This window comes from Sanguibacter sp. Z1732, from assembly GCF_051020515.1.
Lineage (GTDB): Bacteria > Actinomycetota > Actinomycetes > Actinomycetales > Beutenbergiaceae > CALKWS01.
On the sequence record NZ_CP194857.1, the window covers coordinates 2,586,941 to 2,644,611 of the forward strand.

The 57,671-nt window shown below is 70.2% G+C and carries 42 protein-coding genes and 9 pseudogenes (2 of these 51 running past the window's edge); 22 read left to right on the forward strand and 29 right to left on the reverse strand.

What is annotated here, in order from left to right; translation table 11 throughout:
• Positions 1-132, forward strand: partial view of an N-acetyltransferase family protein gene (locus tag ACRRRO_RS13710; protein WP_424796768.1) — the end only. 360 nt of this gene lie to the left of the window's left edge; 132 of the gene's 492 nt are visible here — the last part of the coding sequence; its start codon lies beyond the left edge, outside the window; it ends in the stop codon at positions 130-132.
• 42 nt (positions 133-174) lie between these two features.
• Here ACRRRO_RS13710 and ACRRRO_RS13715 read toward each other — a convergent pair whose 3' ends face one another.
• Positions 175-1,920, reverse strand: coding sequence for a DivIVA domain-containing protein (locus tag ACRRRO_RS13715; RefSeq protein ID WP_424796769.1), 1,746 nt, complete (start codon positions 1,918-1,920; stop codon positions 175-177).
• Between the two features lie 248 nt (positions 1,921-2,168).
• Between ACRRRO_RS13715 and ACRRRO_RS13720 the strand changes: the two genes are divergently transcribed.
• The 3 genes from ACRRRO_RS13720 to ACRRRO_RS13730 are packed head-to-tail and all read left to right on the forward strand — an operon-like array spanning position 2,169 to position 5,678.
• Entirely contained in the window at positions 2,169-3,716 is a 1,548-nt protein-coding gene (locus ACRRRO_RS13720) for a hypothetical protein (protein WP_424796770.1), read from the forward strand.
• Positions 3,713-4,720 (forward strand): hypothetical protein, encoded by a 1,008-nt coding sequence (locus ACRRRO_RS13725; RefSeq protein WP_424788564.1) that lies wholly within the window; start codon positions 3,713-3,715, stop codon positions 4,718-4,720. The genes ACRRRO_RS13720 and ACRRRO_RS13725 overlap by 4 nt, the downstream gene beginning before the upstream one ends.
• 28 nt (positions 4,721-4,748) lie before the next feature.
• Positions 4,749-5,678 carry a tetratricopeptide repeat protein gene (locus ACRRRO_RS13730; protein ID WP_424788563.1) on the forward strand — a complete coding sequence of 310 codons (930 nt, stop codon included), beginning with the start codon at positions 4,749-4,751 and terminating at the stop codon, positions 5,676-5,678.
• Between the two features lie 56 nt (positions 5,679-5,734).
• On the opposite strand, the gene ACRRRO_RS13735 is transcribed toward ACRRRO_RS13730, so the two are convergent.
• The 3 genes from ACRRRO_RS13735 to glgB form a co-directional block, all read right to left on the reverse strand.
• Positions 5,735-6,274 carry an HNH endonuclease signature motif containing protein gene (locus ACRRRO_RS13735; RefSeq protein ID WP_434080415.1) on the reverse strand — a complete coding sequence of 180 codons (540 nt, stop codon included), beginning with the start codon at positions 6,272-6,274 and terminating at the stop codon, positions 5,735-5,737.
• Between the two features lie 164 nt (positions 6,275-6,438).
• Positions 6,439-7,773 carry a DUF222 domain-containing protein gene (locus tag ACRRRO_RS13740; RefSeq protein ID WP_434080416.1) on the reverse strand — a complete coding sequence of 445 codons (1,335 nt, stop codon included), beginning with the start codon at positions 7,771-7,773 and terminating at the stop codon, positions 6,439-6,441.
• Between the two features lie 73 nt (positions 7,774-7,846).
• Positions 7,847-10,156, reverse strand: coding sequence for a 1,4-alpha-glucan branching protein GlgB (gene glgB, locus ACRRRO_RS13745; protein ID WP_434080417.1), 2,310 nt, complete (start codon positions 10,154-10,156; stop codon positions 7,847-7,849).
• Between the two features lie 572 nt (positions 10,157-10,728).
• Here glgB and ACRRRO_RS13750 point away from each other — a divergent pair.
• On the forward strand, positions 10,729-11,628 hold the full coding sequence (locus ACRRRO_RS13750; RefSeq protein ID WP_434080418.1) for a hypothetical protein: 900 nt from the start codon (positions 10,729-10,731) through the stop codon (positions 11,626-11,628).
• A 60-nt stretch (positions 11,629-11,688) separates the two neighbouring features.
• On the opposite strand, the pseudogene ACRRRO_RS13755 reads toward ACRRRO_RS13750, so the two are convergent.
• The 4 genes and pseudogenes from ACRRRO_RS13755 to ACRRRO_RS13770 all read right to left on the reverse strand — a co-directional run.
• A pseudogene (locus tag ACRRRO_RS13755) lies at positions 11,689-11,943 on the reverse strand (maltokinase N-terminal cap-like domain-containing protein); the annotation flags it as partial.
• Positions 11,944-12,057: 114 nt separating this feature from the next.
• Entirely contained in the window at positions 12,058-14,088 is a 2,031-nt protein-coding gene (gene treS, locus ACRRRO_RS13760; RefSeq protein WP_434080419.1) for a maltose alpha-D-glucosyltransferase, read from the reverse strand.
• Positions 14,085-15,605, reverse strand: a complete 1,521-nt coding sequence (locus tag ACRRRO_RS13765) for an alpha-amylase family glycosyl hydrolase (RefSeq protein WP_434080420.1) — start codon at positions 15,603-15,605, stop codon at positions 14,085-14,087. Before ACRRRO_RS13765 ends, treS begins: the two co-directional genes overlap by 4 nt.
• A gap of 143 nt (positions 15,606-15,748) precedes the next feature.
• Positions 15,749-16,102 (reverse strand): annotated as a pseudogene (locus ACRRRO_RS13770) (maltotransferase domain-containing protein); the annotation flags it as partial.
• 228 nt (positions 16,103-16,330) lie between these two features.
• Between ACRRRO_RS13770 and glgP the strand changes: the two are divergent.
• Positions 16,331-18,918: pseudogene (gene glgP / locus ACRRRO_RS13775) on the forward strand (alpha-glucan family phosphorylase).
• A gap of 132 nt (positions 18,919-19,050) precedes the next feature.
• The gene (locus ACRRRO_RS13780) at positions 19,051-21,582 is read left to right on the forward strand and encodes a polysaccharide lyase family 8 super-sandwich domain-containing protein (RefSeq protein ID WP_424796776.1); all 2,532 of its coding nucleotides are present in this window, start codon (positions 19,051-19,053) and stop codon (positions 21,580-21,582) included.
• A gap of 31 nt (positions 21,583-21,613) precedes the next feature.
• On the opposite strand, the gene trpS is transcribed toward ACRRRO_RS13780, so the two are convergent.
• From trpS to ACRRRO_RS13800, 4 genes are all read right to left on the reverse strand, one after another.
• Entirely contained in the window at positions 21,614-22,732 is a 1,119-nt protein-coding gene (gene trpS, locus ACRRRO_RS13785) for a tryptophan--tRNA ligase (protein ID WP_434080421.1), read from the reverse strand.
• A 43-nt stretch (positions 22,733-22,775) separates the two neighbouring features.
• Positions 22,776-24,962: a glycogen debranching protein GlgX gene (gene glgX, locus ACRRRO_RS13790; RefSeq protein ID WP_424796777.1), complete on the reverse strand. Its 2,187-nt coding sequence runs from the start codon at positions 24,960-24,962 to the stop codon at positions 22,776-22,778.
• Positions 24,963-24,970: 8 nt separating this feature from the next.
• Positions 24,971-25,975, reverse strand: a complete 1,005-nt coding sequence (locus ACRRRO_RS13795; protein WP_424796778.1) for a DUF2804 domain-containing protein — start codon at positions 25,973-25,975, stop codon at positions 24,971-24,973.
• A gap of 88 nt (positions 25,976-26,063) precedes the next feature.
• On the reverse strand, positions 26,064-27,896 hold the full coding sequence (locus tag ACRRRO_RS13800; protein ID WP_424796779.1) for a PQQ-binding-like beta-propeller repeat protein: 1,833 nt from the start codon (positions 27,894-27,896) through the stop codon (positions 26,064-26,066).
• A 169-nt stretch (positions 27,897-28,065) separates the two neighbouring features.
• Here ACRRRO_RS13800 and ACRRRO_RS13805 point away from each other — a divergent pair.
• The 4 genes and pseudogenes from ACRRRO_RS13805 to mnmA all read left to right on the forward strand — a co-directional run.
• Positions 28,066-28,131 (forward strand): annotated as a pseudogene (locus tag ACRRRO_RS13805) (hypothetical protein); the annotation flags it as partial.
• Between the two features lie 43 nt (positions 28,132-28,174).
• Positions 28,175-28,699 carry a cysteine desulfurase family protein gene (locus tag ACRRRO_RS13810; RefSeq protein WP_434080422.1) on the forward strand — a complete coding sequence of 175 codons (525 nt, stop codon included), beginning with the start codon at positions 28,175-28,177 and terminating at the stop codon, positions 28,697-28,699.
• Positions 28,690-29,223 carry an aminotransferase class V-fold PLP-dependent enzyme gene (locus ACRRRO_RS13815; protein ID WP_434080423.1) on the forward strand — a complete coding sequence of 178 codons (534 nt, stop codon included), beginning with the start codon at positions 28,690-28,692 and terminating at the stop codon, positions 29,221-29,223. Before ACRRRO_RS13810 ends, ACRRRO_RS13815 begins: the two co-directional genes overlap by 10 nt.
• Complete coding sequence (gene mnmA, locus ACRRRO_RS13820) at positions 29,223-30,353, forward strand: tRNA 2-thiouridine(34) synthase MnmA (protein WP_434080424.1); 1,131 nt, start codon at positions 29,223-29,225, stop codon at positions 30,351-30,353. Before ACRRRO_RS13815 ends, mnmA begins: the two co-directional genes overlap by 1 nt.
• 15 nt (positions 30,354-30,368) lie before the next feature.
• Here mnmA and ACRRRO_RS13825 read toward each other — a convergent pair whose 3' ends face one another.
• Both ACRRRO_RS13825 and ACRRRO_RS13830 read right to left on the reverse strand, forming a co-directional pair.
• Positions 30,369-30,971, reverse strand: a complete 603-nt coding sequence (locus ACRRRO_RS13825; RefSeq protein WP_424796782.1) for a hypothetical protein — start codon at positions 30,969-30,971, stop codon at positions 30,369-30,371.
• Between the two features lie 7 nt (positions 30,972-30,978).
• Positions 30,979-31,212, reverse strand: coding sequence for a hypothetical protein (locus ACRRRO_RS13830; RefSeq protein ID WP_434080425.1), 234 nt, complete (start codon positions 31,210-31,212; stop codon positions 30,979-30,981).
• A 280-nt stretch (positions 31,213-31,492) separates the two neighbouring features.
• Between ACRRRO_RS13830 and ligA the strand changes: the two are divergent.
• A pseudogene (ligA, locus tag ACRRRO_RS13835) lies at positions 31,493-33,659 on the forward strand (NAD-dependent DNA ligase LigA).
• Between the two features lie 53 nt (positions 33,660-33,712).
• Positions 33,713-34,150: a pilus assembly protein CpaE gene (locus tag ACRRRO_RS13840; protein WP_424796785.1), complete on the forward strand. Its 438-nt coding sequence runs from the start codon at positions 33,713-33,715 to the stop codon at positions 34,148-34,150.
• Between the two features lie 67 nt (positions 34,151-34,217).
• Here the strand turns inward: ACRRRO_RS13840 and ACRRRO_RS13845 are convergent, their stop codons facing one another.
• The 6 genes from ACRRRO_RS13845 to ACRRRO_RS13870 form a co-directional block, all read right to left on the reverse strand.
• Positions 34,218-37,787, reverse strand: coding sequence for a hydantoinase B/oxoprolinase family protein (locus ACRRRO_RS13845; protein ID WP_424796786.1), 3,570 nt, complete (start codon positions 37,785-37,787; stop codon positions 34,218-34,220).
• A 30-nt stretch (positions 37,788-37,817) separates the two neighbouring features.
• Positions 37,818-38,060: a hypothetical protein gene (locus ACRRRO_RS13850; RefSeq protein ID WP_424796787.1), complete on the reverse strand. Its 243-nt coding sequence runs from the start codon at positions 38,058-38,060 to the stop codon at positions 37,818-37,820.
• On the reverse strand, positions 38,060-38,479 hold the full coding sequence (locus tag ACRRRO_RS13855) for a VOC family protein (protein ID WP_424788546.1): 420 nt from the start codon (positions 38,477-38,479) through the stop codon (positions 38,060-38,062). Before ACRRRO_RS13855 ends, ACRRRO_RS13850 begins: the two co-directional genes overlap by 1 nt.
• Positions 38,479-39,204 (reverse strand): maleylpyruvate isomerase family mycothiol-dependent enzyme, encoded by a 726-nt coding sequence (locus tag ACRRRO_RS13860; RefSeq protein ID WP_424796788.1) that lies wholly within the window; start codon positions 39,202-39,204, stop codon positions 38,479-38,481. The genes ACRRRO_RS13855 and ACRRRO_RS13860 overlap by 1 nt, the downstream gene beginning before the upstream one ends.
• A gap of 215 nt (positions 39,205-39,419) precedes the next feature.
• Entirely contained in the window at positions 39,420-40,403 is a 984-nt protein-coding gene (locus tag ACRRRO_RS13865) for an RNA polymerase subunit sigma-70 (protein WP_424796789.1), read from the reverse strand.
• 64 nt (positions 40,404-40,467) lie between these two features.
• A complete protein-coding gene (locus tag ACRRRO_RS13870; protein ID WP_434080426.1) occupies positions 40,468-40,689 on the reverse strand; it encodes a hypothetical protein in 222 nt (73 codons plus the stop codon).
• A 333-nt stretch (positions 40,690-41,022) separates the two neighbouring features.
• Between ACRRRO_RS13870 and gatC the strand changes: the two are divergent.
• The 3 genes and pseudogenes from gatC to gatB all read left to right on the forward strand — a co-directional run bounded on the left by gatC (position 41,023) and on the right by gatB (position 44,353).
• Positions 41,023-41,323, forward strand: a pseudogene (gatC, locus tag ACRRRO_RS13875) (Asp-tRNA(Asn)/Glu-tRNA(Gln) amidotransferase subunit GatC).
• Positions 41,320-42,836, forward strand: a pseudogene (gene gatA / locus ACRRRO_RS13880) (Asp-tRNA(Asn)/Glu-tRNA(Gln) amidotransferase subunit GatA). Before gatC ends, gatA begins: the two co-directional pseudogenes overlap by 4 nt.
• A complete protein-coding gene (gatB, locus tag ACRRRO_RS13885; protein ID WP_424796792.1) occupies positions 42,833-44,353 on the forward strand; it encodes an Asp-tRNA(Asn)/Glu-tRNA(Gln) amidotransferase subunit GatB in 1,521 nt (506 codons plus the stop codon). Before gatA ends, gatB begins: the two are co-directional and overlap by 4 nt.
• A gap of 19 nt (positions 44,354-44,372) precedes the next feature.
• Here the strand turns inward: gatB and ACRRRO_RS13890 are convergent, their stop codons facing one another.
• Together ACRRRO_RS13890 and ACRRRO_RS13895 are read right to left on the reverse strand one after the other, a co-directional pair.
• Positions 44,373-45,023 (reverse strand): response regulator, encoded by a 651-nt coding sequence (locus tag ACRRRO_RS13890; RefSeq protein ID WP_424796793.1) that lies wholly within the window; start codon positions 45,021-45,023, stop codon positions 44,373-44,375.
• Positions 45,020-46,252, reverse strand: a complete 1,233-nt coding sequence (locus tag ACRRRO_RS13895; protein ID WP_424796794.1) for a sensor histidine kinase — start codon at positions 46,250-46,252, stop codon at positions 45,020-45,022. Before ACRRRO_RS13895 ends, ACRRRO_RS13890 begins: the two co-directional genes overlap by 4 nt.
• 117 nt (positions 46,253-46,369) lie before the next feature.
• On the opposite strand from ACRRRO_RS13895, the gene ACRRRO_RS13900 reads away from it, so the two are divergent.
• Positions 46,370-47,095: a GAP family protein gene (locus tag ACRRRO_RS13900; RefSeq protein ID WP_424796795.1), complete on the forward strand. Its 726-nt coding sequence runs from the start codon at positions 46,370-46,372 to the stop codon at positions 47,093-47,095.
• A gap of 77 nt (positions 47,096-47,172) precedes the next feature.
• Here ACRRRO_RS13900 and ACRRRO_RS13905 read toward each other — a convergent pair.
• Positions 47,173-48,369: pseudogene (locus ACRRRO_RS13905) on the reverse strand (Gfo/Idh/MocA family protein).
• 99 nt (positions 48,370-48,468) lie between these two features.
• Here ACRRRO_RS13905 and ACRRRO_RS13910 point away from each other — a divergent pair.
• The gene (locus ACRRRO_RS13910; RefSeq protein WP_434080427.1) at positions 48,469-49,719 is read left to right on the forward strand and encodes a glycerate kinase; all 1,251 of its coding nucleotides are present in this window, start codon (positions 48,469-48,471) and stop codon (positions 49,717-49,719) included.
• Positions 49,720-49,800: 81 nt separating this feature from the next.
• Here ACRRRO_RS13910 and ACRRRO_RS13915 read toward each other — a convergent pair whose 3' ends face one another.
• Positions 49,801-50,349 carry a DoxX family protein gene (locus ACRRRO_RS13915; RefSeq protein ID WP_424796798.1) on the reverse strand — a complete coding sequence of 183 codons (549 nt, stop codon included), beginning with the start codon at positions 50,347-50,349 and terminating at the stop codon, positions 49,801-49,803.
• Between the two features lie 161 nt (positions 50,350-50,510).
• Between ACRRRO_RS13915 and ACRRRO_RS13920 the strand changes: the two genes are divergently transcribed.
• On the forward strand, positions 50,511-51,353 hold the full coding sequence (locus tag ACRRRO_RS13920; RefSeq protein WP_424796799.1) for a MerR family transcriptional regulator: 843 nt from the start codon (positions 50,511-50,513) through the stop codon (positions 51,351-51,353).
• Positions 51,354-51,502: 149 nt separating this feature from the next.
• Here the strand turns inward: ACRRRO_RS13920 and ACRRRO_RS13925 are convergent, their stop codons facing one another.
• The 3 genes from ACRRRO_RS13925 to ACRRRO_RS13935 are packed head-to-tail and all read right to left on the reverse strand — an operon-like array spanning position 51,503 to position 54,575.
• Positions 51,503-52,297 carry an ABC transporter permease gene (locus ACRRRO_RS13925; RefSeq protein WP_434080428.1) on the reverse strand — a complete coding sequence of 265 codons (795 nt, stop codon included), beginning with the start codon at positions 52,295-52,297 and terminating at the stop codon, positions 51,503-51,505.
• Positions 52,294-53,262, reverse strand: a complete 969-nt coding sequence (locus tag ACRRRO_RS13930; RefSeq protein WP_424796801.1) for an ATP-binding cassette domain-containing protein — start codon at positions 53,260-53,262, stop codon at positions 52,294-52,296. Before ACRRRO_RS13930 ends, ACRRRO_RS13925 begins: the two co-directional genes overlap by 4 nt.
• Entirely contained in the window at positions 53,259-54,575 is a 1,317-nt protein-coding gene (locus ACRRRO_RS13935) for an FAD-binding oxidoreductase (protein WP_424796802.1), read from the reverse strand. The genes ACRRRO_RS13930 and ACRRRO_RS13935 overlap by 4 nt, the downstream gene beginning before the upstream one ends.
• Before the next feature lie 200 nt (positions 54,576-54,775).
• Here ACRRRO_RS13935 and ACRRRO_RS13940 point away from each other — a divergent pair, with 200 nt between their 5' ends.
• Positions 54,776-55,558, forward strand: coding sequence for a sensor histidine kinase (locus ACRRRO_RS13940; RefSeq protein WP_434080429.1), 783 nt, complete (start codon positions 54,776-54,778; stop codon positions 55,556-55,558).
• Positions 55,555-56,223, forward strand: a complete 669-nt coding sequence (locus ACRRRO_RS13945; RefSeq protein ID WP_424796804.1) for a response regulator — start codon at positions 55,555-55,557, stop codon at positions 56,221-56,223. Before ACRRRO_RS13940 ends, ACRRRO_RS13945 begins: the two co-directional genes overlap by 4 nt.
• A 141-nt stretch (positions 56,224-56,364) precedes the next feature.
• Here the strand turns inward: ACRRRO_RS13945 and ACRRRO_RS13950 are convergent, their stop codons facing one another.
• Together ACRRRO_RS13950 and ACRRRO_RS13955 are read right to left on the reverse strand one after the other, a co-directional pair.
• Positions 56,365-56,688: a hypothetical protein gene (locus tag ACRRRO_RS13950; RefSeq protein WP_434080430.1), complete on the reverse strand. Its 324-nt coding sequence runs from the start codon at positions 56,686-56,688 to the stop codon at positions 56,365-56,367.
• Entirely contained in the window at positions 56,685-56,897 is a 213-nt protein-coding gene (locus ACRRRO_RS13955; protein ID WP_434080431.1) for a hypothetical protein, read from the reverse strand. Before ACRRRO_RS13955 ends, ACRRRO_RS13950 begins: the two co-directional genes overlap by 4 nt.
• Positions 56,898-57,023: 126 nt before the next feature.
• Here ACRRRO_RS13955 and ilvD point away from each other — a divergent pair.
• Positions 57,024-57,671, forward strand: a pseudogene (gene ilvD / locus ACRRRO_RS13960) (dihydroxy-acid dehydratase); it runs 1,081 nt beyond the window's last position.

Consider the following 57,671-nt stretch of genomic DNA (forward strand, 5'->3'; position numbering starts at 1 on the left):
TGCTTCCTCTGGGTGGCTCGTGACAATGCCCGGGCCCGGTCGTTCTACGCCCGCCACGACTTCGTCACCGACGGGCAGGTCCGGCGGGCGCAGGAGTTCGGCGGTCTCACCCTGGTGCGGATGGTGCGCTGAGGAAGCCCGAGGGAGCATCGGAGGCCTCAGGCCGCCCGGTGCTCAGCGCTGCGGCTCGTCGTCCTCGGCTACACCGATGGGTTCGATGACCACGGTCTCATCCGGGTCGGCGTCCCCTGCACGGGTCTCAACCTCGGCCACTCCCTGCTCGTCGGCCTCAACCTGCTCCTCGGCCGCTTCCTGCTCGTCGGCGACGGCATCGGCCATCGCCTCGGCCTGAGCCTCGGGGCCGGCTGGATCATCCTCGGGGCCCGGTTCGGCACCCACGGCGACCATCACCTCGGTGGGCTGGGCATCATCGGTCACGGGTTCGGCATCGGCGTCGATGGTGTCGACTGTGTCGCCGGACGCTCCGGCGTCTGCGTCTGCGTCTGCGTCTGCGCTCGTGTCCGCGTCTGCGCGCGCCTCCGCCTCGGCATCCGCGTCGACCTCGGCGTCCCCGCCGGTACTCGTGGCTGGTCCCATGTCCCCGTCCGCACCCTCATCCGGATCGGAACCGGTCCCGGCACTGGAGCCCGAGATCTGCTCCGGCGCCGAGCCCTGGTCGGCCAGTTCCGCCGCCTGGTTGAGTTGTCCCGACCCCAACAGCCCCCGCAACTCATCGAGGTAGCCGGTGATGGTCCGGCGCTGATCCTCGAGTTCATCGAGGTGGCGCTGGGCGCTGCGGCGCTCGCGGTCGGTCTCGGCACGGGTGTCGGTACGCAGCCGGTCGGCGTTCTCGCGCGCCTCGGTGGTGATCCGGTCCGCACTGGCCTGGGCATCGGCGATGATCTGGGCGGCCTGCTCCTCCGCCGATGTGCGGACCTTCTCGGCCTGCTCCAGTGCCTCGGCGACCCGGGCCTCGGCGTCCTCGGCGTGCTTCTGCGCCTGGGTGATCATGTTCTCGGTCTCGGCACGGGCCTGCTCATGGTTCGCGGCGTCTGCCTCTTCGGCGGCCTGGCGACGGGCGGCGATCTCCAGGGCCGCCTCCTCCTGCAACTCCGCGACGGACCGGCGGGTGGTCTCGGCCTCGGCGTTGGCGGCACGCAGGATCTCGCTGGCCTCGGTCTGGGCGGTGGCGCGGACGGCATCGGCCTCCCGGATCGCGTCCTCGCGCAGCGCCTCGGCCTCGGCGCGCGCCTGGGCGCGCAACTCCTCGGCCTCGGCCTCGCTGGCGGCCTTGAGTTCGCGGGCGGCGCGCTCACTGTTCACCCGCACCTGGGTGGTCTCGTTCTCCGTGGTGGCGCGCAACGTGCCCAGCTCACGGTCCAGGCTGGCCCGCTTCTCGCTGAGCTCGGCGTTGGTCTCACTGGTGATCCGGGCCGCCTCCCGCTCGGCGGAGGAGACCAGTTCCTCGGCGCGGCTTCGGGCGGAAGTGATGGTGCCCTCGGCCTGGGCCTGGGCGGACTGCCGCTCGGTGGCCGCATCCCGGCGGGCGCTGGCGAGTAGTTCGGCAGCCTCGCTCTCTGCCTGTTCGGTCAGGTGCTCGGCGTTGGCGTGCGCGCGGGCCACGATGTCCTTGGCTTGGGCGTCCGATTGGGTGAGCAGGTCCGCAGACTGCTCCTCGGCGGAGCGGAACAACTGCTCGACCCGGGAGCCCAGGCCGGAGTAGGAGGGCTTCTCGGCCTCACGCAACTGCGCCTGCGCCTCGGAGAGTTCGCCGGAGATCTGCATGTTCGCCGTGTCCAGCGCCTCCACCTGTTCGCGCACATCGTCCAACTGGCGTTGCAGCGACTGGATGTGGTGATCGACCTGGGCGCGGTCGTATCCACGCATGACGACAGGGAAGTTCGAACCGGCCTCGGCCACGTGGCCTCCTTCGCTAGGGATGAGCAAACCACAGCGTAGTCCGTCTGGATCGGGGCGCCCAAGGGGAGCCGGCGGAACCGAGCACGTGGAGCACCGGGCCCCCGGAGTGGTGTGCAGGCCGTGTGTGCGTGAAGTGTCGGGTTGTGTTGCGCGGCACAGGATGGTGCTAGATCACGGTTTGGTCACGTATTGTTGACTGGCGCCGGAGTCGGTCCGGCGTCCCGCGCAACCTGGAGGACTCCTAGCTCGTGCTTCGACGCATCATCGCGATCGCGATCATCGTGATCGGAATCGCCGCCCTGGTCGGGGCGGTGGGCTCGGCGACCTTCTGGCGTCCTGACGACCGCGTCACCGCAACCATGCCGGCGGCGCCCCAGGAGCCGGTGGTCGTGACCGCTCCCGGCGTGCTGGACATGGTGGACGACACCGTCGAGGTGCGGGTGGTCGGTGCCACGGACTCCACCCCGGTGGTGCTGGCGATGGGCCGCGAGGCGGACGTGCACGCCTGGATCGACGGGGCGCCCTATGTGGAGATCACCGGCCTGACCACGTGGGAGCAGCTGGCGGTCCGCCAGGTGGAGGCGGTCGAGCCCGAACCCGACGAGGACGAGGCCACCGAGGACGAGGAGGCCGCCGAGGACGAGGACGCCGCCGAGGAGCCGATCCTGCCGGACCCGGCCGGTTCGGACCTGTGGATCGAAGAGGTCACCGGTACCGCCGAGTTGACGTATGAGTGGACCGTGGTGCCCGGGCGCTGGGTGCTGCTCGCCGCCTCCGACGGAACCGAACCCGCTCCGCAGGTGGAACTGACGTGGGACCGCGAGGTGGAGACTCCGCTGCTGGTTCCAGGCCTGATCGTCGGCGGCGTGCTGGTACTGGCCGGGTTGATCGCCCTGATCCTGTTCCTGCTGATGGATCGGGAGACCGCACGAGCCCGCCGGGCCCGCACCGAGAGCGAGGTGGTCGACACCCAGGTCCCGGCGCGCCGCGAGGGTCGCCACCGTGAGCCGACCACCGATGACGAACTCAGTTACGCCGAACGGCTTGGCTGGCCCAGCGCCGAGGCGGGTGCTGCGGAGCGGGATGACGCCGAGGAACCGCCGACCGATACCGGCGAGCTGCCCACCAGCGTGCTCGGCGCCGACGGAGAGCCCCTGACCCGGCGGGAACTGCGCGAGCGTGAGCGTGCCCGACAGGAGGCCGAGCGTGCCAGCGCGAAGCGCGCGTGGTGGAGGTTCGGGTCCGGTCCGGCGAAGCAGAAGGCCGACGGCGAGGGCACGGTCGAGGGCCAGGATGTGGCCGACGGCGACGGTGCTGCCGGTGCGGACGGGGCCGACCGCCTGGATGCCCGGCACGGAACCGACGCCGAGGCGGACGCCGAGCACTCCGCCACGGAACTGTCGGATTGGGTCAGCAGCGGCCGAAGTGGCACGCAGGCGGGCCCGATCCGCACGTACCCGGCCGCCGCACCCGGTGCAACACCAGCCGGAACTGAATCTGCCCCCGGGAGTGGCCTGTCCCCGAGCGCGGCCACACCGGAGCAGGCCGAGTACGACGCCGCAGCGGTCGAGCCCGAAGCCGGGGACGAGCCTGGAACCAGGGAGGACTACGACGAGGAACGGCCTCCGGTGCGGTGGCAGAAGTTGTGGGGCCGGAAGGAGCGCCACGCCCCTGAGCCGGAGGCGCCCGAGGACCTACCTGAAGGCGAACCGGAGCCGTTGGACACCGAGGACCCGCACAGTTCGGGGGCGCGGTGGCGAAAGACCTGGGGTATTCAGCAGGAGGACAACCGATGATCCGTCGGAACCGTGTGGCGGCACTTGTCGGTGCGGCACTGGCGGTACTGCTTGTCGCCTGCACACCGGAGATTCCCGAGGTGTCGCCCGACCCCGAGGAGACCGAGGCCCAGCCGGTACTGGATGTGCCGCGGTTGGAGCGCGTGCTGGCCGATATCGAGGAACACATCAACGCCGCCGATGAAGAGTCCGACGGCGACATCCTCGCCGAGCGGATGGAGGACCCGGCGCTGGCGGTGCGCACAGCGGAGTACCGGTTGCGCAGCGCCACCGCCGACACCGACGACGAGACCGGCCTGCAGCCGTTGACCACCTCCAGCGCGGTCTCGATCGTGGCCGCCACCGAGGAGTGGCCCAGAGCGGTGTTCGTGATCACCGAGATCCCCGATGAGGCCAACAGCCCCCTGCTGATCGGTCTGCGCCAGGAGACTCCGCAGGAGCCGTACCGGATGTTCTCGTGGGTGCGGCTGCTGCCCGGCGTGACGACCCCGCAGACCGACGTGGCCGAGATCGGGAGTACCCCCGTTGATCCAGCAGATGACAGTTTCCTGACCAGCCCCCAACAGGCGCTGGAGAACTACGCCGACCTGCTCACCGAGGGTGAGGACAGTGAGTTCGCCGATGACTTCGCCGAGGAGCCCTTCCGCGAACTCGTCGAGCAGGAGGCGCAGACCCTGTCGGAGAACGTGGAAGCGGCCGGTGAGTTCACCCATGACACCGCGGTGCGTGAGGACGACACGGTCGCGATGCTGACCGCCGACGGCGGGGTGGTGGTGATCGGGGCGATGCGCACCCGACACACCTTCACCAAGACCGAGGACGACGGCGAGGTCGAGGTGGGCGGGCAGTTGGCGGCGCTGTCGGAGGACGACGGCGAAGTGAACGAAAGCCTGCGCGGCACCTACCATGTGATGGTGGCGCTGTACGTGCCGACGGAGCAGGAGGACGCCCAGATCACCGTGCTCGGTGTGGAGCGTGTTCTCGCGGATGTCTCCGAGGAGTGAGATTCGTGAACCAGCGAGGAAGAGTGCGATGAGTCAACCGTCCATCAACCTGCGCGGCGCCGTGGACCTGTCGAGCCTGTCCGCACCCCCGTCGCCGCCCGGTGGCGAGGCGCCGTCCTCGGGCGGCGGCGCAGTGGTCGACGTGACGCTGCAGTCCTTCCAGGAGGTCGTGCAGCGTTCGGTCGAGGTGCCGGTGATCATCGATCTGCGCTCGCCCCGCTCGCCCGCCTCGGGAGAGTTGAGCGCGACCTTGCAGACCCTGGCCGGGGAGTACGGCGGACGGTTCCTGCTGGCCCGCGCGGACGTGGACGCCTACCCACAGATCGCGCAGGCCTTCCAGGTGCAGGGCGCCCCGGCGGTCTGCGCGGTGATCAAGGGCCAGCCCTTACCGCTGTTCCAGGGACCGCAGCCACTCGAGCAGATCCGCGCGGTGATCGATGAGGTGCTCCGGGTCGCGGCCGAGAACGGGGTGACCGGCAAGGTCGAGGGCGTGGAGGAACCGGCTGAGGATGAGGACGGTGAGGAGGCCGCCGAGGAGCCGTTGCCGCCGCACATCCAGGCCGCCTACGACGCGATCGAGAATGACGACCTGGACGCCGCTGCCGAGGCATTCGAGCAAGGGTTGAAGGAGAACCCGGCCGATGCCGAAGCGAAGGCCGGCCTGGCCCAGGTGGACCTGGGCCGGCGGCTCTCCGGTCTGGATATCCAGAGCGTGCTCACTACGGTGGCCCAGGCCGCCTCGGACGACGTCGAGGCTCACCTTGCCGCCGCCGACGTCGAGGCCGCCAGTGGGCAGATCGAGCAGGCCTTCTCCCGGCTGATCTCGCTGGTGCGGGTAACGGCCGGCGACGATCGGGAGCGCGCACGCAAGCGACTTCTCGAACTCTTCCTCATCGTGCCCGAGGGCTCGCCGGAACTGCTCAAGGCCCGGCGCGAACTGGCTGTCGCGCTGTACTGAGCGTGACGGCGTCGCTACGCCACACCACACCGCGCGCTCCAGCACCCCGCCGCCCGTTAGAACGGCGGAGGTCCGGTGGTGCTCGGGAAATCCTGGACACGATGTCGGTCCAGTGGCGTGGGATCGCGACCGGTGAGTTCGTCGAGTTCGGCGTCGCTGGCGATTCCGGGACTGACCGGGGCGGCCCGGTTGAGCCATCCGGGATCCTCGGCGTGCTCGGCCCGGATGGTTATCAGCGCGCGGACCAGTTTGTCGGTGTGATGAGCAGGATCGACGACCTCGGCGGGCTTGGTGTGGTGGAAGCCCAGTGGTGAGGTCCAGTGCGTGTCTCCGGTGTGGTGATCACGGCGAACCGACCAGACTCCGGCGGTCTTGAGTTGATGGTGCCGGGCGCACAGCAGGTGCAGATTGCCCAGGTGCGTCTGGGTCCAGGCCGGCCGGGTGGGGTCGAAAGCGACGATGTGGTCAAACTGGCAGCGCCGGGCCGGCTGGCGACAGGTGGGGAACCGGCAGGTCGCGTCCCGGGTGAGGATGTACTCGCGCAGGGCCGCTGCCGGTTGATAGGTGTCACTGCTGAGGATCCCCAGCGCCGCCATGACGGCAACGGGGTCGGCTGCGTCGTCGGGCTTTGTTCCGTTCGCGTCCGTCCGGACATTCGGCGTCTCTGACCGGGTTGGTTGACGGCGTTGGAGTCGTTCGAAGATCGAGGCGATCGGATCGTGGTCAAGCAAGCAGCCCTGCGGAGTTGGGCTCACAAAGGTCACCGGTGACGGGTTCGGCGGGAGCAGCGTGCCGGTGAAGGCGTCAGTGCGGATCGCCCTGGTCGTGACCCGTCCTGCTCGGGCGGTTGTGATGTCGGTTCCCCGGACGCGAGTGCCTGCGGCGTGAGTTCTTTCGGCTTGGGCGACTGCGACGGCGGGTGCCGCGGCCTGGGCCGCTTCCGCACCATCGGCCGCGTCCTCGGCCTGGGCCGCCGTGGGGGTGGTCGCCTCGACCTCACCCGCCGGCCGGCAGCGTCCTCGGCCTGCACGGTTGTGGTGCTGGTTCCCTCGCCCTGGGCCGCGGTGGCATCGGTTCCCTTGCCCCGGCTGTTGGTGGTTGCGACTTCCGCATGCGCCGCGTTGGTGCCCGCGACCGTCGGGGACGGCACGCTCTCTGCGGCCAGGTGCCGGACCACCTCAGCCGAGAGAGGGCCGTAGCCGGCGAGGTAACCCGGCGAGTCGTCGTCGCCGTCGAGAGTGGACTGGGCGATGGTGAGGACCAGGTGCGGGCGCTTGCGGTGCTGGGTCGGCACCGGCCGTCCCTCCGGGGTCCGACCGCTGGTCATCGTCTGGTTGATCAAGTCGGTGAAGGCGTCCACGCGGCGCGCCCCGACCGGACGGTCGTCGTCCGGATCGGCCTTGACCGCGAGGCAGTCCAGCGTCGTCATGGCCGCGACGGCTTCGGTTGCCGGCAGGTAGAAGGTCAGATACGCCATGCCGTCGTCGGCCGCGGTGACGCTGACATGGCGCTGCGTGGCGGCTTCTTCATGCCGCTCCTGCGCAAGGTCGGCATCCACCGCTAGGACGGCCGCGCGCAGACGGTGGCGCAACTGTCCGGAGGTCAGGTCCGGAGCCTCCGGCAACAGGGTGCGGTGGATCGCGCGTGCCTGGGCATCGGGCAACGTCCTGGTGGCGTCGATGAACACCTCGGCCTTCGGTAGGTCAATCTCTCCGCCGAGGAGGGCGAAGTGCACTTCCGCATAGTCATCCAGGGCTGCTGCCCGGTTCAGCATCCGGTCGGCTGCGGCGGTGGTGATCCGTAGCCGGGCGGCGAGTTCCTCGGCTGTCCCAGTGCCGGGATGGGCGTCCTGGAGACGCTGCAGGATCTCCGCCTCGATGCCATCCAGGTTCGAGCGCAGTCGACGGCAGCACGCCACCATCTCGGTCAGCACGCCGGCATCGGTGGTCCCACTGCTCAGGTACGACTTCAGGCGCTTGAAGATCCGCCGGTGCGGATGCGTGCCCGCCAGCGCCCGGGCCGCCCTTCTCCGCTCGCTCCAGGGGTCATCGCCCGGAGTGCGTACCCCCGGGTGCTGAGCAGCGGTGCTGGGCATGGAACCACGGTATCGCCGACCACTGACATTCTCCGCACGCGCGTTCGAGGAATGGGGCGGTGAGCTGCCTGGGTCAGTCCCTCGCGGGCGCCAGGAACACCGCCCCCAGCGGAGGTACCCGCAGGGCGACCGAGTACCGCTGACCTCGCCAGGGCACCTCCTCGGCCCGTACCTGCCCGAGGTTGCCAACTCCGGACCCGCCGTACTCGGTGGCGTCGGAGTTGAAGACCTCGTCCCAGGCCCCGCCGTGCGGCAGGCCCACGCGGTAGTTCTCGTGCGGGGTACCCGCGAAGTTCACCACGACCGCGACCACGTCGGAGCCGATGCCCGCCATGTGGGAGTCGGCCCTCGCCCTGTCCGGGGCGTTGCCAGCCCCGTCGGGATCATGCCCTGCTCGATCGGGGTCGGTCCCCACCCGGTCGGAGGTGTTCCCCGCTCCATCGGAGGCGTCCCGCACCCTGCCGGGCTCCGCCGCACTGCTCTTGCGCAGATACGCCAGCACGTTGTGGTCGCCGTCGTTGGCCTCCAGCCACTCGAAGCCGGCGTGGCTGAAGTCCTCGGCCCACAACGCGCGATGCTCACGGTAGACCTCGTTCAGTCGCTTCATCGCCAAACGCACCCCGGAGTGCTCCGGCGAGTCACCCTGGGCCCAGTCCAGCGACGCCGATTCCGACCACTCGGCCTCCTGGGCGAACTCCGAGCCCATGAACAGCAACTTCTTGCCCGGGTGCGACCACTGGTAGGCCAGCAACGCCCGCACCCCGGCCAGTTGCTGCCATCGGTCACCGGGCATCTTGCGCAGCAGCGACCCCTTCCCATGCACCACCTCGTCATGACTGAGCGGCAGCACGAACTGCTCCGAGAAGGCGTAGACGAGGGAGAACGTCAACTCCCCGTGGTGGTAGCGCCGGTTGACGGGCTCCTCGGCCAGATAGCGCAGCGTGTCGTTCATCCAGCCCATGTTCCACTTCAGCCCGAAGCCGAGCCCGCCCGCCTCGGTGGGGGAGGTCACCCCGGGCCAGGCGGTGGACTCCTCGGCGATCATCATGATCCCCGGGGAGGTGCGGTACGCCGTCGCGTTGGCCTCCTGCAGGAACTGGATCGCCTCCAGGTTCTCCCGTCCGCCGCGCACGTTCGGGCGCCACTGGCCCGGCTTGCGCGAGTAGTCCAGGTACAGCATCGAGGCGACCGCGTCCACCCGCAGCCCGTCGATGTGGAACTCGCGCAGCCAGTACAGGACGTTGGCGACCAGGAAGTTGCGGACCTCGTTGCGCCCGAAGTTGAACACGTAGGTGCCCCAGTCCATCTGCTCCCCGCGCATCGGGTCGGGGTCCTCGTACAGCGCCGTGCCGTCGAAGCGGGCCAGGGCGAAGTCATCCTTGGGGAAGTGCGCCGGGACCCAGTCTACGATCACCCCGATGCCGGCCCGGTGCAGCGCGTCGACCAGGTAGCGGAACTCATCCGGGCTGCCGAACCGGGAGGATGGAGCGTAGTAGGAGGTGACCTGATAGCCCCACGATCCCCCGAAGGGATGTTCGGCCACCGGCATCAACTCCACGTGCGTGAAGCCCATCCAGGCGACGTACTCCACCAGTTCCTCGGCCAGTTCCCGGTAGCCCAGCCCGGGCCGCCAGGAACCCAGGTGCACCTCGTAGGCGCTGAACGGACCGGTGTGGGGGTCCTGCTGCGCGCGTTCGGACATCCAGTCCCCGTCGCCCCAGACGTAGTGGGAATCGGTCACCACCGACCCGGTGGCCGGGGGGTGCTCGGTGGCCCGGGCCATCGGGTCGGCCTTGGACTTCCAGGTGCCGTCGGACCCGCGGATCTCGAACTTGTAGGTGTTGTTGACCCCGACGCCGGGGATGAACAACTCCCAGACCCCGGTGCCGCCCAGGACGCGCATCGCGTGGGCGGTCCCGTCCCAGTTGTTGAAGTCGCCCACCACGCGCACGGTCTGTGCGTTCGGCGCCCAGACCGCGAACGAGGTTCCACGGACCGTCCCGAGCTCGGAGGGGAAGGTGCGCACGTGTGCACCCAGCACCTGCCAGAGCCGCTCGTGGCGTCCCTCACCGATGAGGTGCAGGTCCACCTCCCCGAGGGTGGGCCAGAACCGGTAGGGATCATCGACGACGGAGGCCCTCCGGTCGTAGGTGACCTCCACCCGGTAGTCGGGAACGTGGGCACCGGGCATGGTGGCCACCCAGATGCCGTCCTGTTCGTGGCTGGCCTCGAGGTACTGGGTGTCGGTGACGATCCGGACCTGCTCGGCGAACCGGCGCAGGCTGCGGAAGGTGACCACCTCATCGGCGACGTGGGCGCCGAGCACGTCGTGGGGGGAGTGGTGCTCACCACGGGCGACGGCGGCCAGGGTGGCGGCGTCCACGCGGATCGGCGTGACTGCGGGGTCGGTTGGTCGGACTCGGCCGGAGCCGGGGCGGCGGGGGCGAGGGCTGCCGGATCGGCCGCCGGCGGCTCAGGTTCTGTGGATGGGGACGAGGCGGGCGGGGTGTGCGGATCCGGGGTTGTCACGGTGTGCTCCTCGAAGAGAGACCGGATGGCGGACACGGGGATGTGCACCCAGTCGGGACGGTTGCGGGCTTCGTAGGTGGCCTCGTAGCAGGCCTTGTCGATCTCGAGCAGACGCAGCAGCGCCGGATGGTTCATCGCTTCGGCGCCGGCGGTGCGGGCATAGCCGTCCAGGAACGCCGCCCGGGTGCCGCGCGCCCAGTCCGACCGGAGGGTCGACGGCGATGGGATGCCCGACGGCGGGAGTCCGGCCGTGGGCGGGGCCTCGCCGGGCGGCGGGGCGCCAGCGGCTACCGAGCCGGCGGCGTAGTCGAACGAGCGGAGCATCCCGGCTACGTCACGCAGTGCGAAGGACGGAGCGGTGCGTTCGGCGATCGGGCGCAACGGTTCGCCCTCGAAGTCCAGCACCACCCAGCCACGGTCGGGAGTGTGCAGCAGCTGGCCCAGGTGATAGTCGCCGTGCACGCGCTGCACCGGTGGCCAGTCGGGTTCGGCGAGGGCGTCGGCGATCATCTGCTCGAGCGCGCCGGCGTACCCGGCGATGTCGGGGACTTCGGCCGCGGCGGTGGCGAAGCGGGAGCGCACGTCGACGATCAGATGGGCGCGGGCTTGTTCGGCCTGATCAGCAAGTTCGATCTGATCAGCATCCGCCCCATCGCCGTCCTGGGCGTATTCCGCCGGCCCAGCGGACCCGAACACCGAGCGCAGCTGCTGGTGCAGGTGGGCGGTTACCTCGCCCAGGGCGAAGGCCTCGGCGGTGAAGTCACGAGTGCTAGTGCCGGTGCCGGTGCTAGTAGTGCCGGTGCCGGCGGCGGACTGCAGCGCCAGCGTCCAACCATCGCTCCCGCCGGGAAGGAATTCACTTGCGAAGGCCAGGTGCCCACCGGATTCCGGGAGCCAGGAGGCCCAGAGCGCCCCGACCGGAGCCGGGACCAGCCTGCTGCCGCCGGCCGCCAGCGCCGACTGCACCTGGACCTCGGGGTTGGCGCCGGGCCGCAGCACGCGGAACACTTTGATGATCACCTGCTCGGGGTGCTCGGGGTGCTCGGGGTGCTCGGGGTGCTCGGGGTCAGCGTGCTCGGCAGCACCGGCCGCATGCACCGGAGCGCGCACCGGATCCCCGGCAGCGCGCGCCTGATCCCCGCCGGGACCGGTCCCGTCCTCGGCGTTCACCACGATCGAGGTATTGGACTGCTCCCCGCGCAGCACGCGGGAGGAGCGCACCGTGACGCGTGCGGCGTCGGGCGCCGGCTCGGACCGCACCGGAGGCGGATCGGAGCGCTGCGAGTCCGGCGGTGCCGGCTCGGTGCGGATCTGCAGATCCGGTAACGCGCCGGCACCGGTGAGGGAGTCGAGTAGCACCTGCACGTACACCGGGTCATAACAGGCGTCGTAGATCCAGCGCTTCCCCAGTTCGGAGTGCTCGACGGTGGCCACCAGCGCCCGCCGACCGGCCACCCGCTCCGGCAGTGGTTCCCCGCGGTAGGTGAGCGGCACGTGGTACAGCACCGGTTCGTCCCCGGCGGAGTCCAGGATCAAATGGGTGTCGATCCCCACCTCGCCCTCGGGGTCCTGCCACCGCAGTCCGCCCACACGGGAGAGCACCGGTGTGTGTCCCTTGCCGGCGTACCAGCGCTGGCGCATCAACCACTCGGGCAGGAAGTCCCCGAAGGCCGGGCTCAGGGCGGGAGGTGCCTTCGGCGGGTCCTGGTCGGTGCTCACGGGCGCTCCCGAACCTGCAGCCAGAAGAAGTCCCGGCTACCCAACGTGAATGTGGCCACGCCGTCGGGGCCCGACGGCGTGGGGGTGATGGGGGCGTGAGTCACCGGGGGTGCCGGCTGAGTATCCCCGTCGTGCCGGGCATAGTCCGGGGTGTGGTGCCACGCCGGTGTCGTCGGCGTGCGCGGCTGCATCGGCGGCCCCACTTGCCACGCCCTCACCAGGCACGCCTTCACCATGCACGCCCACGCCGCCCACGCCCGTGGCGCCCTGGCTGCGCGCGTCCGCAGTGGCGCGTTCGCTGCTCGGGGCGCGGTCGCCGTCGTCGGCACTGCCGGGACCCACCGCAGGTCCGCCCACGGCAGCCCCACCCATCGCGACCTCGTCGCGGTCGGCGGTCTCGCCGTCGTCGGCGGATTGGCCCGGCGAACCGGCCACGGCCACCGGCGGGAACGCGGTCCCGCCGAAGACGTCCTGCAGGCCCGCCCCACCCAGACCGGGCAGTTCCACCGTGGCCGAGCGCGGTGTGTTGGCCAGGTTCATCACGCACAGGACGGTCTCGTTGTCATTGCGCCGCAGGAACGCCAGCACTGCGTGGTTGTCGCAGGTGAGCGGGATGTAGTCCCCGTTGCCGAACACCGGGTGGGCCCGGCGCACCTGCAGGATGCCTCGCACCCAGTGCAACAGCGAGGTCGGGATCGCCAGTTGCGCTTCCACGTTCGCCGAGGAGAAGTGGTTGGTCAGCGACTGCACCGTGGGCAGGTAGAGCTTACCCGGGTCGGCGGTGGAGAACCCGGCGTTCCGGTCCGGGTTCCACTGCATCGGGGTGCGCACCGAGTCCCGGTCCGGCAACCAGATGTTGTCGCCCATCCCGATCTCATCGCCGTAGTACAGGCACGGCGAGCCGGGCAGGGACAACAGCAGAGCGTTGGCGAGTTCGATCTCGGCGCGGGAGTTCTCCAGCAACGGCGCCAGCCGGCGGCGGATCCCCACGTTCGCGCGCATCCGCGGGTCCTCGGCGTACCAGCCGTACATCGCCGCACGTTCCTCGGTGGAGACCATCTCCAGGGTCAACTCGTCGTGGTTGCGCAGGAACGTGCCCCACTGGGCCCCGGCGGGAATGTCCGGGGTATCGGCCAGGATCTCCGCGATCGCTCCGGCGCTCTGCTCCCGCAGCGCGTAGTAGATCCGCGGCATCACCGGGAAGTGGAAGCACATGTGGCACTCCGGCCGCTCCGGGGTGCCGAAGTAGGCCACCACGTCCCGGGGCCACTGGTTCGCCTCGGCCAGCATCAACCGGCCGGGGAACTCCGCATCGACCATCGCCCGGACGTCGGCCAGGAACTCGTGGGTGGCGGGCAGGTTCTCGCTGTTGGTGCCCTCCTCCTCGAACAGGTAGGGCACCGCGTCCAGGCGGAACCCGTCCACGCCCTTGCGCAACCAGAACCGGACCACGTCCATCATGGCCTCGAGAACCCGCGGATTCTCGAAGTTCAGGTCCGGCTGGTGGGAGAAGAACCGGTGCCAGAAGTACTGTCGGCGCACCGGATCGAAGGTCCAGTTCGAGGTCTCGGTGTCCACGAAGATGATCCGTGCATCGGAGTACTCGGTGTCATCGTCACGCCAGACGTAGAAGTCCCCGTAGGGTCCCTCGGGGTTGGAGCGGGAGGACTGGAACCACGGGTGGGCGTCGGATGTGTGGTTCATCACCAGGTCGATGATCACCCGGATGCCACGGGAGTGGGCGGCCTGCATCAGCTCGGTGAAGTCATCGATGGTGCCGTACTCGGAGGCCACCGCGGTGTAGTCGGCCACGTCGTAACCCCCGTCGCGCAGCGGCGAGGGGTAGAACGGGGGCAGCCACAGGCAGTCGATGCCCAACCAGGCCAGGTAGTCCAGGTTGTCGATCAACCCGCGCAAGTCACCGGCCCCGGACCCGTCGGAGTCGGAGAAGGCGCGCAGCAGCACCTCGTAGAACACCGCGGTGGTGTACCAGTGCGGGTCCTCGCTCAGGCCCGACCCCCCGGGGTCCGGTCCGGGCAGGGCGAAGGTGCGGGCCGGGCGCTTCATCCGGTCTGCACCTCCAGGACGTGGGCGCACCGTCCGAACGGGTCCAGGTGCACCCACGGGCGCGCGTTCCACGGGTAGCTCTCGCCGGTGAGCTCGTCGTGGGCGGTGAAGGTGGCATCGGCGGCCAGGCCCAGAGCCTGCATGTCCAGGTCCAGGTGGGCGCTGCGGGATGAGTAGGGGTCGGTGTTGACCACCACGATCACCACGTCCTCGCGCCCGTCCGGGGCGTGTTCGGCGCGCAGGCGTTTGGAGAAGCAGAAGGTGGCGTCGTCGGTGGTGGGGTGCACGGTCAGGTTGCGTAGTTGTTGCAACGCCGGATGACGACGACGGATCTGGTTCAGCCGGGTGATCAGGTCGGTGATGCCGTACTCGGTCCGCGCGGCCTCCCAGTCCCTGGGTTTGAACTCGTACTTCTCGTTGTCGATCTGCTCCTGCGCGCCGGGACGGGCTATGTGCTCCACCAGTTCGTAGCCGGAGTAGACGCCCCAGGTGGGGGAGCCGGTGGCGGCCAGCACCGCCCGGATCGCGAACGCCGCCTGCCCGCCCTGCTGCATGTAGGGGGTGAGGATGTCATGGGTGGTGGGCCAGAAACTGGGCCGCATCAGGTGCGCGGACTCGTGCGCCACCTCGGTGAAGTACGCGGCGAGTTCTGCCTTGGAGTGGCGCCAGGTGAAGTAGGTGTAGGACTGGTGGAACCCCACCATGCCCAGGGCGTGCATCATCGCCGGCTTGGTGAACGCCTCGGAGAGGAAGATGACGTCGGGGTGGTCCGCGCGGACGTCGGCGAGGATCTCCTCCCAGAACCGGACCGGTTTGGTGTGCGGGTTGTCCACCCGGAACGCCGTGACACCGTGATCGATCCACGTCTGCAGCACGCCCCGTACCGCGGCGTAGATCCCGGGGTAGTCGTTGTCGAAGTTCAGCGGGTAGATGTCCTGGTACTTCTTCGGCGGGTTCTCCGCGTAGGCGATCGAGCCGTCGGCGCGGGTGGTGAACCACTCGGGGCGCTCGGTGACCCAGGGATGGTCCGGGGAGGCCTGCAGAGCGACATCCAGGGCGACCTCCATGCCCAGATCCCGGGCGCGGGCGACGAAGGCGTCGAAGTCATCGAAATCACCCAGGTCGGGGTGGATCGCGTCATGGCCGCCGTCGGGCGACCCGATCGCGTACGGCGAGCCGGGGTCCTCGGGCCGGGCGTTCAGGGTGTTGTTGCGACCCTTGCGATTCGTGGTCCCGATCGGGTGGATCGGGGTCAGGTAGACCACGTCGAAACCCATCTGCGCGATCGCCGGCAGCCGTTCCGCCGCGGTGCGCAGGGTGCCCGTGACCCAGTGCCCGGTGTCGGGGTCCCGGCGGGCACCCTCGGAGCGCGGGAAGAGCTCGTACCAGGCTCCGGCCAGCGCCAGCGGCCGGTCCACCACCAGGGTGTAGGTGGCCGACGGCGACACATAGTCCCGTAGCGGGGCGGCGCTGAGCAGGTCCACCACTTCGGGCGCGGTGCCCGCGGCCAGGCGCACGGAGGCGGGACGGGAGGTGTCGCGCAGCGCGGTGACGGCATCGGAGAGCAGGTGTCGGTGGGGCTCGGCCCTGCGGGGACCTCGGCCAGTGCGCGCTCCAGGACGCGGGCACCCTCCTCGAGCATCAGTTCGGTGTCGACCCCGGCGTGCACCTTGATCGTGGCGTCGTGGTGCCAGGTCCCGTAGGGGTCGGACCAGCCTTCCACCCGGAAGGTCCAGATGCCGGTGCTGGTGGGCACCACGGTGGCTTCGAACAGGTCGTTGCCGGGAGAGACGTCGACCATCGGGGTGCGGGTGTGCTCGGTGCCATCGGGCGCGATCAGCACCGCGGTGGCCGCGACCGCGTCATGACCCTCCCGGAACACGGTGGCCCGGATCGGCACCGCTTCGCCGACGACCGCCTTCGTGGGCCAGCGTCCGCCCTGGGCGCTGGGGGTCACGTCGAGGACGGGGATCCGCCCGATCGGGCTCTGGGGCACTGGCTGCGGGTACGTCACAGTCCGAACCTACCCAGAAGGGCCGGTGTGTGGCAGGTCGAGTGGACCGATAGGTGCCGATCGGTGTCGATTGGTCCGTGGCACGGACGGGCGCGGGTGGCGGGCTGGTGGTGGCGCCGGCGGTGGTCTGGGTGGCGTGGCTGCTGGGGTGAGCGGTGCGGCGGATGCGGTGCAGCCCACAGCGCCGGTATTCGTGCGACGTGCTGGTCGTGACTTATGCTCGCGAGCGTGAGAGCCATTCGCCGATTCACCGTCCGCAACGTGTTGCCCGAGCCGATCGCGGGTCTGGACGATCTGGCCCGCAACCTGCGCTGGTCCTGGCATGAGCCGACCCGCGCGCTGTTCGAGAGCATCGACTCGCAGCGGTGGCGGGAGGTGCGGGGGGAACCGGTGCGTCTGCTCGCGGGTACCCCCACCGAACGCCTGGCCGACCTCGCCGCGGATGAGGCCTTCGTGGTCCGCGTCCGGCAGCAGGTCCAGGAACTGCACGACTACCTCGACGAGCCTCGCTGGTACCAGAGCGAGGCTGCGCGCCGAGCGGAGGCCGGTGAGGACGCGCTGCCCGCGGCAGTGGCCTACTTCTCCGCCGAGTTCGGCATCACCGCGGCTCTGCCGCAGTACTCCGGTGGCCTGGGGATTCTCGCAGGTGACCACCTCAAGAGTGCCTCCGACCTGGGTGTGCCGATCATCGGCGTCGGGCTGCTGTACGACTCCGGCTACTTCCGCCAGTCGCTGACTCGAGACGGTTGGCAGCACGAGACCTACCCGCTGCTGGATCCGGACAACCTGCCGCTGACGCTGCTGCGCGAGGGTGACGGCGCCCCGGTGCGCATCAGCCTGCCGCTGCCGGGTGGGCGCACGCTGCACGCACAGGTGTGGCGGGCCGACGTGGGCCGCGTGCCGTTGCTGCTGCTGGATTCCCAGGTTCCCGACAACGACGAGGCTGCCCGCGGCGTCACCGACCGGCTCTACGGAGGCACCAGCGAGCACCGGCTGCAGCAGGAACTGCTGCTGGGCATGGGCGGGGTGAAGGCGGTGCGTGCCTACACCAGGCTCTCCGGCGCCCCGACCCCGGAGGTGTACCACTGCAACGAGGGGCACGCCGGGTTCCTGGGCGTGGAGCGCGTGCGGGAACTCGTGGCCAGTGAGAACCTGCCCTGGGACGCGGCGGTGGAGGCGGTGCGGGCCGGCACCCTGTTCACCACGCACACCCCGGTCCCGGCCGGGATCGACCGGTTCGGCGCCGACCTGATCGCCACCTACTTCGGCGACGGCAACGCCATCGAGGGTGTCGACGTCGAGGATGTGCTGGCCCTGGGGCGGGAGACCTACCACGAGGGTGACCCGACCGTGTTCAACATGGCGGTGATGGGCCTGCGGATGGCGAAGTACGCCAACGGCGTGGCCCGGTTGCACGGCAGCGTCTCGCGGGGGATGTTCTCCGCGTTGTGGCCGGGTTTCCACACCAGCGAGGTGCCGATCACCTCGGTGACCAACGGGGTGCACGGCCCCACCTGGACCGATCCGCTGTTCACCGCGGCGCAGGCGGAGTACTTCACACCCGAGCAGATCGCCGACGGTCAGGCTGGTTGAGCGAGCAGATGGACAACGCGACCCTGTGGCAGTTGCGCCGCCGGCTGCGTGAACGCCTGGTCGCCGATGCGCGCCAACGGGTGCACGCCTCGTGGCGGGGGCGCGGGGCATCTCCGGCCGAGTTGGGATGGGTAGAGGGCGTGCTGGACCCGGACGTGCTGACCATCGGGTTCGCGCGGCGGGTGCCCACGTATAAGCGGCTCACGCTGATGTTGCGCGACACCGACCGGCTCAAGGCGCTGCTGACCGACCCCGAACGCCCGGTGCAGATCGTGGTGGCCGGAAAGTCCCACCCGGCCGATGAGCAGGGCGTCAGCCTGATCCAGCGTCTGGTGCAGTTCGCCGACAGCGCCGAGGTCCGCCACCGGATCGTGTTCCTGCCCAACTACGACATCGAGATGGCCCAGGCCCTCTACCCGGGCACCGACGTGTGGCTGAACAACCCGCTGCGCCCGCTGGAGGCGTGTGGGACCTCGGGGATGAAGGCGGCCCTGAACGGGTCCTTGAACCTGTCCATCCTGGACGGGTGGTGGGACGAGATGTACGACGGGCGCAATGGCTGGGCGATCCCGACCGCGGACGGCGTCGAGGACCCCGACCGGCGCGATGATCTCGAGGCCGCGGCGTTGTACGACCTGCTGGAGAACACCGTGGTGCCCCGGTTCTACGACCGGACCGACGGGGTGCCCGAGCGGTGGCTGGAGATGGTCCGCCACACCCTGGCCACGCTGGGCCCGAAGGTGCAGGCCACCCGGATGCTGCGCGAGTACGTGACCGACCTGTACACCCCCACCGCGGCGGCGGCCCGGGCGATGGACGGCCCGGGGCACTCCGGCGCGGTCGCCTTCGCGCAGTGGAAGCAGCGGCTGCGCGCGGCCTGGGACGGCGTGCGGGTGGACCATGTGGAGTCCGAGGGGGCGGGGGAGTCCGCCCAGGTGGGCCAGCGGATCACCGCGAACGCGTTCGTCTCGCTCGGCGAACTGGACCCGGCGGATGTGCGCGTGCAGGTCGTGTACGGCAGCGTCTTCGACAACGACGAACTCGTGGACTTCTCGACGGCGGACCTGCACCACGCGGAGGCATACGAGCAGGGCCGGCACCGGTTCTCCCGTACCTTCACCATGGATCAGTCCGGATCGTTCGGCTACACCGTGCGCGTCGTGCCGTCGCACGAGTTGCTGGTGGGGGACACCGAACTGGGACTGGTGGCCGCGGCATCGTAGCGGGTGCGACCCGGGCGGCCGGTTCGGTAGGCGGGTTACCCTTCCAGCATTGAAGCAGTAAGGCATTGCCAATTTCGGTGCCTTCTGGTTGGGTGGCGGGTGCGTTCGAGGACGAACACGAAAGGCTCACCCATGGTGCATATGTCCCGCCGTCACCTGCTCGCCCTGGCTCCAGCGGGCCTGGCCGTCGCTGCCCTGAGGCCCCGGTTGCAGGCCAGGGCCGACGCGGTGACCGATCACGAGAGAATCCTGGACAACACCGTGGCGATGGTCGCCGGCACCGGTGAGGTGAACGCCCACCCGGCGGCCGCCGCGTCGTTGCAGCGCATCCACGACACTGCCCGGACCCGGCTGAGGCAACTCGAGGCGGCCGGGCCGGATGAGGTCTTCGCCGGCGTGCCGCTCGGTGAGAACGAGGCCAACCTGTCCACCACGTTGCAGCGGTTGTACCAGATCGCCCTGGCTACCTGTACGCCCGGTGTGGAGTCGGATCTGGTCGGGGACGTCGAGGTACGTCAGCGCGTGCTCACCGAAGTGCACCGGGTGCACACCGACTTCCTCGCCGACACCGGTTCCGGCTATTACGGCAACTGGTACGCCTGGGAGATCGGGATCCCCACGCACCTGACCCGCACGCTGGTGCTGCTGGCCGAGGAGGCCGATCCGGAGCGGGTGGGCGACTACGTCGCGGTCATGGATGACTACCTGCGCAACGGCTCCGACGGCGATGTGGATCTGGACTCACGCTTCCACACCGGTGCCAACCTCGCCGACATCACCACCAACCGGATCCTGCAGGGCGCGCTCACCGGCGATTCCGGGCGGATCTCCAAGGCCGTCTCGGACCAGGCCACCGCCTATGCCACCATCGATCCCTACGACCTGCAGCACGGGGTGACCGACGGTTACTACGCCGACGGCTCCTTCATCCAGCACCACACAGTGGCCTACACCGGCTCCTACGGCCGCATCCTGCTGACCCGGGTGATGCAGACCATCAAGATCTTGGACGGGGCCGATGCCGGCTCGGATTCCACCGACCTGGCCGATGTGGTCTTCGACTGGGTCGCCGACGGGTTCGCCCCGCTGATCTTCGAGGGCTGGATGATGGAGGCCGTCAAGGGCCGGGCCGTCTCGCGGACGAACTCCGGCTATGCCGACGTGGGGTCGGTCGCCGAGGCGGTGGTGGACCTGATCGACCGCAGCTCACCCGAGCGCGCAGAACGGCTGGCCGGTTACGTCAAGCACCTGGCCACCGCGGCGGCCAATCCGCCGGACACCACCTCCTGGGTCTCCCCGGTCTCGGTGGTCCGGCACGCGCAGATCATGGCCGACGACGACGTCCGGGCGTCCGATCTGAACCCGGAGGCGTCGAGCGTGGCCTACAACGCGATGGAACGGATGGTCCACCGCCGGCCGGGGTTCGCGTTCACGGTCTCGCGCAGTTCGGAGCGGATCAGCAAGTACGAGTACATGAACGGGGAGAACCTGATGCCCTGGTTCTCCGGTGACGGCGCCTTCCACCTGTACCTGGCCGGGCAGGACCAGGAGGAAGCCTACGGCGCCCGGTTCCTGGCCACCGTCTCTCCCTACCGGTTGCCCGGCGTCAGCGCACCCGATGAGGAGCGCGCCACCATCCCGGAGCTGTACGGACAGTTCTGGTACGAGAACCCCTCCCACCCGCTGGAGTTCACCTCCTCCTCGGAGTCCCAGAACACCTACGTCTACTTCCCGGTGGGCACCACCGACCACTCCGGAGGCGTCACCCTGGACGGGTTCGGAAGTGCGGCGCTCGTGTTGTCCGACGACGTGGCCTACCGGGACAAGCAGGCCGGGCTGCTGCCGGAGGACTTCGTCGCCTACGCGGGGGTGCGCGGGGTGAAGTCCTGGTTCGGATTCGACGACGCCGTGGTGGTGCTGGCGGCCGGCATCACCGACCCCGCCGAGCGCGGGCCGGTGACGACCACCCTGGATGCCCGGGTGGCCGGCCCCCAGGACCAGGTCGAGATCACCGGCGCGAACCCTGGCGGCCGTCCGTGGACGGGGCAGGACCGTGCCGATCTGGCCTGGTTGCGGTGGGCGAACCAGAGCACGGGGGTCGCAGTGGCCTATGCGCTCCTGGACGGCGACCCGGTGGAGGTCCGTAACGAGCAGGTGGAGCAGAGCCTGCGCTCGGTGCGTGCCGGCAACCCCGACACCGTGGTGAGCCGGCAGGTCTTCACGGTCTCGGTCAGCCATGAACGTCCGCAGCTGGCCTATGTCATCGTTCCCGGTGGGGACGCAGCGGTGGCCGATGCCTACCGCGATGGGGGCGTGCACGTGCTGGCCAATGACGAGCGCGCCCAGACCGTGCGCCACCCCGCCTCGGGCATCACCGCGATGAACAGTTTCTCCGCCGGCACCCACAGGGCCCGGTTGCTCAGCGTGGAGGGGCCGGCATGCGTGCTGATGCGTGAGCAGGGGGGTGAGGTCGACATTGCCGTCTCCGATCCGACGATGGGCCGGTCGCAGATCCCGTTGACGTTGCGCGGTGGGCGGGCTCCCGAGGTGATCGAGGCCGATGAGGGCGTGCACGTCGAACCCGCCCCTGGCGGAACCCGGATCACCGCGCGAACAGATCAGGCTTTCGGGGCCACGTTCACCGCGCGGCTGAAGGTGCGCTGACCGCTGGCACCGGCGCAGCAACCGCGCCCGGTCAGTAGACCATCTCCATCGCCTCGCGCACCTCGGAGAGGGTGGCGTCGGCGATCTCGTTGGCCTTGGCATTGCCCTCGCGCAGCACCCTCAGCAGGTAACCGGGATCGGCGGCCAGTTCGGCGCGACGGGCACGTACCGGCCGCAGGCGCTCGTTGACCGCCTCGGTGACCAGCGCCTTGAGCGCACCACCGCCGCCGTCGCCGATCTGGGTGGCCAGGTCGCGAGGGTCCGCCCCGGAGCACAGCGCAGCCATGGACAGCAGATTCGCCACCGCCGGGCGGTCCTGCGGGTCATAAGTGATGTTCCGGTCGGAGTCGGTGACGGCGCGCTTGAGCGCCCGGGCCGTCTCGTCCTCGGTCATCGCCAGGTCGATGGTGTTGTGCTTGGACTTGGACATCTTGTGCACCCCGTCGGTGCCCAGCAGGTTCACCACGGGTGACAGCAGCGCCTCCGGGGCGCCGAAGACCTGCCGTCCGCCGCCGTAGCGCTCGTTGAACCGGCGGGCGATCACCCGGGACATCTCCAGGTGCGGCAGTTGGTCCTTGCCCACCGGCACCAGGTTGGCCTTGCAGAACAGGATGTCGGCGGCCTGATGCACCGGGTAGGTGAGCAGCAGACCGCTCATCGGGCGTCCTCCGGAGGCCTCGAACTCCGCCTTGACCGTGGGGTTGCGGCGTAGTTCGGCGTCGGTGACCAGGGACAGGAACGGCAGCATCAGCTGGTTCAGGGCCGGCACCGCCGAGTGGGCGAAGATCGTGGACTTGGCCGGGTCGATGCCCACGGCCAGGTAGTCGGTGAGCAGTTCCAGCACCACATCGGCCAGCCGGCCGGTCTCGTCCCGGTCGGTGATGACCTGGTAGTCGGCCACCAGCACCATCGTCTCCAGGCCGAGATCCTGCAGGCGCACGCGGTTGACCAGGGTGCCCAGGTAGTGTCCCAGGTGCAGCCGCCCGGTGGGCCGGTCCCCGGTCAGCATGCGGAAGTTGCTCGGGTCGGTGGCCAGTTGCTGCTCGATCTGGTCGCTGCGGGCCTGCGCGGCGCTCAGCGACCGGTCCAGCGCCTCGGCGCTGTCCAGGTGGGGACCGTCGGTACCGTCGATCTTGGTGTCAGAACTCACGGCGTCCAGCCTACTCGCCGGGCGGGCACCGATCGGCGGCTACTCAGGGCAGCGGCCCGCTCAGGTAGATCTGCATGCTCAGCGGCGCGATCCGCACCGCTGTACCCGGGGTGCGCACCGGTCCGGCCGGGCCGGGCCGCTCCCACACCGAATCCCAGACCAGGGTGACGTCGTGCTGGCCGGCCAGCGGGACGTCGGCCTCGGCCAGGGTGCCGTTGAAGAGCACCAGTGCCTGGGCAGCACCCGGTTCGGGCGGATGCCGCAGCATCTGCAGGATGCGGTGGTCGGCGTCGTGCCAGACGTCCAGTTCCATCGCCGAGCCGTTGCGATCGAACCAGGCCACCAGTGCGCTCCAGTCGTGGGCACCGGAGGTGAAGGTCATGTACCGGTCGGTGCGCAGGGCCAGGTGCTCGCGGCGCAGGGCGAGCAGGTGCGTGGTGGTGGCCAACAGATCCCGCTGCCAGGGCTCGGTGTTCCAGTCCACCCACACCGAGGCGTCGTCGCGGGCGTAGGCGTTGTTGTTGCCGTTCTGGGTGCGGCCGATCTCATCACCCGCGGTGAGCATCGGGGTGCCCGCCGAGACCAACAGCGTGCCCAGCAGTGCCCGGATCGACCGGCGCCGGGCGGTCTGGATCTCCGCATCCTCGGTGGGTCCCTCCGCACCGTGGTTGTAGGAGTGGTTGTGGTCGGAGCCGTCCCGGTTGTCCTCCCCGTTGCCCCAGTTGTGCTTGACGTCGTAGGAGGTCAGGTCCGCCAGGGTGAACCCGTCGTGCGCGGTCACGTAGTTCACCGACGACGTCGGCCCGCGTCCGCCCGGGATGCCCGTGTGGGCGAACAGGTCGGCCGACCCGGCCAGCCGGGTGGCCAGGTCACGCAGGTCCTGCCCCTGCCCGCCCGAGCGCATCGATGCGACATCGGAGAGCCAGAAGGACCGCGTGACATCGCGGAACCGATCGTTCCACTCCGCCATCGGGGCCGCGAACTGACCGGTGCGCCACCCGTGCGGCCCCACGTCCCACGGCTCGGCGATCTGCTTCACCCCGGCCAGCACCGGATCGATCGCCATCGCCACCAGCACCGGGTGCCGGGGGTCGAACTCGGTGCCGTTGCGACCCAGCGTGACCGCCAGGTCCAGCCGGAACCCGTCCACCCCGATCCGCTCGACCCAGTACCGCATCGAGTCGATCGCCATGGCCACCGCGTGCTGGGAGCGGAAGTCCACCGAGTTCCCGGTTCCGGTGACGTCCAGGTACCGGCCGTGGGTGCTGGTGGTGTGCAGGTAGTATCCGGCGTTGTCCAGCCCCCGCCAGGACAGCATCGGCCCGTCCACGCCACCTTCGGCGGTGTGGTTGTACACCACGTCCAGGAGTACCTCCAGTCCCGCCTCATGCAGGGACTCGACCATCGCGCGGACCTCCTCGATCACCGCCGCAGGGCCGGCGGCGCGGGCTGCGGCGGTGGCGTAGGAGGGCTCGGGGGCGAAGAACGCCAGGGTGTTGTAGCCCCAGTAGTTCACCGCGCCGCGGCGTCTCAGGGCCGGTTCGGTGGCCTTGGCGAAGATGGGCAGCAACTCCACCGCGGTGATGCCCAGTCCCCGCAGGTGGGCGATGGTGGCCGGATGCGCCAGCCCGGCGTAGGTGCCCCGAAGCTCCTCCGGCACCCCGGGCAGCTGCATCGTCAGGCCCTTGACGTGAGCCTCGTAGATGACCGTCTCGGACCACCACAGGCGGGGCCGGTGCTCCACGACCCCGGGTTCTGCGACCACGACCCCGTGCGGTACGTAGGGAGCCGAGTCACGCCCGTCGGGCTCGTCGGACACCGGTTCCAGGTGCTCATCGACTACGCCGCCGTAGATCTGCGGAACCAGGTCCACCTCGCCGGTGACCGCACGGGCATAGGGATCCAGCAGCAACTTGCTCGGGTTGTGCCGGTACCCGTGGGCGATATCCCAGGGCCCGTGTACCCGCAGTCCGTACCGTTGCCCGGCGACCACCCCGGGCACGTGCCCGGACCAGCGCCCGTGGGTACCCGGGACCAGCCAGTAGCGGCGCTCCCGCAGGCCCCCGGCAGCGACGTCGAGCAGGCACACCTGAACCTGCGTGGCGTGCGGGGCGTGCACCACCACGTCCAGCCCGCCCGGGACCAGGTGGGCGCCGAGGCGTTCGCGCCGGGCGGCCAGGGAGGTCACGGTGCCGGCGTCGACCACCTCCGTGATCCGGGCATCGGTCATGCGCGCACTCACCACCGCTGAGCCACGTCCTCGGCCCAGCCGGTCAGGCCGTCCACGCTCACCCGGGCTCCGGTGGACTCGCTCATCCAGCCGGTGTAGTGACCGAAGCACTGATGACCTTCGGTGGCGACCACGCCCAGGCAGGTGCGCGAACTCTTGTCGTAGAAGGGCGTGAACGTCAGGTCGGCACGCTCACCCCGCATCCGCCACGGCGCCAGCCAGTTGCCCGGGTGGTAGGTCCAGGTGAGTTCCTCGCTGATCTTGTGCACGACGCCCTCGACCACCAGCGCGTTCTCGGTCGAACCGGTCCCCTCGGTCCACTTGGCGCCGATCTGCACCCCGATCCGCCTGCCGTCGACGATGCCGGAGGCCGCGCCCCAGTTCCACCGCATCCGGTAGGGCCATCGGCCCCGGCCGTGGTCGAGCACCGCCCAGGAGGAGCCCTCCGGTACCTCCTGGCGCACGCCGTCGACCCAAAGCCGCCCGGCGGCGGGACGGGCCACGTCCTTGACGGTGTACTGGAACAACCGCTCGCTCCAGGGCACCACCACGCCCATCGCCTCATGGCCGGGCGGCCGGGAGGCGAGCACATCGAAGCGCACCCGGGAGGTGATCGCCCGCAGCCGGGTGCCACCCTCGACCTCATCGATCGCGATGGCCAGGTCTGCGGCGTGGGCGCGCGCCGGGCCCTGGCCGAGCGTGCCCGGCAGCGTCGTGTTCACCGCGAACGGGGCGATCGCGTTGGCCCCGATCGCTTCGCCGGTTGCCCGGTCGAACACCCACACCTCGTGGACGCCGGCGTAGGAGATGTCGGAGATGGTCAGCGCCAGGATGTGCGTGGGCGTGGTGACGTTCCAGTACTCCCAGCGCTTGTTCCGGGCCCGGGCGTAGCGGCCACGCCCGATTCCGGAGGTGTCGTGCTGGGGCTTACGGGTCCAACCGACGGCTTCGGGGTTCAACCGGCCATCGGGGTGGCACAACGCGACGCGTTCGGTGATCTCGCGCTCGATCATGGATGTCTCCTCACAGCGCGCCCCGACTCACCGACGTGATGCCGAGCCGGGGCGAGGTGGAGGCGGGCGGGCATGGTCCGATCGTAGGTCAGGGGATCTCCAGCAGGGCCACAGAACTGCTGTTGGTGGCGATGAGCGCGTCACCCGCCAGTTGCAGGTTGCCGCGGCCGTAGCGCGTCCACAACCGCTCCCCGGCGGTCAGGTCCAGGCCCATCGCGCTGAAGGCGTTGACGATGGCCACCTCATCGGTCACCAGCACCGTGGTGATCGAGTTCATCCCGTGGATCTCCTCGCTCCAGCGCACCTGGGAACCGTCGGGGGCCAGGCTGAGCAACTCGTGGTCACTCATCAGGAAGGGGTCGGCCTGTGTGCCGGTGGCGATCGAACCACGCTCGACCCGCTGCACCGACGCTCCCACATAGCCGCTGTCCCAGTCGGTGTGGTGCAGCGACTCACCGGCGATGTTGACCAGCACGTGCTCGCCCCGGTACGCCGGTTGGGCCAGGTCTACCCGCGCCGAGGACCAACGCTCGGTACCGTCGAGGTGGTACAACACCATGTGCCGGTAGGAGTCGCACCCCAGGGCGTCCTCGGTGAGGAGGATCGGATAGCAGTGCCGGGGTGTGACATCTCCGGTGCCGGTGTCGACGAACAACGCCGTGGTCGAGGCGGACAGTGTCGCGTGCTCGCCCTCGTCCTGCCACTGCCGGGTGCTCATGATGGTGTGCTCGACGTCATCGACCTCGCGCTCGTAGAACATCGACTCCGCGTCGTCGATGTCGAGCAGGTCGACCGCCCAGGCCTCGGTGCCGTCGGTCACGTCGAGCAGGGTGAGGCGGTCGTAGGTCCGGGCGTCCGACTCGGCCAGCACCAGCAGGCCGGCATCGGTCAGGTGCACCCCCCACGCCCCGGTGAGCGGTGCCTGCCAGGAGGTCAGTTCGTCGCCGCTGGCGGCGTCGAGCACGTGCCCGGTCCAGGCCGAACCGCCGGGGGCCTCCTGGGACAGGCACACCACCGTGCCGTCCGGGCCGGTGCGCGCGCTGCAGTGGGACCGGTCGAGGTCCTGGCGCCACCGCACCGACCCGTCCCGGGGATCCAGGCCCAGCAACGCCCGGGACGTGTCCTGCTCGACCATCACGACCCATGTGTCCTCGGTGGTGACGATCTCGGTGCCGGCCGAGGTATACCGGTCGGGTGAGTCCACGGGCACCAGCGAGCTGTAGCCGCCGTCCGGGTCCAACTCGGGCACCTCCGTCTCCCAGATCACCTCGAAGTCCGCCGCGACGCGCTCGGACAGGTCGGTGCCCCCGGGAGCAGCGAGGAGCAGCCCGGCCACCACAGGGATCACCACGCACGCGGCGACCAGAACCAGGACCGGGCGGATCCACTGGCGCCTCGGTACCGCTCCGGATCGCCCCGTCCGGCGGGGCCGGGACCCAGACGGTGTGGCTGCGGACCGGGCGAGGCCACCTCGGTTGCGGCCGCGGCCGGATCGGTCACCGTCACGGCCGGAGGGGGCGGAGGTGGATGCGGCGGGCGTGGTAGAGGCCGGGGCGGCGGCGCCACCGGCCCGTGCCGAGGCGCCGAACCGGGTGTGCCGGGCGGTGGGCCAACCGGCCTCGGTCCGGCGTTGCTCCCGTGCCAGCCGCCCGGCCAGGGCCGGATCGAGCCGGGCGGGTTGGTTCACCCACCCCGGGACCTGATGGCGCGGGCGCTTCCTGCGCTGGGCGCGCCGGACCCGGCGGCGGGAGCCACGGCCGGTGCCGGCCGTGCTGGTGCGGCCCGCGGTGGACTCCGGTGGCAGTGCGCTGCGGTAGGGGTTGGCAGGCCCGGTGGGCCCGGCATCGTCCTGACCGTAGTAGTCGGCCAGGTACTGCTTGCGCGCGCGTTTGGCCGCGCGCCGGTCCGACCAACGCCCCACGTTCCGCCCTTCCCACGCCCTGCCCCGCACAGACTAACCGCTCCGCCCCCGTGCGGCTCCTGGGTGTGCTGGATCACCGCCCCTGGGCAACGGGGCGACCGGCTTCGTACACTCGAACGTTGTGACGATCTATCTGGACCACGCGGCCACCACCCCGGTGCGCCCGGAGGTGGCGCAGACCTACGCCGAGGCCTGCGCCGTGGTCGGCAACCCCTCCTCCCTGCACGCCGACGGGCGGCGCACCCGGCGGATGCTGGAGGAGGCCCGCGAGCAGGTAGGTGCCCTCCTGGGGAGCCCACCCCACCGAGGTGATCTTCACCTCCGGCGGCACCGAGGCCGACAACCTGGCCGTGACGGGCACCTGGCTCGGGGTCAGTGCCGCCCAACCGCAGCGCCGGGAGGTGGTGACCTCCGCCGTCGAGCATCACGCGGTGCTGGAGACCGCCCAGGCGCTCGCCGACACCCACGGTGCGCCGCTGCACCTGGCGCCGGTGGACGAGCAGGGGCGCGTGCGCATCGAGGAACTGGCCGATCTGTTGGCCGGCCACGGTGAGCGGGTGGCGCTGGTCTCGCTGATGTGGGCGAACAACGAGACCGGCACGATCCAGCCGGTCCGCGAGGTCGCGGCCCTGGCGCGCGATCACGGGATCCTGGTGCACTCCGATGCGGTGCAGGCCGTGGGCCGGGTACCCGTGGACTTCGCCGCTTCGGACCTGGACATGCTGAGCCTGTCCGGACACAAGCTCGGGGCCCCGGTCGGCATCGGGGCGCTGCTCGCGCGCCGCGAGGTGCCGTGCCGTTGACGCCGGTGCTGCACGGTGGCGGACAGGAACGTTCGGTCCGCTCGGGCACGGTGCCGGTGGCCGGGGCGGTGGCCCTGGCGCGTGCGATGGAGATGGCCGAGCAGGAGCGCGAGATCGAGCATGCCCGGCTCTCGGCGCTGGCGACCGTACTGATCGGCGGGGTTCGTGACACCGTGCCGGGCGCAGTGCTGCGGGGGCCGGAGCCCGGTCCGGACCGGCTCGCCTCCCACGTGCTGCTGACGATCGAGGGCACCGATGCCGAGGCGGTCCTGTTCGGTCTGGACATGGCGGGGATCTCCGCCGCGTCCGGGGCGGCGTGCGTGGCCGGGGTGAACCAGCCCTCGCACGTACTGGAGGCGATGGGCCTGGACGAGGCCGGAGCCCGTTCCGGACTTCGGCTGACGCTGGGACACACCAGCACCCCGGCCGATATCCAGACCGTGCTGGAGGCGTTGCCCGAGGTGGTCCGGCGGGCCCGGGCCGCCTACAGCCCCAGACGTGGTGACCAGGTGGAGGTGGCCTGATGAGAGTTCTGGCAGCACTGTCCGGCGGAGTGGACTCGGCGGTAGCGGCCGCCCGCGCGGTCGATGCCGGCCACGAGGTGGTCGGGGTGCACATGGCGCTGTCGCGCTCGCGGGCCCAGCACCGCACCGGCTCCCGCGGGTGTTGTTCGATCGAGGACGCCTCCGATGCCCGCCGCGCCGCCGACCTGCTCGGCATCCCGTACTACGTGTGGGACCTGTCGGAGGAGTTCGAGGACACCGTGGTGGCCGACTTTCTGTCCGAGTACGAGGCGGGGCGCACCCCGAACCCGTGCGTGCGCTGCAACGAGCACATCAAGTTCGCCGCGCTGGCCGACCGCGGGATGGCGCTGGGGTTCGACGCCGTGGCCACCGGCCACTACGCCCGGATCGTGACGGGCACCAGCGGCGATCTGGAGTTGCATCGGGCGGTGGACGAGGCCAAGGACCAGTCCTACGTGCTGGGCGTGATGGGCCCGGAGCGGTTGGCCCGTTCGCTGTTCCCGCTGGGGGATGTGGCCTCCAAGGACGAGGTGCGAGCGGAGGCGGAGCGCCGCGGTCTGGGCGTGTCGGCGAAGCCGGACTCCTACGACATCTGTTTCGTGGCCGACGGCGACACCAAGGGTTTCCTGCGCGATCGCCTGGGCTCGCGGCCCGGTGAGGTGGTCGACGCCGACGGCCAGGTGGTCGGAGAGCACGACGGTGCCTATGCCTACACCGTGGGCCAACGCCGTGGTCTGGGCCTGAACCGCCCGGCGCCCGACGGCAGGCCCCGGTACGTGCTGGAGGTGGACCCGGCGGCGAACAAGGTCGTCGTGGGCGCCAGTGAGTTGCTCAGCGTGCACGACATCGTCGCGGACGACGTGGTGTGGTTCGCGAGTGGGTCACCGGTGGGCCAGGCGTTCGGAGCGCAGGTGCAGTTGCGTGCGCACGGCCAGTTGGTCGCCGCCTCCGTGGTCCGAACTGACGACGACGTCCGGGTCACCTTGGCCGAGCCGATGCGTGGCATCGCCCCGGGCCAGTCGCTGGTGGTCTATGGGGGCACCCGGGTGCTGGGCCAGGCCACGATCAGCGCCGCTGGCCGGGCCGCACGCGAGCAGTTCTCCGAGCAGGCGCCGGTGGCGGCCCGCTGAACCAGCCCGGACCTCTCAGAAGGGGAACGGCACGCCGAGGTTCTGACGCAGCCAGGCGATCAGGATCGTCATCGCGCCCGCGGCCAGTGTCACCAGCACGACCCCGGCGGTGTTCCGGGTCCGTTTGATCCGGCCGCCACCGATCATGCCCACCACAAGCGCAGCGACCCCGGTGATGGCGGTGGCCATCAGTCCGTTCCCGGTGGCCTCGGTGCCCGGGCATTCGATGGTGGACAGGCCGTCGGCACACAACTGCTGGTTCAGCCAGATCAGCATCATCAGGATCACGGTGAGGGGGATGATGCTCAGGGAGACGAAGGAGCCGAGAGCGGTCAGCACTGGCGAGCGGTGCGGGGGGCGACCGTAATAGGGATAGGGCTCGTCGATCGCTCGTGGTGAGTCCGGTTCGCCCTGGCGGTTCCGGTCCAGGATCTGCCCGCCGACGTGCGAGGCGTACGGGTCGGACGTGTTCTCGGTGGTTGTGGGACCCACCTGGGTCGTGACGTGGGTCGCAGGCGCGTGCGTCTCAGCCCGGCCCCGGGCCGAACGGTCCCGTCGCCCGGTGTCCACGGTGGTCGGGACCCGGTTCGGGTCGCCATAGGGGTCATAGATCGTCATCGCGGCCTCAGCCCATCGCCCAGATCAGGGTTCCGGCCAGGATGGCCATGGCGAGCAGGCTCAGCACCAGGCCATCCCCGGGACGGCGGGCATTGGCCACCCGGGCGCCGCGGAACAGGCTGAACGCCGCAAGCACCGCCGCCAGCGGCCACAACACGTGCCGCCATACCGGCGCGCTGGTCACGCAGGACAGGTTGCCGCCGGCACGCTCACAGGCTGCGACCGCGTCTGAGGCCCGCATCACCGACTCCGGGCTGAAACGCCATACCGACCAGACGATGCCGGCTAGCAGCGCGAACTGGACCAGGCCGGCAAGGATCCCGAGGCCGCCGCGGCCGCGAGACGGCGGCCCGGGTACAGCCGGCCCCGTGGGCCCGGCCGCACGCGGCCCCGTCGGCCCGGCCGGCGCCGGGCCGGGCACGGCCTGCGTCTGCGACTCGGGCGCGCGGCGTGCGGGGTACGTCACGGGCCTATCCCACCACATGGGCCGATGTGGGCGACTGGGTACAGAATGGTGGTTGATGAACGCCGAGCAGACACTTCCCGACGATCTGTCCTCGGGCGACCCCGGTGCCCGGGCACGGTGGACCGAACTCGCCGAACAGATCCGCGACGCCCAGTTCGCCTACTACGTGCGTGACGCCCCGGTCATGTCCGATGCCCGCTTCGATGAGTTGCTGCGGGACCTGCAGGAACTGGAGGCGGCTCACCCGGATTGCGCAACCCGGACTCACCCACGCAACAGGTCGGCGGGACGTTCTCCACCGAGTTCACCGCGGTGGACCATCTCGAGCAGATGATGTCGCTGGACAACGCCTTCACCGACGAGGAACTCCAGGCGTGGTGGGAGCGGGTGCTGCGCGAACTGGAGACCGATGCCGTCCCGCTGCTGGGGGAACTCAAGATCGACGGCCTGGCCGTCTCGGTGGTGTACGAAGAGGGCCGGCTGGTGCGAGCGGTCACCCGCGGCGATGGACGCACCGGTGAGGATGTCACGCTGAACGTGCGCACCATCGAGGGCCTGCCGCACGTGCTCACCGCCACGGAGGAGCGCCCGGTGCCCGACCTGATCGAGGTTCGGGGCGAGGTGTTCCTGCCCCAGGAGAAGTTCGCCGAACTCAACGCCGCTCAGGTCGAGGCCGGCAAGGCCCCGTTCGCCAACCCCCGCAACGCCGCAGCCGGGTCATTGCGGCAGAAGGACCCGAGGGTCACTGCATCCCGGCCGCTGGGTCTGTACGCCCACGGGATCGGTGCGCTGACCTGGGGCGGGCAGCGCCCGGCCGACCTGACGCGACAGTCCCAGGTCTACGACCTGCTGCGCTCCTGGGGGGTGCCCACCTCCGAGCGCAACCAGGTCGCACCGGACCTGGCTGAACTGCGCGAGATGATCGCCTACTACGGCCAGCACCGCGACGAGGTCGCTCACGAGATCGACGGCGTGGTGATCAAGGTGGACCTGATCGACGCCCAGCGCCGGCTCGGGTCCACCTCCCGGGCGCCACGGTGGGCGATCGCCTACAAGTACCCACCGGAGGAGGTCAACACCACGTTGCTGGACATCCGGGTGAACGTGGGTCGCACCGGCCGGGTCACGCCCTACGGCGTGATGGAACCGGTCCTGGTGGCCGGTTCCACGGTGGAGATGGCCACCCTGCACAATGCCAGTGAGGTGCGCCGCAAGGGCGTGCTGATCGGCGACACCGTGGTGCTGCGCAGGCCGGGGACGTGATTCCGGAGATCCTCGGACCGGTGGTGGCGCTGCGCGACGGCACCGAGCGTGAGTTCGTGATGCCCTCCCACTGTCCGGCGTGCGGCACCGAACTGGCACCGGCCAAGGAAGGCGACGTGGACATTCGGTGCCCGAACGCGCGGACCTGCCCGGCGCAGTTGCGTGAGCGGCTGTTCGCGCTGGCCGGGCGGGGCGCGTTCGACATCGAGGCGCTCGGCTGGGAGGGCGCCGGCGCGTTGCTGACCTCCGAGGTGCTCACCGATGAAGCGGATCTGTTCGACCTGACCCCGGAGAAACTGCGCACGGTGCCCCTGTACACCCGCACGGCGAAGAAGACCGACCCCGAGGAGGCGGTGCTGGCCGGGCGCGTCCTGTCGGCCTCGGGGGAGAAGTTGTTGGCCAACCTGCAGCAGGCCAAGACGGCACCGCTGTGGCGGGTGCTGGTGGCGCTGTCGATCCGGCACGTGGGCCCCACGGCGGCCCGGGCGCTGGCGGCCCACTTCGGATCCCTGGACGCGATCCGGGCCGCGGGCGTGGAGGAACTGGCTGCGGTGGAGGGAGTGGGCCCGACCATCGCCGAGGCACTGGTGGAGTGGTTCAGCCACGACTGGCATGTGGCGATCGTGGACCGGTGGTCCGCTGCCGGGGTGGTGATGGCCGATGAGCGCGACGAGTCGGTCACACGCACCCTCGAGGGCCTCACGGTGGTGGTGACCGGGTCGATGGAGCACTTCACCCGGGACGGGGCCAAGGAAGCCATCGTGACCCGGGGCGGCCGGGCAGCGGGGTCGGTGTCGAAGAAGACCGACTTCGTCGTCGTCGGTCCCGGTGCCGGGTCCAAGGAAGCCAAGGCCCGCGAACTGGGCCGGCCCATCCTGGACGAGGCGGGATTCGAGGCGTTGCTGGCCGGCGGGCCGGAAGCGGTCGCCGACCTCATCGAACCGGACCCCCGGGGGTGACGCGCGTTGACGGGGCGGTAGCGGATCCCGCCGGAGTGGGGTAGGGAGGAGATATGTCTCGTCCCCAGCAGGAACTGATCAGTGACTCCCTGGCGCAGCAACTGCAGGATGCCGGGCTGGTCTGGCACCCCGAGGCCGGCGACCACTTCCGGATCCGCGCTCAGGCCCTGACCGAGGACGTGTTCATCCTCTCCCACATGGTGATCGAGGCCCGCGAGTTCGACACCGGCACCGTGCTGCGGTTCAATGGCACCACGGAATGGGCACTGGACAGCGTGGCCAAGGAGGATGCGCTGTGGTTGCCCCGAGAGGACCAGTTGCGCGACCGGCTCGGCGGGGCCTTCGTGCGCTTGGAACGCGTCGGCGACGACTACGAATTGACCACCCGCTCCCATGACGGCGCCGAGGCCACCTACACCGGCCGCACACCCGCCGAGGCCTACGGGCAGGGGCTACTGGACCTGGTGCGCCACGCCGTCGAACCGGCCTGACCCGGCCCGTTCATCCCTGGCTGGCGCGTTCATCCCCGGGCGGCCCGGTCACTCCCGGGCGGCCCGGTCACTCCCGGGCGGGCGAGCCATAGCCACCGCCGCCGGGCGTTTCGATGACGAAGGTGTCCCCGGCGGAAGCGTCCACCGAATCACACCCGGCCATCTCGGTGGTGGACCCGTCGGGATGCTCCACCCAGTGCCGGCCCAGGGCCCCGGGCTGCCCGCCGGCCATCCCGTACGGGGGGATCCGACGGTGTCCGCTGAGCACCGTGACGGTGACGTCCTGGGTGAACTGCAGCCGCCGTCGTCCGCCGTCGCCGCCGCGGAACCGGCCGGCCCCGCCGCTTCCGCGCCGGATCTGGTAGGCATCGACGCGCACCGGCAGCCGCCATTCCAGCACCTCGGGGTCGGTGAGCCAGGAGTTGGTCATATGGGTCTGCACCACGTCGGTGCCGTCGAAACCGTCTCCGGCACCGGAGCCGGAGGACAACGTCTCGTAGTACTGGTGCTCGTCGTTGCCGAAGGTCACGTTGTTCATCGTCCCCGCTCCCTCGGCCTGAACCCCCAGGGCGGCGTACAGCGCGCCGGTGATGGCCTGGGAGGTCTCCACGTTCCCCGCCACCACCGCCGCCGGGTAGGTGGGGGCGAGCATGGACCCTTCGGGGATGATGATCTCCAACGGTTCCAGGCAGCCGTCGTTCAGCGGTATCTCATCGTCGACCAGGGTGCGGAACACGTACAGCACCGCGGCCTTGGCCACCGCTGAGGGGGCGTTGAAATTGGACTCCAGTTGCTCGCTGGTCCCGGTGAAGTCGATCGTGGCGGTGCGGTGCGCAGGATCGGGCGTGATCCGCACGACGATGACGGCGCCGCTGTCCATCTCGTAGGAGTAACTGCCCGCGTCCAGGGCGTCGATCACCCGGCGCACCGCCTCGGCGGCGTTGTCACGGACGTGGCCCATGTAGGCCTGCACCACCTCCGTGCCGAACGTGTCGACCATGGCCCGTAGTTCGGCCACACCGCGCTCGTTGGCTGCGATCTGCGCACGCAGATCCGCCAGGTTCGCCCGGGGGTTGCGGCTGGGGTGGGGACCGGAGGTGAGCAGATCGATGGTCTCGGCCTCCCGCATCCGGCCGTCGGAGACCAGTAGCCAGTTGTCGATCACCACCCCCTCCTCGTCGAGATGACGGCTGAATGCCGGCATCGAACCGGGCGTGATCCCGCCGATCTCGGCGTGGTGGCCCCGGGAGGCGACGAAGAACTGCAGGTCCTGGCCGATGAACACCGGGGTCACCACGGTCACATCGGGCAGGTGGGTGCCCCCGTTGTACGGGTCGTTCAGCGCGAACACCTGCCCGGGACCGATGGTGCCGGCATTGCGGCGCATCACCATCCGGATGCTCTCGCCCATCGAACCCAGATGCACCGGGATGTGCGGGGCGTTGGCGATCAGGTTCCCCTGCGCATCGAAGATCGCACAGGAGAAGTCCAGCCGTTCCTTGATGTTCACCGATTGGGCGGTGCCGCGCAGGCGCACTCCCATCTGCTCGGCGATCGACATGAACAGGTTGTTGAAGATCTCCAGGCGCACCGGGTCGCGTTCGGTGCTCACCCGGACCTCATCGGCGTCGCGTACTGCGCGCAGCAGCAGGTTGCCCGAGGAGGTGGCCCGCGCCGACCAACCGGCCTCGACGACGGTGGTCGAGGTGTCCTCGGCGATGATGGCCGGGCCGTTGACCACCTGGCCGGTCGGCAGGTCCGCGCGCTCGTACAGCGGCACCTGCTGCCAGGCGTCGGTGATGAACATGGGCACCTGAGCGCGCGCCTCGACCGGCGCGCCGGTGGTGGCGCTGTCGCCGTTCGCGGGGTCGCCGTCGACGTCCTCATCCTCGGTGAGTTCGATGCCGGAGGAGACCACGGCCTCCACCGAGACGGCCTCGACGATCACCTCCTTGTCCGACATCAGGAACGAAAAACGCCTGCGGTAGGCGGCCTCGAAGTCGGCGAGCATCTGATCGGCCTGCCCCAGCGGCACCTGCAGGGAGGTGTCGGTACCGGCGTAGCGCAGGTGGGCGCGCGCGTGCACCTCGTCGGCCCCGGCACCCAGTTCCGCGGCGGCCGCCGTGGCCAACTCGCCCGCGATCTGTTCCAGGTGCTCGCTCAGGTCCGCGGCCAGGGGCGCTTCGATGCTGCGCTCGCGCATCGCCGTCAGGTCGGCCAGGCCCATCCCGTAGGCGGACAGCACCCCGGCCAGGGGATGGATGAGCACACGGGTGATCCCCAGTTCATCAGCCACCGCGCAGGCATGCTGGCCACCGGCGCCACCGAACGTGCTCAGGGTGTAGTCGGACGTGTCGTAGCCGCGCTGGATGGAGATCTTCTTGATGGCGTTGGCCATGTTCGCCACCCCGATCTGGCGAAAACCTGCCGCGACCTGCTCGGGAGAGCGCCCGTCGTCGATCCGGGCGGCCAACTCGGCGAACGTGGTGGCCACGATCTCGGTGTCCAGCGGCTGGGTCCCGTCCCCGAACACCCGGGGGAAGAACTCGGCGTGGATGCGTCCGAGCATCACGTTCGCATCGGTCAGGGTCAGCGGGCCCCCGGCCCGGTAACTGGCCGGCCCGGGCCGGGCGCCGGCAGAGTTCGGCCCCACCCGGTAGCGGGAGCCGTCGAAGTGCAGGATCGATCCGCCGCCGGCGGCCACGGTGTGGATGGACATCATCGGTGCGCGCATCCGCACCCCGGCCACCTGGGTCTCGAACTGGCGCTCGTACTGACCGGCGAAGTGCGACACATCCGTGGAGGTGCCGCCCATGTCGAAGCCGATCACCTTGTCGAACCCCGCCGCCTGGGAGGTGCGGGCCATCCCCACGATCCCGCCGGCCGGCCCGGACAGGATGGCGTCCTTGCCGCGGAACGCCTCCGCGGGGGCCAGGCCGCCGCTGGACTGCATGAACGACAACTCGGTGCCGGGCAACTGGTCCTGCACCCCGGCGATGTACCGGTCGATCAACGGGGACAGGTAGGCGTCCACCACGCATGTGTCGGCCCGGGAGATGAGTTTCATCAGCGGGCTGACCTCCGCCGAGGTCGAGACCTGGGTGAAGCCCACCTCGCGGGCGATCTGTGCGGCCTGCTGCTCGTGGACGGGCTCGCGGTAGGAGTGCAGGAATGCGATCGCCACCGCCCGGTAACCCTCAGCGCGCGCGGCTGCGAGTTCGTCTCGCAGCGCCTCGGCCCGGAGCGGCCGCAGCACCTGGCCATCGGCGCCCAGGCGTTCGTCGGCCTCGATCGTGTGGGTGTGCAGGAGCTCGGGCAACACGATCTGTCGGTCGAAGATGCGGGGCCGGTCCTGGTAGCCGATGCGCAACGCGTCGGCGAACCCGGCGGTGATCACCAGCACGGTGGGCTCGCCGCGGCGTTCCAGCAACGCGTTGGTGGCGATGGTGGTGCCCATCTTGACCGCATCGATCCGTTCGCCGGTGGGCAGCAGGCGGCCGATCGCCTCCACGGCGGCGTCGTCGTAGCGTTCGGGGTCCTCCGAGAGCAGTTTGTGGGTGTGCAACTCGCCGTGGCTGTCGCGGGCCACCACGTCGGTGAACGTCCCACCGCGGTCGATCCAGAACTGCCAGCCCATCGCGCCTCCCGGGTCGTGCGATCTCCCGGTTCACCGTAGCGCGGGCGGGGCGGCCCCCGGGGTGTCGGCGTGTGCACGTGCGCTCAGGTGCGACGTTCTTCGGGCAGTGATCACGATCCGGCCCGCGGCCTCATCTCGTTCGACGAACCGCCCGGTGCCGTTGTCGAGCAGGGAGGTCGGGCCGTTCGTGACCGTGACCGACCCGGTGACCTCAGCGCCGTCGACCTCGGCCAGGCTTCCTCCGCCCCAGCGATCCGATGAGAGGCGACGCACTACCCTTCCGGGTCGCTGAGGATCTGCCAGGCGTGGCCGTCGGGGTCGGTGGCCACACCGGTGAAACCCCACGCCTGCTGGGCGGGTTCTGCCAGCACGTCCCCGCCGGCGACACGCATCGCGTCGATGACCTCGATGACGTCCCGGCGCCCGGGCAGGGTCAGGCCGAGCAGGCACTCACTCACGCCTGCAGAGGCGATGTCACGGCCGGGGAGTACCCACCCGAAGCCGCCGGTCGGGATGAACATGAGCCTCGTGCGCTCATCCAGGGAGTACTGCAGCGGCTCGGGGACACCGTCCTGGTCCGGTTCTCCCAGTGGCTGCCAGCCGAAGGCCCGGGCGTAGAACGCCATGGTCGCCGGCCGATCGGCGATGGGCAGGGCGATGAGGACGGCTGACGGCGCAGATGTGGTGGTCACTAGGGCTCCTGAAGGTCGGTGGTTGCGTGGGGTTCAGGTGGCCGGGCCGGGCCGGGCCGGGTACGGCGCTCGTCGCGGTGACCCGGTTGGTCTGTTCGGTGCGCGCCGGCCTGACCGTCCTGGTCGGCATCGGAGGCACCCGGGGCGGGAAGCGGATGCCGGCCGGTCGCTATCAGCAGGATCTCCTTGGCCGGCAGATAGGTGGGGGTGCCCTCGCCGAGGCTGGCCCGGGCGTCGCTGGCGATGAGCTGCCGGCCCGCCAGGTCCACGCCGAAGTAGCCCAGGTTCTGGGAACCGGTCTGGCGCAGCACCAGCGCGATCCGCTCCGGCGGGCAGGACGGCAGCCGGAGCGGTTCGGTGATGTCCAGGCCGTGGATCACGTCATGGCTCAGGGCGCCGAGTTGCCCGCCGCGCGGCGGCCGCCAGGGATGGTGGGTGTTGGCACGCAGACTCTCGAGCAGTTCGGCGTCCGTGAGCCGGGCGGTGTCGGCCCGTGCGGCCCGGTCGGCGTAGCGGTCGAAGTTGAACCGCGATCGGGCCAGCCCGAGGAAGAACGTGGCTGCGCCGATCCGGTAGGGCATCGTGATGTGCGCCACCACCTCCCGGATCCGCCAGCCCGCGCACAGGGAGGGTGCGGCCCACTGCTCCTCGGACAGCGAGGACAGGACGCCTGCGAGACGCTCCCGCTCGGCGTGGGTGTGAGCGGTCAGGTCCTCGGTGGTCATGGTTGGTCTCCTCGGCCAGGTCGGGTGCGTACGGTCACTGCTTGTACGAACCAGACCCGGCGAACTCATCGCGCCCGGCCCCATGCTCCGGTCGTTCCTACGGACCTTCGCCGCCGGGCACGCGCGCCGGCCGACGCGGGCGCCAGTCCCAAGCCAGCCACCACAGACCCCTCGCCCCCCGGCAGGTTCGGTACGTGGTGGAAGGGCGCTGTGCTCTACCGCCCCGCCGCGGACGGCTCGAGGACGTGCGGCAGGCCGAACTCGGCGAACCGCCCCTCGGTGCCCAGGAAGGTCACCATCTCGATGACTTGCCCACCGGCGCTCTCCAGCAGCACCAGCGCGAACGGCCGCAGCACCCCGGTCTCATCGGGCCGGTACTGGCCGACGCCGATCGAGCCGTTGATCGCGATCGGCAGCATCCGGTTCCGGGCGCAGGCGTCACTGGTGCAGATCATGTGGGCGATCTGCGCTCCGCCCGCCACCTGCCAGGCCAACGGTGGCATGGTCTGGACGGCGTCGGCGTGCAGCACCTGGATCATCGACTCGACGTCGTGGCCCTCGAAGGCGTCGATGAAGGCCTGAACCAGTTGTTGCTGCGCCGGATCCGCAGGGTCGGTGATCTCTGCGGGCTGCGGCGCAGCGGCGGCGAGGCGGGCCCGAGCCCGCTGCAGGGCACTGTTCGCGGCGGCGGTCGAGACCTGCAGGACCACCGCGGTCTCCGCGGCCGAGAATCCCAGGACGTCGCGAAGCACCAGGACGGCACGTTGGCGGGGCGTCAGGTGTTGCAGCGCAGCGATATAAGCCAGCCGGACCGTCTCGCGCCGTTCGACCACGTGGCCCGGATCGGTCGCCTCGAAGAGGCGGGCATCGGGCATCGGCTCGACGAACCGTTCCGCGGGCAACGGGGCGTCGAAGGCGGCCGCACCGGCCGATCCCGGGCTCAGGTCCACCGGCAGGGCGCGGCGTGCAGCGGACCGGAGCATGTCCAGGCAGATGTTGGTGGCGATCCGGTGTACCCAGGTGGTCAGCCGGGCCCGGCGCGGATCGAACGTCTCCAGCCGGGTGCTGGCGCGGATGATCGTCTCCTGGACCGCGTCGTCGGTGTCCGCGGCCGCACCGAGCAGGCGGTAGCAGTACCCGGTGAGCGGTCCCCGCAGGGCTTCCACGTCGGCCACCGTGACTGTGTCGACCTTCGCCATCGTGGCGCCGTCCTCCGCTGTGCCTGGTGGCACCGATAATAGCGCCGGGTAGCGGCGGGTGGGCTCAGACCGCTCGGACGATCAGGTAGAGCAGGTAGGCCCCCAGGACCACGAATCCCATCCGGTTGACGATCTCGCGGCGTACCCGCATGGTCCAGGCGACGGCGACCGCGGCCAGCAGCACCCAGATCGCCGGTGTGCCCCAGCGCAGGGCGGTGCCCAACGCACCCGGGCGCTCAGCACCGGCCGGCCCGGCCACGGCGAAGAACGTCGCGACGGCCAGCACACGCCAGGACCGCCGTCGCGCCCACCGGCACCCGGTGGCGCTCGGTGAAGGTGACCGGCGCCTCGGTGGTCTCCGAGTCGGTACCTGTGGTCTCCGGGGTGAGGCCGGCATCCTCGGCGCTGCCAGCAGCCCCACCGGACCCAGCAACCCCACCGGGCTCAGCAACCCCACCGGGCTCCGCCGGGCTAACACCGGGCTCGGCGGGTCGACCACCGGGCTCGGTGGAATCGGGGGAGAGGTGCCGCTCGCCGTCGTCGGGGGTGCCGGGGTGACTCATCCGCACCAGGGTAGCCGCGCACGGGAGCACCCCCGATGCTCGGTAGACTCGCGACCATGTCCACCCTCAATACCGCCGAGGTGGCGCGCCTTGCCGCGCTCGCCCGGATCGACCTGACCGACGCCGAGACCGACCGCCTGGCTGGTGAGCTCGACGTGATCGTGCAGGCGGTGGCCAAGGTGTCGTCCGTGGCCGGCGACGACGTCCCGGTCACCAGCCACCCCGATCCCGCTGACGAACGTGTTCCGTGAGGACGAGATCACCCAGACCCTCGACCCCGATGAGGTGCTGTCCCAGGCGCCGGCGCAGGAGAACCAGATGTTCGCCGTCCCGCAGATCCTGGGAGAGGACGCATGAGCGAGGTGTTCGGACTGACCGCGGCGGACCTTGCCCACCGTCTGGGCGCTGGGGAGATTTCCAGCGTCGAGGCCACCCAGGCGCACCTGGACCGGATCGCTGCGGTGGAGGAGGAGATCCACGCGTTCCTGAACGTCAACACCGACGAGGCGCTCGCCGCCGCCGCCGATGTGGACGCCCGCCGCGGGCGCGGTGAGGACCTTCCGGAACTGGCCGGGGTGCCGGTCGCCGTCAAGGACCTGGTGGTCACCAGGGGACAGGTCACCACCGCGGGGTCGCGAATGCTGCAGGGCTGGGTGCCGCCCTACGACGCCACGATCGTGCAGAAACTGCGTGCCGCCGGGATGCCGATCCTGGGCAAGACGAACATGGACGAGTTCGCCATGGGCTCCTCCACCGAGCACTCCGCGTTCGGGCCCACCCGCAATCCGTGGGACACCAGCCGCATTCCCGGCGGGTCCGGCGGCGGTTCGGCCGCGGCGGTCGCCGCCTTCCAGGCTCCACTCGCCGTCGGCACCGACACCGGTGGTTCGATCCGCCAGCCCGCCGCCGTCACCGGCACCGTGGGGGTCAAGCCCACCTACGGCTCGGTGTCCCGGTACGGACTGGTCGCGCTGGCCTCCAGCCTGGACCAGGCCGGGCCGTGCGCACGAACCGTCCTGGACGCGGCACTGCTGCACGATGTGATCGCCGGGCACGACCCGCTCGACGCCACCTCCTTGCCCGAGCCCGCGCAGCCCTACGCCGACGCAGCCCGTGCGGGCGCCGCGAACGCGGACCTGACCGGCCTGCGCGTCGGCGTGGTGCGTGAACTGGGCGGCGAGGGCTACCACCAGGGTGTGCGGGACCGGTTCAGCGAGTCCTGGACCTCCTGGTGGCCGCCGGGGCGGAGGTCGTGGAGGTCTCCTGCCCCCATTTCGATGCGGCGCTGGCGGCCTACTACCTGATCCTGCCCTCGGAGGCCTCCTCCAACCTGGCCCGCTTCGACGGGATGCGTTACGGCCTGCGGGTGGAACCGTCCGAGGGGCCCGTCACCGCCGAGCGGGTGATGGCAGCCACGCGTGGTGCCGGGTTCGGCGCGGAGGCCAAGCGACGGATCATCCTGGGCACCTACGCGCTCTCCGCCGGGCACTACGACGCCTACTACGGCAGCGCCCAGAAGGTGCGCACCCTGATCCAACGCGACTTCGCCGCCGCGTTCGAGCAGGTGGACGTGCTGGTCTCCCCGACCACGCCGACCACGGCGTTCCGGCTGGGTGAGAAGGTGGACGATCCGATGGCGATGTACCTCAACGACGTCGCGACCATCCCGGCGAACCTGGCCGGGATCCCGGCCCTGTCGCTGCCCTCCGGCTTGGCCGAGGATGACCTGCCGGCCGGGTTCCAGATTCTCGCCCCGGCCCGGGCCGACGCCAGCCTGTACCGGGTCGGCGCGGCCCTGGAGGCCCACCAGCTCAGCGCGTGGGGTGGCCCGTTGATCGACCGAATCCGTTCCGTGGAGGCCGGCGCATGAGTTCCGACATCAGCACCCAGGACCTGCTGGACTACGACGACGCCACCGGCCGCTTCGACCCCGTGCTGGGCATCGAGGTGCACGTCGAACTGGGTACCGCCTCGAAGATGTTCGACGGTGCCCCGGCCCACTTCGGCGCGGAGCCGAACACCGCGATCACGCCGGTCTCGGCCGGCCTGCCCGGGGCGTTGCCCGCGCTGAATCGCAAGGCGGTGGAGTATGCGATCAAGATCGGACTGGCGCTGAACTGCACGATCGCCGAGGTGTGCTGGTTCGACCGGAAGAACTACTTCTATCCCGACATCCCGAAGAACTTCCAGACGTCCCAGTCCGACATGCCGATCGCCTATGACGGCTACCTGGATGTGGAACTGGCCGACGGCACCGTGGTGCGCGTGGAGATCGAACGGGCGCACATGGAGGAGGACGCCGGGAAGAACACCCATAGAACAGCGGACGGCCGCAGCAGTCGAATTTCGGGCGCGACCCACTCCCTGGTGGACTACAACCGGGCCGGCATCCCGTTGGTGGAGATCGTCACCCGGCCCATCACCGGCGTCGGTGACCGCGCACCCGAGGTGGCCAGCGCCTACGTGCGCATGCTGCGGGACATCTTCGTGGCGCTGGGCGTCTCGGAGGCCCGGATGGAGCGGGGAAACGTGCGCGCCGACGTGAACCTCTCGTTGCGCGCCGACGCCGATGCGCCCCTGGGTACCCGCACCGAGACCAAGAACGTCAACTCCTTCCGTTCCATTGAACGGGCGGTGCGCTACGAGGTCTCCCGTCAGGGTGCGGTGCTGGCCGGTGGCGGCACGGTGGTGCAGGAGACCCGCCACTTCCACGAGGACACCGGAACCACCTCCTCGGGGCGGATCAAGTCCGATGCGGAGGATTACCGCTACTTCCCCGAGCCGGACCTGGTGCCGGTGGCCCCGTCGCGGGAGTGGATCGCCGAGATCGCCGCGAGCCTGCCGGAGCTGCCGGCCCTGCGTCGTCGCCGGTTGCAGTTCGAATGGGGTTTCGCCGACGAGGAGATGCGCGATGCCATCAACGCCGGCGCGGTGGACCTGATCGAGCACACCGTGGCCGCCGGGGCGCCCCCGGCGGCGGCGCGGAAGTGGTGGATGGGCGAGTTGGCGCGCAAGGCCAAGAACGACGGCGTGGAGCTGGCCGACCTGGATGTCACCAGTGCGCAGATCGCCCAGCTGCAACAGTTGATCGACGCCGGGCGGATCAACGACAAACTCGCCCGCCAGGTACTCGAGGGAGTCCTGGCCGGGGAGGGTGACCCGGAGCAGGTGCTGACCGACCGCGGTCTGGGGGTAGTCTCCGAGGACGGCCCGCTGCTGGAGGTCATCGACGCCACCCTGGCCGATCAGCCCGACATCGCCGAGAAGATCCGGTCGGGCAACATGGGCCCGATCGGTGCGGTGATCGGTGCGGTGATGAAGGCCACCCGGGGGCAGGCCGACGCCGGGCGAGTGCGCGAACTGGTGATGGAGCGCGTGCGGGGCTGACCAGCCCGCACACCCGGGCCTACACCAGTCCGGCCTCCCGGGCCAGGATCGCCGCCTGGGTCCGGGAGGTGCAGCCCAGCTTGGACAGCACCCGGGACACGTGGGTCTTGGTGGTCGCGGTGGAGATCGTCAGGGTCGCGCAGATGTCGGCGTTCGACATCCCTCGCCCCAGACACGTCAGCACGTCCCGCTCCCGCTCCGTCAACTCGGCCGGCCAGGCCGGTTCGGGCTCGGTATCCCGGGCGGTGCGGGCCTCGACGAATGCCTCGAGCAGGCGCCGGGTGACCTCCGGGGCCAGGACCGCCTCCCCGGCGGCGACCCGTCGCACCGCGTCGAGCAGCGCCTGGGCCTCGACCGACTTCAGCAGGAACCCGGCTGCACCGGCCCGCAGCGCCCCGTCGACGTACTCGTCCAGGTCGTAGGTGGTCAGCACCAGCACCTCGGCCAGACCCCGGGAGGTGATCTGCTCGGTGGCGCTGACCCCGTCGGTTCCGGGCATCCGCAGATCCATCAGCACCACATGGGGACGCAGCGAGCGGGCATTGGCCACCGCCGCGGCGCCGTCCCCGGCCTCGCCCACCACCTCGATGTCCTCGGCGGCGGAGAGCATCAACCGCAGGCCGGAGCGGATCGCGGCGTGGTCATCGACCAGAAGCACCCGGATCGTCATGACGGCGCCGTCAGTGGAAGGTCGGCCCGGACCTGCCATCGGCCATCGCCGGTCTCCTGCCATCCGGCGGTGAGGGAGCCGTCGAGCATCTCGGCCCATTCCCGCATGTGCGTCAGACCCACACCGGGGCCGGTCCCGGTTGGATCCACCCCGATCGGCGCGTCGGCGGGCGTACTGTCCACCTGGACCTGCAGCGCGTCACCGTTTCGATGGATGGCGACGCCGGCTCGCCCGCCCGGGCAGTGCTTGACGGCGTTCGTCAGCGCCTCCTGCACGATGCGATAGGCAGCGTGCTCGGTCTCGGTGGGAAGTTCGCGGACGTCCTCCTCCTCCAGCCGCAGGTGCGCATCCAGGCCGGTGGCACGCGCCTGTTCGACGAGGCCCGGCAGTTCGGCCAGACGCGCCGGTGGGCTGGTACCACCCCCGCCCTCCCGCAGCAGCAGCACCATCGATCGCATCTGCTTCAGGGCAGCGAGGCTGGCGGACCGGATATCGGTCAGGGCTCGCCGCTCCCGAACAGGATCGGGTGCCCGAGCGGCGCCTGCCGGTTGCAGGGCTGCCTCGGAATGGATCGCGATCGCGGACAGATTGCTGGACAGCCCGTCGTGCAGGTCCCGGGCCATCCGGGCGCGTTCGTCCTGAAGTGCCTGGGAGTGGCGCAGTTCCGCCAACCGTTGCAGATCCCTCGCCCGGGCCGAGGCGAGTTCGGTCAACCTCTTCTGCTGGCGCACGGACATGCCCCACCACAGGGGCGTGCCCAGCAGCGCGAACAACTGGATGAACGTCCACAGACTCACCTGCAGGTTGCCGGTCACGATGAAACTGGCGACGGCTCCGGCGCCGATCACCCCGCCAACCGTGGTCAGCAGGCGCCGTGGCGCCGTCGGGCCGCTGTGCAACACGGCCGAGTAGAGGGCGTCGAAGAGCACCAGGACCATGCCGATCGAGCCACCGAACCAGACGTCGACGGCGAGTATCGGCAGCGTTGCCAACAATGCCGCGACCGGATGGCGCCGCTTGCCCAACAGCACCGTCGCGCCCAGGAGCAGCGGAAGGGCGTGCCACCACGATGACGGCGGCGGTTCCTGCCACGCGAGCGGGACAGGCCGGGTGAGTCCGAGCGCGATGGTGGCCAGCCCCACCAGGGCGACCCCAGCCGACTCGGTGACGCTGGCTCGCCACGGCGTGCCCCGCAGCCGGCGGTGCCAGTACCTCAGGAGCGACCTCACGCTTCCATCCCAGCACATCGGTGCCGCGGCGTGGTCGGCCGAAAGGATGACGCCGGCGGACCCAGATGGTCCGAAGGCCCGACGCGGCGGCCAGCACTGACCCGCAACCGTGGACCCATGACGCTCGCCCTGGCCGCCGGCCTGCTGCTGCTCGCCCTGATCGACTCCACCAGTTTCGGCACACTGCTCATCCCGTTGTGGTTGATGCTCAGCCCCGGACGGGTGCGCCCGGGCCGTACACTGCTGTTCCTCGGTGTGGTGGCCGGTTTCTACTTCCTGCTCGGCATCGGGCTGAGCGCAGGGTTGGCCTCCCTGCTGGAGATGGGGAACGGGTGGGCCGAGCACCCCCTCGTGGTGCGGGGGCAGTTCGCGATCGGGGCGGCACTGCTGGTCGGGAGCTTCTTCATCGGTGGGAAGAAGGATCCGGATGCGCCCAGCCGGGGTCGGCTGATGCGCTGGCGGGAGCGGGCGATGGGGGAGGACGGCGGGTCCGGTGCGCTGGTGGCATTGGCCCTGGGTGCGGCGGCCCTGGAGGTCGCCACGATGCTGCCCTACCTGGGCGCGATCGGGTTGTTGTCCGCCTCCGACCTCGCTCCCGCCGCCATGGTGGCGGCCCTTGCGGTCTACTGCCTGGTGATGATCACACCGGCGCTGGTGCTCCTCGGTGCCCGCGTGGTGCTGCGCCACCGGATCGAGGGTATTCTGCAGCGCTTCGCCGACTGGATGGAACGCAGCGCCGGTGAGGCCACGGGCTGGATCGTGGGGATCGTGGGGTTCCTGCTCGCCCGCGATGCCGTGACCCGGATGCCGGAGATTCTTGACTTCCTGGACAATCTCGGCTGAGTCCGGGGCCCGGCGTGGTCCAGGCGATCCTCCGCCCGGATGCGCCGGCCCGGCGAGCACCGGGCCGGCCGGCACGCTCAGGCCGGGGCGTCGCCCAGGTCCAGTACCGGAACCCGTACGCCACCGTGGCGAGCGGACTCCCACGCAGCGATCCCGGGCAGGGTGAACCGGGCTGCGGTCCAGGCATTCACCGGCGGGTGGGTACCGGAGCGCACGGCCTTGACGAAGTCGTCGGCCAGGAAGTGGTGGGAGCCCTCGTGGCCGTTCGGGGCGCCCTCGAACTCCTTGGGCAGTCGGCTGCGGTCCTGTACCGGTGCGGTACCGGAGGAGAAGGAGTGGCGCAGTGCCTCATCGATACCCTCCAGTTCGCCCTCGGGGACCTGGCCCTGGTGGGTGCGGAACAGCGGAGAGATGTCCTCGATCACGTTCCGGTCCGACAGTGAAGCGCCGTTGGAGGTCTGCTCCATCACCGCGTCGGTGCCGTAGAACCGGAACCGGGACTCGTGCACGTGTGCGGGATGACCCACCCGGCGGAACTCATTGGTGCGCATCACCCCGCCGTCGGCCAACTCGAAGTGAGCGCTCATGTTGGAGAAGTCGTTGTCGAACATCGACACCGACTTGTCGAACACCCCGTCGTCACGGTCGTCGACCACACCGATGCAACTGACCGAGGTGGCATAGGTGGGCAGCGCGCCCAGCACACACCACCGACGGCGTGGGTCGGGTAGAGCATGGGGGGGAAGGAGGCGGTGCGCTTCCAGTTCTCACCGCCGCTGAACTGGTAGGCGGCGTAGAAGCCGTTGTCCATGTCGTGCACGTAGTCGCCCTCGGAGTAGAAGACGCGCCCCATCTCACCGGAGCCGATCTTCTCCCTGGCCCACCACACCGCGGGGTTGTAGTAGCTGGTCTCACCCATCATGTAGATGCGGTCGCCGCCGGCGACCTCGGCGACGATCGCCTCGATCTCGGAGGACTCGATGGCCATCGGCACCGAGGAGTAGACGTGCTTGCCGGCCTGCAGGGCGGCCAGGGCCATCTGCCCGTGAGTCCACCGCTGGGTGAAGATCGCCACCGCATCCACATCGGAGGCAGCACACCTCGTCGAAGTCGGCGAAGGTGCCGGCCAGGTCGTACTTGCTCAGGTACTCGGCGGCGCGCTCGGCCACCACGTCGGTGACGTACACCTCGCTCACCTCGGGGTGGAGCTGCCACAGGGTGGCGAAACTCCCGGCGAACTGTCCCGCACCTACGATCGCAATCTTCACTGCCACGTCCCTCTCGGTCGATTCTGTCCGGTCGATCACCGCCGACTGGCTGTCGCCACCGCCGATGCACTGGTCCCAGCGGGTCCCACAGGACAGGATAGGCGGATGACTCACGTCGACCTCACCACGGCGGACTCGCCCCGGCCGGGCGGTACCCCGACACCGGACAGTCCCGACCCAGGAGCGGGTGTCATCGAACTTCCGATCGGGCCCGACCACCCGGTCGGGCCCCTGGTCGTGGTGGCCCCGGACACCTTCAAGGGGTCGCTGAACGCCAAGTACGTGGCCCAGCACATCGCGCTCGGGTTGCACCGCGCCCTGGAGGACGTGGAGGTGCAGATGGTACCGATGGCCGACGGTGGGGAAGGCACGCTGAGTGCCGTCCTGGTAGCCAATCTGCAACCTGTTCGCGTGCGGGTGAGCGGACCGTTCGGCGAGCCGGTCGAGGCGATGTACGCCACTGACGGGCGCCGGGCGGTGATCGAACTTGCCCAGGCCGCTGGGCTGCACCTGAGCCCGGCCGATGCCGACGCAGCCCAGCAGGGCAGCACCATCGGGGTGGGGGAACTGATCGCCCACGCCCTGGACTCCGGGGTGCAGGAGCTGGTGCTGGCGGTGGGCGGCTCGGCCACCACCGATGGCGGCGCCGGGATGCTGCAGGCCCTGGGCGCCCGGCTGCACGGGCTCACCGGTCCCGGTGGTGCGGCGCTGCGGGATCTGCACCGGGTGGACCTGAGCGGGTTGCACCCGCGCCTTGCCGAGGTCGGGATCACCCTGGCCGCCGACGTCGACAACCCGTTGCTGGGACCCAATGGTGCGGCTGCGGTCTACTACGCCCCGCAGAAGGGTGCCGGCCCGGACCAGGTGGCGGCGCTGCAGGCGGGCCTGACTCGCTGGGTGCAGGCGCTGGAGGAGGCGGGTGTGGACGCCTGGGCAACGGCGCAGGCTGCCGGGGCGGGCGCAGCCGGGGGGACGGGCTTCGCCGCACTGGTGCTCGGGGCGCGCCGCCGTCCAGGGGTGGAGGTGGTACTGGAACTGGTGGAGTTCGAGCGCAAGGTGCGTGGGGCCGACCTGGTCATCACCGGGGAGGGCAAGTTGGACAGCCAGTCGCTGGCCGGCAAGGCTCCCGTGGGTGTGGCTGCGGCCGCTACCGACGCGGCGGTGGTCAGCGTGGCCATCGCCGGAGTGAACGAGTTGACCGAGGAGGAGGTCGAACAGGCCGGGTTCAGCGGGGTCTACGCACTCAGTGACCTCGAGCCGGACCTGGAACGCAGCAAGGCCCGGGCCGGTGAACTGCTGGAGCGGGTCGCCGCCCGGATCGCGGCTCGCCACCTGTGGACCGACCTGGATCAGTGAACCCCGAGCACCGGCTCCGAGGTGGGCGGACAGACGAACCGGCCCGCACCAGGTGCTGGTGCGGGCCGGCCGTGACCGGGGTCAGCGGAGCCAGGAGTTCTTTTGCACGAACCCCTTGTTGGCCCACCACTTGCCCAGGCCCCAGGTGTCCCCGGACAGGGTGAGGGCTGCGATGATCAGCAGCAACGCCTCGTGCCAGTGGGAAGTCAGAATCGGGTTGGTCGCCGCCCCGGCAACGGGGAAGGTAGCCAGCCACATGAACACCATCAGGGCCGTTCCGGTGATGGCGGCGATACGCAGTCCGGCACCGGCGATCATCGCCACGCCGATGCCCAGCAGACCGAGCATGAACAGCACGTCACCGAAGGCGTTCTGGAAGAGGGAGAAGAATCCTCCGGTGAAGTTCTCGATTCCGCCGATGAATCCCTGTGCCGGTGTGCCGCCATTGATCCAGGCGCGTTCGGCCGGGGTGGCATAACTCAGCCCGAAGAGTTTGTCGAGGAAGGCCCACAGGAACGTGAAGCCAATGACGATGCGGCTGACGGCGAGCACCTTGCGCAGGCCGGGCCGGGTCACGATGTCCTCTTGGGTGGTGAGGTGGACGTTCGGTACCTTTTCGGTGGTAGTCATGGGACTTTCCTTCTGGTTGGGAGTTCCGTGTGGTGGACCTCGCTGATCACGAGTATTCCGAATAGGCAGCCGGTTCTCGCGGGCCGAAGGTCCCGGATTCCTCGATACACCTCACGGGACTTGCACCTGACACTGTGTGAGGGTTCAGGGTGGGAGTTGCCATGAACATTTCGGACTTCGCCAGGGCCGGCCGGATATCGGTTCGGATGCTGCGCCACTACGACCACATCGGGCTGCTCACCCCTGCCCACGTCGACGCCCGCACCGGGCACCGGACCTACGCGCCCGAGCAACTACCGCGGCTGCACCGGCTGCTCGCCCTGAAGACGTTGGGGTTCTCCCTGGCCCAGGTGGGGGAGATGTTGGAGGCCGGCGTGGACCTGCAGCGCTTGCGGACCATGTTGGCCGCGCGTCGCGACGAACTGAATCGGCAGGTCCGCGCCGACCGGCACCGGTTGGCGCGGGTGGAGGCGAGGCTGGCCCTGCTCCAGGAAGAACCACCGATGAACACCTCGATCACCACCACGACGGCGGCCGCCATGCACCTGGCCGCCGTGACCGATGAGCACCCCGGTCCCGATCGCGGCTCGGCTGTGGCGATGATCGAGCCCCTGTTCACCCGCGCTTCGGACCTCGCCGACGAAGCAGGGATCGACCGGATCAAGCCGGTGGGGTACTACCCGCACCGGGCCGGCGGGGTGCACCTGGCAACGGGATTCGAGATCGGGCCGGACGAGGCGGCGGTCGGGGCGGCCGTCCTGGCCGGACTGGAGGTCGTCGAGGTGCCGCCGGCCACGGTGGCCACCCTGCTGCACGTGGGGGAGATGTCCGAGATCGGGTCGACGTATGCCGAACTGGGCCGGTGGGCCGGCGAACGGGGTGTACTGGGCCCGTGCACCTGGCGTGAGGTGTACCTGGAGGCTGACGGCACCGACCAGTCCGACTGGGTGGTGCAGGTGCAACTGGAACTTGCCCAGGAAGTCGTAGCGCCCGGCGCCGAGTGATCCGCCGCCCGACCCCTGCCCGGGGCCCGCAGCCCGGCAGCCCGGCAGCGGGGACCGGGACCAGGTCCATCCTCACGCCCGCCGACGGTAGGCCACCAGGGCCAGCGGGAAGAGCACCACCAGGAAGATGCCGGCCCAGAGCAGGGTCATCAGAACGGGTTCGGCGGCGGGTCCGCCGAGCAGTAGCGCCCGGCTGGCCTCGATAGCGTGACTGACCGGGTTGATTCCGGCCCAGGTCTGCAGCCAGGCCGGCATCGTCTCCATCGGGGCCGCCATGTCGGTGCCGAACACCAGCGGGAAGGGCAGCAGGAATCCGACCGTGGCCACCACGGTCTCCTCCCGGAGCAGAGCAGCACGGCGACCGCGACGGCCAGCCAACTGAGTGCGAAGCCGAAGATCATCGCCACGCCCACGCCGGCCAGCGTGGAGAGGACTCCGGTCTGCACGCGGAATCCGAGCAGAAAGGCCAGCCCGAACAGGATCAGCACCGCCACGAGGTAGCGGACCCCGTCGCCGAGGACCGAGCCGATCAGCGGTGCCGACCGTCCGATGGGCAGGGCTCGGAACTGGTCGAAGATGCCCTTCTTCATATCGATCACGAGGTTCATTCCGGTGGCGGTCTGCCCGACCAGGATGGTGGTGAGCACCAGGATTCCGGGCAGGACGTACTGCAGGTATTCCCGGGTCGAACCGGCGACGGCACCTCCGAAGAGGTAGACGAACAGGACCAGGAACATCACCGGCAGGATCAGCGCATCCAGCAGCAGGCCCGGGTTGCGCCCGGTCTTCGTCAGGCTGCATCCGGCGAGGACCAGACTGTGGCGGGCCAGTGGCCACCGCCGCCGGTGGCCCAACCCAGCGAACCGGGGCTTGCCGGCCGGAGTGCGCTCGTGCGGGTCCGACGGCATCGCCGGTAGTGGTGCGGCGTTGGTGGTGTTGGTCATGGTGCTGTTCCTGCCTTGGATTCGGTGTGTGCGCGGGCGCTGCCGCCGGTGAGGGTGAGGAAGACCTCATCGAGGGTGGGTAGCCGCAGCGCCAGCTCGGAGACCTCAACATCTGCGGCCCGCAGATGGTGAACGATCCGGGCGAATTCGTCCTCGCCGTTCACGGGAACCGTCAGCACGCCGCGGCCGGTCCGGTCAGGGGCGTGGCCGGTGAGGTGCTGGACTGTGTCGGCGGCGACCTCGGTCATGGTGGGATCTCGCGGCTGGATGACGGCGATCTGGCCGCCGACGAGGTGTTTCAGGCCGGCCGGGGTGTCGTGGGCGATCACGCTCCCGTGGTCGATCACGGTGATCTCGTCGGCGAGCGCGTCCGCCTCTTCCAGGTACTGGGTGGTCAGCAGCACGGTGCACCCGTCGGCGGCCAGGGATCGGATGGTGCGCCACAGGTCCTCGCGCTTTCCCGGATCCAGCCCGGTGGTCGGCTCGTCGAGGAACACGATCCGCGGACGGCCCACCAGGCTTGCGGCCAGGTCGAGGCGGCGGCGCATGCCGCCGGAGTAGGTGCGGACCCGGCGCATCGCGGCATCACTCAGGCCGAACTGCTCGAGCAGGGCGGCGGCCCGGGCCCGCGCCTGGGCAGCGGTGAGGTCGAGCAACTGTCCCAGCAACCGGAGATTCTCCGTGCCGGTGAGGTCCTCATCGACGGCCGCGTACTGCCCGGTGAGCCCGATCATCCGCCGTACGTGGGCCGCCTCGGTCGCCACGTCCATGCCACCGACAAGGGCCCGTCCGGAGTCCGCCCGCAGCAGTGTGGCCAGCACCCGGATGAGGGTTGTCTTACCCGCACCGTTTGGTCCGAGCACACCGAGCACGGTTCCCCAACGGGCCCGCAGGTTCAGGCCGGCCAGGGCGGTCGTGGTGCCGAAGCCCTTGACCAGGTCCTCGGTCTGGAATGCATAGGTCATACCTTCACCTGATCCACATCGACGGGGCGGCGCGGGGCGAACACCTGATCGGGGTCGTACTCGCGTGTGATCTGCTCGAGCCGGCGCAGGGTCCGGTCCGGGTAGGCGGCAGCGATCGCCGCCGCCGACGCGGAGGACTGGAAGTTCACGTAACTACCGGTCCCGTGCCGGGCGACGGCGTCCCAGCTGTGGATCCGGGTTGGCGCCGCGGCCCCGGGACCGGCGCTGAACCGCACGGCGATCGCCAGCGCCTCGGCCGACCGGTGATGGAATGCCGTGGCCTCGTGCGGTACGCGGGCGAATGCGCCGCCCAGGGCGCGCATGGTCAGGATGGTCGGGGCAGCAGCGAAGACACCGGCGACCTCGGCGAGCACGGCATCGCTGAGGTCCGGAAGGAACGCGTTGTCCAACGTCACCTGCATCCCCGGCGGATGATCGACATCCCGGAGGACATCGGCGTAGGGGCGCACGTCGACGTCATCCTGCACCACCGTGCCCAGGCCCGGGAGGGCGGTGAGGGTGGCTCCGGCCTCCTCCCGGCTGCCGGCGAAGCACAGTTCCAGCACCCCCGCGGCGGGCTGATCGCCCATGGCGGGCATCAGGGTGAGGACCGTGGTCAGACGTTCGTCCGCGCCGCGCTGGAACTCACGCCAGCGGCCGAGCAGGGCCAACGGGTCCTCGAGGGCGTAGGTCACGGTGCCGAAGACGACGTTCGCCACCGGCTGGGCGACGAAGTCGAACCGGGTGACGACGCCGACGGTGCCGCCACCCCCGCGCACGGCCCAGAAGAGGTCGGCGTGCCGCGTCGCCGACACCTGGCGGATGTGGCCGTCGGCGGTGACGAGTTCGGCGCCCACCAGACTGTCGATGGCCAGGCCGTAGCGACGCACCATCCAACCGATCCCGCCCCCGAGGGTCAGCCCGCCGACGCCGACGCTGCTGGTGTCGCCGGACGTCAGGGCGAGGCCGAAGGGACGTAGTTCCTCGGCGACCTGACCCCAGCACGCACCGCCACCGACCCGCACCAGCCGTGCGGTCACGTCGACCTCCACACCGTGCATCGCGCGCAGGTCGAGCAGTAGGCCGTGATGCGGGGTCGTCACCCCCGCGGTGCTGTGTCCACCGGCCCGCACGGTCAGGGGGAGTCGATGGGCGCGGGCGAACCGGATGGCACGGGTGACCTCGCGCGCCGTGCGCGGCCGTACGATCAACTCGGGACTGCCCTGGCCCAGCATCGTTGTGGCGGCGTCGGCATAGCCGGCCTCACCCGGGCGCAGGACGTCCAGGTCGTTCAACGTGGCATCGGTGGTCATGCTGTTCTCCTCCTCGGTGTGCGGGTACGTGTCGAGCCAACCCGCTGCGGACTGCGCCGTCGTCGGCTGCCGGGCGACACCTCGAACCGACCCGGGCGGAGCGTCGCGGGTGCCGGCGTACTCCGCTGGGCGCTGGGCGCAGGCCGGGGCTACTGCGCAGGGAGGACGAAAGGACTGGTGCCCCTCGCTACAGTTCCCGGATGAAGACCGATCGGGGCTGGAAACGGTTCTACGCCACCGGGTGGCTGGTCGCGGCCGTGGTCGGCGCGGTCGGCTTCACCGAGTGGTTGCAGCGGGTGCGCGCCGTCGAGGAGAAGCTGGCCGAGTCCGAGCGGGCCCGGCAGGCCGTGGTGCAACGGGTGGCGGCCGAGGAGCGGCTGCGCATCGCCCGTGAACTGCACGACTCCCTCACCCACAGCATCTCGGTGATCAAGGTGCAGTCCGGCGTGGCCGCGCACCTGGCCCGCAAGCGCGGTGAGGAGGTGCCCGAGGCACTCACGACGATCCAGGAGGCGGCCGGTGACGCTGCCCTGGAGCTGCGGGAGACCCTGGGGATCCTGCGCCGCGACGGCGAGCACAATGGCCGCGGTGCGGGCGAGTTGCGCCGTCTCGTCGAGAGTGCCCGTGCTGCCGGCCTGCAGGTCGAGCTCGAGGTGATCGGGCTCGCCCGCGTCTTGCCCTACGAGGTGGACGCGGCCATCTACCGGATCGCACAGGAAGCGTTGACCAACGTCTCCCGGCACGCTGGTCCGACCACGGTGCGGGTGCGGCTCTGCTACGACGATGCGCAGGTGAGGCTGCAGGTCGACGACGACGGGTTGGGGCACGACGGGGTGCCGGCGAGCGCGGGGCTGGGCCTGAGGGGGATGCGTGAGCGCACCGCCGCGCTCGGGGGGGGTCGGCTCGTGGCGCGGGGGCAGCCGGACGGGGGCTTCACGGTTCGGGCCGAACTTCCCGACCGCTCCGTGGGGGCACGCCGATGATCAGCATCGTCCTGGTCGACGACCAACCCCTGATCAGGACCGGGATACGCGCGTTGCTCGACGCCGAGGACGGCTTCTCCGTCGTCGCCGAGGGCGGGGACGGACGGGAGGCGGTGGCGCTGGCGCTCGAGCACCGGCCCGACCTGATCGTCATGGACATCCAGATGCCGCTGATCGACGGGATCGAGGCTACCCGGCGGATCGCGGCGCGGACGGAACTGACCGCCACCCGGGTGGTGATGCTGACCAACTTCGGGCTGGACGAGCACGTGTTCGCCGCCCTCCGGGCCGGTGCGGCCGGATTCCTGGTCAAGGACACCGAACCGGCCGACCTCGTGCAGGGGCTGGGGGTGCTGGCCGCCGGCGAGTCGCTGCTCTCCCCGGCCATCACCCGGACCCTCATCAGCGAGTTCGTCTCCCGGCCGTCCACGCAGATCTCGACCGAGGCCGTGCGGTACCTGACGAGCCGCGAGCGAGAGGTCGTGGCCCTGGTCGGGCACGGCCTGAGCAACACCGAGATCGCCGATCACCTCGTGGTCAGCCCCACCACGGCCAAGACCCATGTGAGCCGTGCGATGGCCAAGGTGCACGCCCGCGACCGGGCCCAACTGGTGGTGTTCGCCTACGAGGCAGGTTTGGTGGCGCCCCGGGAGTCGCGTACCTGACCGAGGCGCGCCGGTGCGTGCGCCCGGATGCCTCCGGGCGGGCAGGGGCGACGACGACGAACGCCCTGGGTGCGCGAGGCACCCAGGGCGTTGTGATCAGCGAGCCCGGGCCGGCTGACGTCGTCGGCCCCGGCGCGGGCACTACCGGGAGGGTTCGGCCTCGCGCTCCTTGGCGGCCGGTGCGGCACCCGCGGGTTCGTTCGCGACCAGGGCGAAGCCGATCCGGCGCATGCCCCAGGCCACCACGATGAACACCACGCCCAGGCCGATCACCAGCGCGGACACCCCGTAGGCCAGCACGGAGGTGAACAGCGAGGCGCGCAGGAACGAGGCGTTCATGACCGAGTCGCGCTGGGCCTGCAGTTCCTCGTGCTCGGCCGTGCCCGGCTCGACGTCACGCATCGCGCTGCCCAGTTCGGCGTAGGTGCGGCCCTCGGTGCCGGCCAGTGCGTGCTCGTTGATCACATCCGCCTGGGCGTAGGCGTCAGCGGGCCGCGCACCTCCTCCCCGGCGAACCAGCGGGCGTCCCCGGGGATGGTGATGTTCTCATCGTTCAACTGCGAACTGACCATTCCCCAGGTGGTCGCCCCGGCGGCGATGAAGGCGATGCCGAAGGCCAGCAGGATGACTCCCAGGACCTTGGTGGCTTTGAAAGAACGAACGACTGCGGACATGGTGACCTTCTCAATCTGTCGTGGTGGTGTGATCACGTTGGTTCGATCCTGGTCCATTCGCGACCGGGAAATCTGGGCCGGAAGTCCCGGCCCGACTATGACCCAGAGCACATTAGACTGGCCGGCATGACTGCCCCCACCAGTGATAGTTCCAGATCCCAGGCCCCCGATTTCAAGCCCCGGAGCCGTGTCGTCACCGATGGCCTGGAGGCCACCGGAGCGCGCGGGATGCTCCGGGCGGTGGGTCTGGGGGATGACGACTTCGCCAAGCCCCAGATCGGCATAGCTTCCTCCTGGAACGAGATCACCCGTGCAACCTGTCCCTTGACCGCCTGGCCCAGGGGGCCAAGGCCGGCGTGCACGCCGGCGGTGGGTATCCGCTGGAGTTCGGGACGATCTCGGTCTCCGACGGGATCTCGATGGGCCACGAGGGGATGCACTTCTCCCTGGTGTCCCGGGACGTGATCGCCGACTCGGTGGAGACGGTGATGCAGGCGGAGCGCCTCGACGGCTCGGTGCTGCTGGCCGGGTGCGACAAGTCGCTGCCGGGGATGCTGATGGCCGCGGCCCGGCTGGACCTGGCTGCGGTGTTCCTCTACGCCGGCTCGATCATGCCCGGCTGGGTGAAGCTCTCCGACGGCACCGAGAAGGACGTCACCATCATCGATGCCTTCGAGGCCGTGGGAGCCTGTTCGCGGGGCCTGATGAGCGAGGAGGACGTGGGCCGCATCGAGCGGGCCATCTGCCCCGGCGAAGGAGCCTGCGGTGGGATGT

Coding starts and splice junctions, on each gene's coding strand:
- ACRRRO_RS13915 (WP_424796798.1), bottom strand. CDS start 50,349: ATGACTACCACCGAAAAGGTACCGAACGTCCACCTCACCACCCAAGAG.
- ACRRRO_RS13940 (WP_434080429.1), top strand. CDS start 54,776: ATGAAGACCGATCGGGGCTGGAAACGGTTCTACGCCACCGGGTGGCTG.
- ACRRRO_RS13830 (WP_434080425.1), bottom strand. CDS start 31,212: ATGCGGGCCTCAGACGCGGTCGCAGCCTGTGAGCGTGCCGGCGGCAAC.
- ACRRRO_RS13890 (WP_424796793.1), bottom strand. CDS start 45,023: ATGACGATCCGGGTGCTTCTGGTCGATGACCACGCCGCGATCCGCTCC.
- mnmA (WP_434080424.1), top strand. CDS start 29,223: ATGAGAGTTCTGGCAGCACTGTCCGGCGGAGTGGACTCGGCGGTAGCG.
- ACRRRO_RS13955 (WP_434080431.1), bottom strand. CDS start 56,897: ATGTCCGCAGTCGTTCGTTCTTTCAAAGCCACCAAGGTCCTGGGAGTC.
- ACRRRO_RS13735 (WP_434080415.1), bottom strand. CDS start 6,274: ATGGCGGCGCTGGGGATCCTCAGCAGTGACACCTATCAACCGGCAGCG.
- ACRRRO_RS13945 (WP_424796804.1), top strand. CDS start 55,555: ATGATCAGCATCGTCCTGGTCGACGACCAACCCCTGATCAGGACCGGG.
- ACRRRO_RS13860 (WP_424796788.1), bottom strand. CDS start 39,204: ATGACCACCGAGGACCTGACCGCTCACACCCACGCCGAGCGGGAGCGT.
- ACRRRO_RS13780 (WP_424796776.1), top strand. CDS start 19,051: ATGGTGCATATGTCCCGCCGTCACCTGCTCGCCCTGGCTCCAGCGGGC.
- glgX (WP_424796777.1), bottom strand. CDS start 24,962: ATGACCGATGCCCGGATCACGGAGGTGGTCGACGCCGGCACCGTGACC.
- ACRRRO_RS13840 (WP_424796785.1), top strand. CDS start 33,713: ATGTCTCGTCCCCAGCAGGAACTGATCAGTGACTCCCTGGCGCAGCAA.
- ACRRRO_RS13845 (WP_424796786.1), bottom strand. CDS start 37,787: ATGGGCTGGCAGTTCTGGATCGACCGCGGTGGGACGTTCACCGACGTG.
- ACRRRO_RS13825 (WP_424796782.1), bottom strand. CDS start 30,971: ATGACGATCTATGACCCCTATGGCGACCCGAACCGGGTCCCGACCACC.
- ACRRRO_RS13900 (WP_424796795.1), top strand. CDS start 46,370: ATGACGCTCGCCCTGGCCGCCGGCCTGCTGCTGCTCGCCCTGATCGAC.
- ACRRRO_RS13725 (WP_424788564.1), top strand. CDS start 3,713: ATGATCCGTCGGAACCGTGTGGCGGCACTTGTCGGTGCGGCACTGGCG.
- treS (WP_434080419.1), bottom strand. CDS start 14,088: ATGAAGCGCCCGGCCCGCACCTTCGCCCTGCCCGGACCGGACCCCGGG.
- ACRRRO_RS13865 (WP_424796789.1), bottom strand. CDS start 40,403: ATGGCGAAGGTCGACACAGTCACGGTGGCCGACGTGGAAGCCCTGCGG.
- ACRRRO_RS13730 (WP_424788563.1), top strand. CDS start 4,749: ATGAGTCAACCGTCCATCAACCTGCGCGGCGCCGTGGACCTGTCGAGC.
- ACRRRO_RS13920 (WP_424796799.1), top strand. CDS start 50,511: ATGAACATTTCGGACTTCGCCAGGGCCGGCCGGATATCGGTTCGGATG.
- ACRRRO_RS13910 (WP_434080427.1), top strand. CDS start 48,469: ATGACTCACGTCGACCTCACCACGGCGGACTCGCCCCGGCCGGGCGGT.
- ACRRRO_RS13795 (WP_424796778.1), bottom strand. CDS start 25,975: ATGATCGAGCGCGAGATCACCGAACGCGTCGCGTTGTGCCACCCCGAT.
- ACRRRO_RS13935 (WP_424796802.1), bottom strand. CDS start 54,575: ATGACCACCGATGCCACGTTGAACGACCTGGACGTCCTGCGCCCGGGT.
- ACRRRO_RS13930 (WP_424796801.1), bottom strand. CDS start 53,262: ATGACCTATGCATTCCAGACCGAGGACCTGGTCAAGGGCTTCGGCACC.
- ACRRRO_RS13925 (WP_434080428.1), bottom strand. CDS start 52,297: ATGACCAACACCACCAACGCCGCACCACTACCGGCGATGCCGTCGGAC.
- gatB (WP_424796792.1), top strand. CDS start 42,833: ATGAGTTCCGACATCAGCACCCAGGACCTGCTGGACTACGACGACGCC.
- ACRRRO_RS13740 (WP_434080416.1), bottom strand. CDS start 7,773: ATGCCCAGCACCGCTGCTCAGCACCCGGGGGTACGCACTCCGGGCGAT.